Below are 53630 nucleotides of genomic sequence, written 5' to 3'. Positions count from 1 at the left end.
CCCAGTCCTGTGTACGAAACTGATGAACAGGGCAAGTTCGCCGCGCCGGCTGTCAGTGGTGCCAAGGCCGCCACCATGCTGATCAACCACGTTCCCAGCTCCGCCACGACGGGCTACTCGGCGCCTGGCAACATCATGGTCAAGGGCGGAGAGTGGGATCCCATCTCCGCATGGGTGTGGGAGGACTCCGGCGCGACTCGGGCCCGTGCCGACAAGGCCCCGCCGATGAATGTGCTGACGTTCGTCCATACTCAAGACGTCGAAGTCGAAGGTGTGACGGTCTGGAACGTCAAGTGGTGGCACGCGGTTGAGCTCAACGCAGTGCGTCGGGGCGTGGTCCGGGATTGCCTTTTCAAAGGCTGGGTCGAGGACCCGACACAGGGTCTGTGGCACGGCGAGGCGGTCCAGCTCGACTTGCCCCTTTCCGGTAACACCTGGGCCGGTGCCAGCGACGGCACACCGACCGTGGACGTGCAGGTATTGCGCAACTACGCGGGTGCGTCCGATTCCCAGCCCGCCTGGGCGAAGCTGGTCGGCTCCCACACCGGCGGCAAGAAGGTCGGTCAGGTACACGCCCGCGTCCTGATCGAGGGCAATGTCGTGGACAACGCCAAGTGGGACGCCGTCGGCGCGATGAACACCACGAGCATCACCGTCCGCGGCAACACGATCAACGAGAGTTGTGGTGGCATCTACGTCAGCTCTCTCACGGCGAAGACGCTCGGTGAGTCGCCGGTCCCGGTGGGTCCGAACCCGATCTCGGGAGTCGACATCGTGGACAACCAGGTGACGGTGGCGGCAGGCAGCTCCGGGGCTCAGCGCGACGCGGTCCGTGTGGCCGCGGACACCGACGGATTCGTGTCGCCGGTGAGCGATGTCGCGGTCACGGGCAACACGGTCAGCGGCGGCGGATTCTCCTACAGTTTGCATGTGTCGTTCCGGCCAGGCACCACGCCGCAGCGCTGACGGCCCTGGCGCAACACCGAGCACCCCGGTGACCCCGCCGGCACCTGCGTCGCCGAGCGAACCGGCCGCTGGTCCGCCCGGTGACCAGCGGCCTGTCCACCTTGGCAGGCTGCCGGCGTCCCGCTCCGGTCCCGGACCGGCGGGGGCCCTGGATCTTCGACGGCGCCGAGGGCGGCGGCGGTCCCTGTTTCTTCACGTCGGACGCACCTGCCACCTCGCCCACACCAGCCGCAACCCGGTCCCACCCAGCCGAGACAGGCACCGGTCCGGTCGCGTCTGCGGGGGCCTCGGCCACGATCGAGCCGGTTCGGCCCTCGTCGGGCCGCAGAGTGCCGTAGGCGCACTCAACGGTGCCACCTGGCGAGGTGCACGGTGCTGGGACCTTGACCGTCCGGAGTGGCCGGGCTTCAGATCGTGGGTCAGAGTGACCTGATCGACCGGCTCTTCGCCGTTGGTCGGCGACGACGTCCGGGTAGTTGTGTCCCCGTCGTCGGAAAGATCCGGGCCCGCAGGTGAGGCTGACAGTCGCCCCGGCGTACGCCGATGACACGTTCAGCGCGAGGGTCATTGCCACGCCCCGCCGATGCTCACGGGCCGTGTGCCCGCCGCCGACCGACCAAAGCCAGAAGTCTCTTACATGGGCCGGATCGTCCGACGGCGGGGCGGCGCTGGCGCCGACCTTCCGCGAGGGCTCCGCCCGGGCGGCCCGCAGATGCCTGAGCCCGAGCATGGTCGGGGCCTTGGGAGTCAGCGGCGGACGGTCTCCGTGGCCGAGTGGACCCCGGTGCAACCCTGCCAGTCCACTCAGCTTCCGACTGCAACCTGCATCCGGCAAGCTGGTGTTGCAAGGTCCTGGTGAGCGGCTGCCGGGCGGCTCTGCGGCCGGAATTGGCTGGAGTTGGTATCAGTGCACACGTCAGATGCGTCGTGGGCGGTTTGGGCAAGGCGGTGTGCGTCGCTCCAGTCACGCCCTGCCCGAATGCAGCTCAGTAGTTGAGAGAGATCCACTGCTGGAAGTTGCCCGCGTTGTAATCGTGGGTGTACACCTTTTGGTCGGCGTTGCTGTCCAGGACCTTGTTGGTCGCCTGGTTGGTGAAGATATAGCCGTGGTCCAGTTTCCGAGAGACCCAGGTTTGGTTGTTCCGCCTCGTGCAAGAGTGGGTGTAGACCGCGTTCCACACGTTGCTCTCCAGGCACAGCCCTGTTGCGTAGTTCTGCAGCTCGAAGAACCTGTAGTCTTCAACTGAGCCCGTGAGGGAGACCTTCCACCTCTGGAAGTTGTTCACCCCGCTGCTACAGGGCCGTGTGTAGACGTCTCCAGCGGCGTTGCTGTCCAGGCAGTAGCCGGTGGCCACGTTCTTCCAGCCACGCAGGACGTATGAAGAAGCCGCCGTGGCATCCCCTGCTATGGCCACCTGCTGTGTCACGGCGGCAAGCGTCACCAGGAGGACGGTCAGCCATCTCTTGTTGCGCACGTTTTCTCCTTTTCGCTGTGTGGACCCTCCGAATGACGTGGTGGCGTCATGACTGACTTCCGCTCAGGATGGTCGGATCCGTGCGAGAGGCCGGGCGCGGACCCGGAGCAGTCGGGCCGCTGTCAGCAGGGCTGCGGCGAACAGCAGGGGGCCGATGGTCTGGGGGGCCTGCTGATGGACAGCGCCGATCACCGCGTCGACGATCTGGACCGCGCCGTTCAGCGCGAGCAGCAGGCCGAGGGAACGCCAGGCGCGTACCGCCAGCAGCCAGACCAGTCCACCGAGCAAGACGATGCTGCGGGCCGCCATGTAGGCGGCGTACGTCCTGGCCGCGGCCTCGTCGCCTCCAGCCACCAGGCCGCCGGGGGCAACCAGGCTGGACACGGTGAAGTAGCCGGACGAGACCACAGTGAGGAGCGCGACGAGCCCGCCGAACCGGCGGACATTTACTGAGGGAGCCATATCATTCGGTGACCGAATCATTTGGCCAGGCTAACATCGGCGATGTGGCAGCGGAAGAGTCTTTGACCGACACGGTCGGTTTCTTGCTGGGCAAGCTGGGCCAACAGGTGAACGTGCGGTTCGCGGGTCTGCTGGCCCCTCTCGGGCTGCGCCCCCGGCACTGCGCCGTCCTGGAACTCCTGTCCGACGGACCCCTGGCGCAGCTGGAACTGGCCAAGGCCGTCGGCGTGACCGCCAGCGTGGTCGTGGACATGCTCGACGAGCTCGAGCAACTCGATGCCGTACGACGGGTGCGCGATACCGTGGACCGTCGGCGTCAGCTCATCGAACTGACGCCGACCGGCCGCGAGCTGCGACATCAGACGCTCTCACTGGCGCGACAGAACGACGAGGAACTGCTGGCGGCGATCAGTCCCGCCGAAGCAGAGGCCCTGCGCCACACCCTTGGCCGGATCGCCGCCGCGACGGGCCTCGTCGCGAAGTGACGCACCAGGCAATCGGTTAAGCGACGGCATCACCGCCAGATCCGCGGGCCGGGCCGCCCACTCACCGTCCGCCGCCGGGCAAACCACCCCTAGCGACACCGCCGCGCCGGCCCGGGGTCCACCACCCCGAGCGCCAAGTGGCTGGCGGGACGCCCGCCGGCACCTGCCGCCAAAGCGCTTCCAGAGCCTGCTCACGGGGCAGTGAGCGAGCGCTGAGCGGCCAAAACCAGGTCGACCCGGAGCCGTCCGTTGACCGATCATGCATGCATGCCCCTGAGAGAGACCCTTGCCCGGGTCGACGCCGACCTGGCCGCCGGCCGGATGCCCCTCGCGCGCCAGCGACTGCGCGGCCTCATCTCGGCCTTCCCCGACGACCTGACGCTGCGCCGTCGTCTGGCCGGGGTGTACCGGCTCTACGGCGACGCAGCCGAGGCGGGACGCTGGATGTACCTCGAGGAGGACCGCGACCCCGGCGAGACGGCTGCCTTTGAGACGCGGTACGCATCTCCCGGGTGGAGGATGAAGGCCCTCGCCTGGCGCGGATCCGAAGAGAAGGCCGCCACCGCCTTCGCGACGGATCAGCTGGTCGCGGTGCGGACCGCCTGCGCCGAGGAGTTGGGGCACCCCGTCGCCTGGGACGACCCCGCCTCCTACCGGCACGACCTGGAAGACGCGTGCGAGGCGCCCTCTCCGCCGTGGACGGTCGGCGGTGTGCTGGCGGGCGCCGGCTGCCTGGTCGTGGCCCTCGGATTCCTCGCGATCTGGGTGAACGGACTCGTTGCCCTCTTCGACTGACCCAGGTGGGCCGCTTCTACGACCACGCCGGCTCGGTCGCTCGCCGCACGGCACCCCTCGCACCGCCCTGCCGGTAAAGCAGACGCCCACGGCGGGACGTCCCTGAGAGCGGCCCACCTCCCACCAAGTAACGGGGCGGTCGAGACGCCCAACACCCGGCCTCGGCAAGGTTGAGGAAGCCCGGCCCAAGGGCTGCCTGCGCGTCCCTGGCGGCCCTCCGCATGCCCACCGACGAACCCGGTCGCAGACCTGCGGGGCGCTAACGCAACTTGGCGCCAACGCTGCCGTTGGGTCGTACCTTTCAGGACTAGGTGGACGCTGAGCGACCAGGGAGCGGCGGTGTCGGACAGTCGGTCAGAGCGTCGCAGTCCCCGATGACCGTGAACCAGCCCCCTGCCCTGTACGTGCAGGACGTGACCCCCGGGACGGCATGCATGCCGTACGCCACCGCTACACCGTCGACCAGGCCCGCACCATCGCCGCCGCGCTGGACCACGCAGGGGTCGCCGCGATCGAGACCGCCCACGGCGGCGGCCTGTCCGGCTGCGTTCGTGGCCGAGGTGACTCCTTCACCGGAGGAGTCCGCCGAAGACAGGCCCTGGCTGTAGCGCAGGCGCTGAACCCGTTCACCTGCGTGGCCCCTCGGAATACATCCGGTGGGGCCACGTCGTATGTCACGGCAGACTCGGCGCATCAGGGCGACGCCCCGGTGTGAACGGCGTATGAAACCCTTCCCCCGCGCCCGCCCTCTGCGTTGACGCCCAGTGCGCGCCCTGCCAGGGTGCATGATCATGAGGCTCTCCGCTGTCCGCACAGGGATGTGCGTCGTGCTCGTGGCGCGGCGCCATGTCGACCTGTGCCATCAGGCCAGCGCGATCTGTAGCTGAAGCCCGGCTCTTCCTTCTCCTCTTCTTCCCTCCCTCGCCGTGCCCGTCCTGGGGCACGGCCATCTCCGAGGACCCCCATATGTCTGCAATATCCCGTCGTGCCTTCACCGGCCTGATCGGCGGCGGCGCCGCGACGGCGGTCGCGGGCACGGTCGCGACCGCCGAAGCAGCCACCCCCGCCGAGCGCCCCTTCCGCGCCCGTGCACACGCCGGCCGGGGCCGGCGGCCAAACATCCTCTTCGTCTTCGCCGACGACCTCGGCTGGGCCGACCTGTCCGTCTACGGCGCCCCGCACATCAAGACCCCGAACCTGGACCGGCTCGCCGCACAGGGCGTGCGGTTCACCGATGCCTACTCCGGGTCGGCGACCTGCTCCCCGACCCGGTTCAGCCTGTACACCGGCCGCTTCCCGGGCCGCACCAAGGGCGGACTCGCCGAGCCCATCGCCAACCGCAGCCAGGGACTGGACCCCAGTCATCCGACTCTCGCCTCGCTGCTGAAGAAGGCGGGGTACTCCACCGCGCTGATCGGCAAGTGGCACTGCGGCTGGCTGCCCGACTACAGCCCGACCAAGTCCGGCTGGGACGAGTTCTTCGGCAACTTCGGCGGGGCCCTCGAGTACTTCTCCAAGCTGGGCCAGCTCGGCGACTACGACCTGTACGAGGGCGACGCCGAGTACAAGGACCTGCGTTACTACACGACCGTACTGACCGAGCGGGCCGTGGAGTACGTCGGCCGGAGGCACGAGCAGCCGTGGCTGCTGAACCTCAACTTCACCACCCCGCACTGGCCGTGGCTCACCGAGGACGACGAGGAGACCGGCGCGGAGATCGCCGCGAAGGTCCGCGACGGCAACGTGCTCGGCGCGCTGCTGCACAACGACGGCGGGTCGGTGACGAAGTACACGGAGATGGTGGAGAGCCTGGACCGGGCCGTCGGCCAGGTGCTGGCCGCGCTGCGCCGCTCCGGGCAGGAGGAGAACACGATCGTGGTGTTCTCCTCCGACAACGGCGGTGAGCGCTTCTCCTACCAGTGGCCGCTCAGCGGTGAGAAGGCATCGCTGCTGGAGGGCGGTATCCGGGTGCCGACGATCCTGCGCTGGCCGGACCGGGTCGACGGCCGGCAGGTCAGCCATGTCCCGATGTACACGCCGGACTGGACCGCGACCCTGCTGGAGGTGGCCGGCGCCCGCCCCGACCCGGCGTACCCGCTGGACGGCCACAACCTGGCCGGCTATCTGCTGCGCGGCGAACAGGTGCCGGAACGCGACCTGTTCTGGCGGGTGCGCGGCAACCGGGCGCTCAGACGGGGCGACCTCAAGTACTACCGGGACGCCAACGGCAGGGACCACCTCTTCGACCTCGCGGCCGACGCCCGCGAACAGGCCGACCTGGCCCCGGACCGCCCGCAGCTGCTGGCCGAGCTGAGGGCGGCCTGGGAGACGGTGAACGCAACCCTGCTGCCGTATCCCGGCTAGGCGTTGTCCCGTAACTGCTGGTTTGAGTGCGCCGGTAACGCCCGATGGGGTCAGCCAAAGAGGAGGTCGACGTCCTTCTCGATACCGCTGCAGGACGACCCCAACTGGCGGGCGTCGTCTGTGTGCCGTTGGAGAAGTGGGTCGGTGGTTCCGCCTCGAGACTGGTCGGTGATCTCCTGGTCGGCGATCTCCCGCAGGAGGGGCAGGGTCGCGGCGCACTGGATCGGCGTGAGGTCGGGGCCGTCATCGTCGGGATGATTGAGGCGCGATGCCAGGGTGGTGGAGACGTCCTTCCATGGGCGCTGTCCGCCGAAGCCGTGCATCTCATTCAGTGCGAACCCATCGGCCGGTGCCGGCCACCGCCACACACAGCACTCCCTGAGCCCGTAACAGCACAGCGAGTCCTTGCGGCGACAGGTCCCGGTCCGTGGCAACACAGTATGACAAGCGTGGCTACGGCTTTCCTTGAACGGCCACCGCGGCGGGCCTGGTCGTCTGAGTGCGATCAGGAGTCGACGTGCTGGTCTTCCGTCCCGGATGCAACCGGCTCGGTGCCGAGCGGCCAGCGATAGCCGGCGTCATGCAGTTTGCTCAAAGCCGAGTGATCATTGGACACCAGCACCTGGGCCAACCGGGCTGCCGCGGCGACTACCGCGGACCAGCCCGGTGAGTCCAGATAGACCTCGTCGCGGGCAGAGGCGCCGACCGATTCCTGAACCGCGCTGTAGGCGGCACCAAGAGCTGCCATCAGCTCGACTTCCTCCTCGCTGCGAAGGCACTGCCCCAGCCAGAGCGACGGATTGCTCGCATCGCAGAAGTCGTCGAAGAGCACGTGCACGGTGTAGCTGAGGTCCTCGAACTGATCCGGATCGAGCCACACCTCTCGCTGTCACGTCGGGCTGGCCAGCGCCACGACAGCAGGCACGACGTGAAGCCGGTAGTGGGGCAGGGCAACACCGTGGTCAACCACGCGTCAAGAGTACGCACCTCGTGATCGGCCGGACAGCTCCTGGGCCGTTTTATTGGATCATCGGATCGTTGGACTGGGTGTTTCGTTGACTGATGCCCAGTGGGCCCGCATTGAGCCGTTGCTGCCGGACCGGACCCCCGGCGGGGCGGGCGGTGGCGGGATCACCGCAGCGGCGCCCTCCGGATCCCGAGTGGCTGATCCAGCATCGGCCTCAACAAGACGAACATTGACGCCGTGCACATCGGTGACTGCTGGGCCGCCAAGAAGAGCGGCCGATGCAAGCCGGTCACCTGCCAGCAGGCCGCCCACGCGCTCCGGCCGCCAGGTGGCGCCCTGCGTGCACTGCTGCCCGGAAGCGAAGCTGAAAGAAGTGGTCACGCATGAGCAGGGGGTGGCAGACGACGTCACCGGGTCACCCGGGCCGTATCGACTCAGTAGCCGTCCACCCCCAGTTCGGTGATGCCGGCGTAGAGCCAGCTCCAGACCGTGCCCGTCGTAGTGTCCCGGTCGGAGAGGTTCGGAGACAGGTCCGCAAGCTCTGACAGGAACAGCTCCGTCACGCCTTCCTGGCCGCCCTCCACCGGGTACGGGTGCCAGCAGGCATTGCGGTAGCGGTCGATGGTCTCCAGGGCACGGGTGAAGACGTCGAGGTCCGGGGCGAGCGGCACCAGTACCTCGCCGGTACGGCGGGTCAGGCGGCTTAGGATGTGCACCGTGCCGTCGTGACGGTGGAGGTACAGCTCGCCGTAGTCGGTGGCGCCGAACGCGATCAGGTCGGTGGCGGTCACCCCGTTGGGCAGGCTGTCCTGCGGCAGGGCACCGTCCGCCGGTGGGCGCATCGCGTCGAGCGGGTGGGTGTCGTACTGGGCGCTGTGGCACACCCACCAGGCGGGCAGTCCGATGTCTCGCAGATACTGCCTGCTGCCCGAGTGGACGAGTTCCGCAGGCAGGTCCCTTTCGGCGATGCGCACCACGTGCCGCACGCCGAAGGCGTCGTCGACGCGGGCCGCGGTGAGCGGGCCCGTCGGCCGCCGTACGGCGGGGGCCGCTCCGGGCGGGGGTTCCTCCGCCGACGTGGAGTCGAGGCCCGCACCGCGGGGCCAGTCCCGCAGTGCGTCGGCGTCCGTCTCCACGACCGTTATGCCGTGCACGCTCTCGATGAGATGCCGGGTCCGGCCGCCGTCCACCGCGAAGGCCACGGCGCCCTCCCACTCCTCCGGGAGGAACAGGTCCAGATCACACAGCGCGGGAGCGTCGGCGGCCCCGGTCGCGGTCGGCGTGTCGGTCAGCGCCGCCTCGTCCACGCCTGTCACCCGGTGGCCGGTTGCCGCATCGAGCCACAGGGGGCCGCGGTGGTCGCTCACCTCGACGAGTTCCCGGTCGCCGTCCACACACCGGCGGACCCGGAAGTAGTCGCCGTTCAGGCTCGGGTGGACCGGAAACCAGTGGGCCGGCCGCCACCACGCCCACACCGTCCGCCACGGCATGCCGGGACCGGCCGCCGCGATCCGGTCGGCGTACGCGTCCTGACCGATGGCCTTCGCCGCGAAGTGCAACCAGGATGCGAACTCCGCGGGCGTCACCTCCGCGCCCCCGAAGATCGCCTCGGCCTGCAGAAAGACCTCACCTCCGACGCCACGTGTCCGGTCGACGTCGCAGAGGTGGTGGCGCAGCGCCGCGCGGTCGGTTGCCAGCAGCCGTGCGGGATCTGCCAGGGCGCTGTCAAGATCGTCAGTCATGCGGTCATGCTGCCAGACGGCGCTGACAGCCGGGCGCACACCTGTCCTCGACCCCCTTCGACGGGCACTTCGACGGGCTGCGTGGTCTCTACCACCATCCCTTCGCCCTCCGGGCTTTCGGCCTGGTGCTCGGCGCGGAGTGGATGCTGCGGGTCACCCGCGACCACCGCCTCACCGGCCTCGAAGTCCTGCGCCGCCTGGCATTGCAACCCGGCGGGCGCGGCCGCTACCTCCTGGTGCGACTGCGCGTCGACGAAGCACCGGACGGCTCCCGCGTCGCGCACCTGAACCAGTCCGGCCCCGCCCCCCACTACCGCGCGGTGCTCCCGGCCGATCCACGCCTGCCCACCCCACCGGGCCCCGCCGCCAAGGACGACGACGCCGGCACGCACGTGCACGCCCTTGCACCGCCCGGAGCGTGTCCCACAGCCCCTCCTTTGTGAACGTCCGCCTCCTGGGCCCCGCCGGTGCACGCTCCACGCTGCGCGGGCCGCGCGGGACACACCGGTCCGCGGAGCACTGGCACAGCGATATGGCAGCCATGGACGGGGCCCCGCAGACCACGGTGCTGTGGGTCGAGCACACACTGCGACGCGGCACGGTGCCCATGGGCGTCCACGACTATCTGCTCCGCGTCACCGGCCCGGCCCCGCACCTGGTGCGCTGCGAGGAGCGCCCGGTGTCGATCCGGAGCAGCGAGGTGACCTGTGACATCGCCCTGTGGGACGAGCGCGCCCCCCCGCGCGCAATTACACGGCGTCGTCCTGGTCACCCGCCCTTCCTGACCCCGCACGAGGAGGACTACGGAACGGCAGGCGGCCATGACACGCACGCGCCGCGCCCCTGCCCGGCCCGCCGACGGGCTGGGGGGACCGCGCCTAGTTGCTGCCCTTGTCGTCGTTCTCCTTGAAGCAGACGACGAACGATCCTTCCGCGCCCATCTGGGTGAGTGAGCCGGTCGTGCCTGGAACACCGGAGCACGAGAAGGTGTCGACAACTCCGTCCTTGTCCATTTTCAGGACCTTGTAGTCGGCATGCGGGTCGGTGCAGTCGAGCTTCTTGGTCTTCGCGTGCTGGTCCGTCCCGACGTTCTGGAAGCAGTCGCCGGCGTGGAGCGTGGCGGACTGGTCCTTCGTGTCGTGGGGGCCCAGGGTCACGAACGCCACCAGGCCCGCGAGGACAAGGACCACACCGAGGAAGATCAGGCGGTTGCGCCGTATCTGCGCGGGGGTGTACGAGGTGGTCGGGCCGCCCAGGGGCGGTGTGTGGGACACGGGCAGTTCCTCAGGCAGTGGGGACGTGTGGAAACGGCCAAGAAGCAAGCCCACTTGGCCAGTCGCAGAGTACGGCACGGAGACGCGAGCCGAACGAGCCGCGGGCCCCTCTTGGAAGGACACCGAGGCCCTCACAACGTGCCGAAGACGACTCCCCGCCACGTCCAGCCGGATGCGAGGACGCTCTCGCGCAGTGGCTCGCGGATCCGCACGCTGTCGAAACGGAAGGTTTCCACCACCTCAAAGCGACCGTCCGCCCCGCACCCGAACGTCCCCTGACGGCTGACGGCTGACGGCTGACGGCTGACGGATCGACTCGGCCCGCGCGAGTAGGTGGAGGTCACCTGGAGCCGCGTCGGGGTGCCGACCCGGCTGAGCTCCCCCTGTTCCTTCAGAGCACTCACCTCATGTTCCTTGTGGTCCAGCCGCATCCGGATCCCACAGCGTGACTGATCCGGGACCGGACGGCAGTCTGCTGCCAGTGGACTTCGGGGCGGGCAGAGATGACGGCGTCGACGGAGGCCGTGGTGGAGAGGGGGACATCGACGGCTCCGGCCCAGCTGGTGCCGAAGCGGACCTAGATCGACTGCGGGGAGCGGACCCAGCCGAGCCGGACCATGTGGTTGACGCCGGCACGGCGAGGCGGGCGGCGACCTGCTCGGGTCCGAGCGTCACGCTCCAGGGCAGCCTCCCAGGGCGAGTTGGAGGGTGGCTTGACCTCGCTGGAAAAGCACTCCGCCTGACATGCCGCCAGCTGACCGGGCCCGGGCACCCCGCCGGGCCGTTGGTCTGTCAGGCGACTGTTCCGCCCGCATTGCGGATCAGCCGCTGGAGCACCTTCACTGTGGTGACGTAGTCCGCGTCGTCGATGCCCTTGTGGAGGGCGGCGCGGATCGCCGGCGCGTTGCGCGCGAGGTCGACGCGGGCCTGTTCACCCTCCTCAGTGAGCCACAGCCGGTCCTCGGCGTCCCGGGCCAGCCAGCCGCGTTCCAGGAGCACCTCGGCCTCCGCCGCCAGATCGTCCTCGGGCCGCATATAGGAGGCCATGGCCTTCCTCAACTCGGGCAACGTCATCCCCTCGCCGTCGGGCGAGATGTCGTTCACGGACAGGTTGCGCAGCAGCCAGAACTGGGGCTGGGTGTAGCCTTTTTCGGCCTGCTGGGCCCGGGTGTATGCGATGAGCGCCTCGTAGGCGACACCGGTCCAGTACGCGGCGGGTTGCCCGGCCAGATCGGCGTCCAAGCTCTGTTGGGCCGTCATGGTTTCCCTCCTGGTGCCTCGGTCCGGAGCCTGCACGTTGGGCAGGTCACGCAAGGACCGTAGGACCTCAAGTGCAGTTGAGGGCAAGTGGGTGATCATCCGGACGTCGGCGCGAGGACGACGATTTCAGCTCCAGGCTCCGCGCTGATCAGGCTCATGGAACGATCTTGGGATGGCTCGTGGGGGATCCAACGGGCGAAGAATGATCACGCCTGGCAGCGGTGTTGCCACCGCTGCCGAAGACGGGACGCAAACCGCAGGATCGGCGGCAGGTCTCCGACTGGATCTGGTGGCGGCCCAGAACGGGATCGCTCTGGCGGGATGTGCCCGACCGGTATGGGCCATGGGAGGCCGCGTACTCGGTCTTCCGGCGCTGGCAAATCGACGTCACGTGGCCACACATCCTGAAGAAACTGCAGGTAAAGGCCGACGCAGCCGGACAGAACGAGTGGGAGGTTGTCGGTCGGCTCCACCATCTGCCGAGCCCACCAGCACGCTGCCGGGGCGCGGAAAAAGGGGCTTGCGATACGGGCCGGACGCGTGCCGACGGGCTCGCGGACGAGCCGGACGACCACGCGCCCGGCCGCTCCCGTGGCGGCCTGACCACCAAGAGCCACCGCGCCGTCGACTTCTCCTTCCCCCTCCTTGCCGTCGTCGTCACCGCCGCTCAACGGGCCGACGGTCGACGCGCCGGTGTTCACCGCGTGCCGCGCCCCAGGGGGAGTAGACCATAGGGGCATGGCATTCGACACCACGCAGACCACCGGGACCGCTCTGGTCACCGGCGCCTCCTCCGGAATCGGCGCCCTGTACGCCCGCCGGCTCGCCGAACGGGGCTGGGACCTCGTCCTCGTCGCCCGCCGCGGCGACCGCTTGGAGCGGCTCGCCGCCGCGTTGCGCGGCGAGCACGGCGGCACGGTGGAACCCCTCGCCGCCGACCTCTCCGAGGCGACCGACATGGCCCGGGTCGCCGAACGCGCCGCCGACGTGGACCTCCTCGTCAACAACGCGGGCATCAACGGCTACGGCCCGTTCGCAGAGACCGAAGCCGGCTTGCTGACCCAGGTGCTCGCAGTCAACGTCACCGCCCTGACGGTGCTGACCCGGGCCGCCGTGCCGGAAATGCTGGCGCGCGGGCGGGGCGCCGTCGTCAACGTCGCCTCGCTGCTGGCGTTCGCCGGAAGCCTCCCGCCGGAGCGGCTGCCCCACCGGGCCGTGTACGGCGGCACCAAGGGGTACGTCGTGACGTTCACCCGTACCCTTGCCGCCGAACTGACCGGGTCCCCGGTGACCGTGCAGGTCCTCTGCCCGGGCCTGACCGCCACCGAGTTCCACCTCACCCGGGGCGACGTGTCCGTTCCCGGCGAGGAGAAGGTCCACGACGACGGCGGCATGCCTCCCGAAGACGTCGTCGACGCCTCGCTGGTGGCGCTGCGCGACGGTGAGACGGTGTGCGTGCCCGGCCTCGGCAACCCGGCTGCGGTGGACGCGCTGGCCGCCGCCGAGGGCGCGTTGCGCGCCGGTTCCCGGGGCAGCCGGATCGCCGCCCGCTACCGGTAGCAAGGGACCGCGGCGGACTGACCCGGCGCCCCGCGCTGGGCCAGATCGAGACGTTCCCGCCGACGCGGGGGTGTTCCAAGTGGGAGGCGGTCGGCTACACCCGCGACTGGAGCAAGCGCCAGTCGCCCCCGCACCTGTGCTAGGACTGCCAGGGCCAGGCCGTCGCAGCCGAGCAGCAGGCCGGAGCCCGGCGAACGGGAGCGCCAGGCGCAGGAGCGCCTGCGCCAGGAGGCGCAGGAACAGGAGGCCGCGCAGAAGGCCGGCAGCTGGTTTTCCCGCTTCCGCACCTGACCAGGGCAAGCCACAGGCACCGACCACGTGGGCAAGCCCAAGACGTTTCCTGGGCAAGCCCGCGTTGTCAGTGGCGGCTGCAACGCTTGGCCGTATGAACGGCGATGAGCAGCTGCGGAACGGCCGGGTCTACGGCGCGGAGCACGACGACCCCCATCCCGGCCCGCTCCCACACCGGACCTACGCCGAACTGGTCGGCGGGCCGCTTGGACGGTCTGCTGCTGGACATCCACGGGTGGCGGATCGAGGAAGTCGACGACGGTGCCGCCCTGTCCACCGAACTCGGACGGTGGCCCGGTGGCCGCGCCCTGTACGACCCGCATCCTGGCGAACCCCGCACGTCTGGCCTGGGTGTGAGCTGCCGCTTCTACTACTCCGGCGACACGCCCTGACCGCAGGCCCGACCACAGACCCGACCACGGCAGGTCAGGAGCCGGTGATGTGGTCGAACCCGCCCAGCATTGGCGTCAGCTCCTGAGCGCACCCGCACAGCGTGCACGGCCGCATCCCCGGCTTCTCCGCGATGTCCAACGCGTGCTCCACATCGAGCAGCGGTGCACCCTGCGGAGCTTCTTCGCAGTCCGGCGTGTGCAGCACTCCCCGGGCCGACCCCCGCCCCTCACGCACCTTCGTCAACACCCACCCCGAAGGCCGGGGCTGCCCGAGCACCTCGCAGACCGCCGACTGGGGCGAAGGCCGACCAGGCCCTACATGGTCGGGGGCCCGGACCCACACCCGGTACTCCGCTGCCTCCACCCCGCCGTCCTCGCGGTCCCGGTACGACGGCAGCCCCACCAGGTACAGCCAGCCCGTCTCGGTCTGCCGACGCCTCCACAACCGCGCGACGGCCTCCTGCTCCGGATACTCCAGCACCGGACCGGCGGGCAGAGAACGTCGGCTTGTACGGGGTCACTGTTCGCACGGCGTGGTCAACTTCTGCGGTACTGCGGAAGTTGCAGGGACCGGATGGCTACCGCACCGGTGTGCAGGGGAGTTCAACCCTCTGTGGGACGCGGGTCGCACAGGGCGGATCGTAGGTTCTGATACCACGACGGTGCCGGACGACCGCCGGCACCACGCTCGGAAGAAGGGGGGAACCTATGAACAGGTCGTCGCGACCCTCGCGGTCTGCATGGCGGTGGATTCCTCGTCGTACAGAGGAGGGCAAGGAGGGTAAACAGACGAGGCTGCACATCGCTCGATGGGGAACCGGTGCCGTGGCTCTGGCGTCCGCCCTGCTCTTTGCCGGGGCCACGGCCGCCGTGGCCGGGCCCGGACCGGCTGCGGGCACGGCGTCCTCGGCCGGTCAGCTTGCCGCGCCCTCCTGTCAGTCGGGGCGAACCTGCCTGTGGCCCAACGCGAACTTCCGTGGATCGGCGTACTACTTCAAGAACGACTACGCTGACTTCACCCGGTTGAGTCGGCCCGCGGGGTGTACTCACGCGGGGTTCAACGACTGTGCGAGTTCGGCCTACAACGACGGTCGCCAGTGCACCGTGTACCTGTGGACGAGGATCAACTACTACGGGAGTTACCACAGTCTGTCCCGAGGGGACTACATCGTGGACTTCGGGTCGCGGTCGGGGCCGCCGGCCGGGTACGGGGATCCGTCGTTCAACGACTCGGTGAGCTCGCTGCACTGGTGCACGCCGAGGTAGGCCGACGGTGAGAATCGGATGTGGGGGCCGGTGTCTGACGCTGACACTGTTCCTGGTTCTGTGCCTGGTCGGCTGCGTCTCCGCGCAGCCGGCCAGGCACCCGGAGGGCACCGCACCGGCTACGCTCCGCGTATCGGTCACCGACCTGGCGACCCGGTCGGGGGCGTGGCCGGCCTCCCAGCACCTGCTGGAGACGGCGGTCAGCCGTCTGGTGCAGCGGTGCCTTGACGCACATGGATTCGCTGTCCCTGACGGGGATCCGTTGCCCCTGCCCGCACCGGAGGACGAGGCCGCGGCGATCGGCCTGCCAAGCCGCCGGGATCACGGATACGGTCTGGGACCGGACCGGGACCACTCGCCGCCGCGGCAGGCGCAGGAGCGGTACTACGAGCGACTGCCAGCGCGGGAGCAACGACGTTATGACATAGTCCTGTTCGGCCAGAAAGCCGACCGGGTCACCCTGGGCGTCGGTGGGCGGCAGACCGTGGGCATGCCGGGAAAGGGATGCGAAGCGGACGGGCGTCGGGCCGTGGCCGGCAGTCTTGCGATGTGGGCGCGCATCGTCTACACCCCGGACCAGTACGACAACCGTCTGGCCGGGCAGGTGGCACAGGCGCCCACTTATCGTGCGGCGCTTGCCGCTTGGCGCACGTGCATGACCAGCCGCGGCTACCGGTACGACACACCCTCGTCCGCGCAGAGCGCGCTGCAGGAGCAGTATCAGCACAAAGGCGCCACAGCAGCCGTCCGCCGGCAGGAAAGAGTAGTGGCAGTCGCCGACGGCGAATGCGCTGCCCAGGTCCATCTCCCGTCAACCGCCCTGGCAGCGCGGCGGACTCTGGTGGCCTCACTTTCCGCAGCCGACCGCAGATCCCTGGAGGATCTGGCGGTTCACCGTGCTGCGGCGGTGCGTCGAGCCGCTGCTGTGCTGGCTGAACTCTCCCGCCGTGCCGCGCCGGGACCTCACGGCGCGGTGACGCCAAAGAGGGAGGGATGAGAGTCCGCCAGCATGCGCGGGGAGCCCCGCAGACTGTTCAGTCTCTGAGCCGCGCACGGCTCTGCAGGTGAGAAGTGAGACTGCTCGGCAGGTAATTTCTGACGCCAGTGACGCGGTGGTGTAAGCGCCCGGGGGCTAGTCCGCCTGCAGGACGAAGAACAGGAAGCACAGGAAGCTCGGCTTGGCCACGATGGCTCCGGGAAACAGCTCACGGGCGGCTGGATCAGGATCCGGCTCACCATGAGCTACCCCTGAGGCCCATCTGCTCTTTGTCTGGGGCGAGCGATTGTCGAGAGGTCCAGGTTTTTGTTCTCCCCCTTTGCCCGCCCCGCGAGTGGTTCCGGATGTCTCACGGGCTACGCGTCGGTGACGTCCCGGGGCGTAGCCGGACGGAGGGAGTCGATGTCCTCCATGAAACTCAACATCCGAGCGTTGACGAGGTCGGGGTGGTCGATCTGCGGGCCGTGTCCGGTCGCGGCGACGATCTCGGCGCGGGCGCCGGGAATCACCCGAGGAACGCGTTCGAGCTGACGCTTCGGGTGCACCAGTAGGCTGCGCTTGCCCATGATCAGGTAGAACGGCGTCCGGATGGAGCCTAGCTCGGCGTCGGACAGCGGCAGCGGAGCGGGACGGCGTATCCGGAAGGCCTTCACGCCGGCCTGGATCCAGGCGCGCAGATCCGGGTCGGATATGACCGGCTGCTCCAGCCACTTGGCCAGAGCCGGGCGCAGCCGCTTAGGAGCGAAGGTGGCGAAGAGGCTGGCGAAGATCCAGACGAAGAAGCGGAGCCCCACCTTCTCCAGCCCGCCCGGGTCGAGGGCGGTGACGGAGACGAGCCGTTCGGGCCGGCGGTGGACCTGGTTGATGACGAGCCAGCCGCCGTAGGAGGAGCCGACGAGGTGGACCTTGTCGAGGCCGAGGGCGCCGAGGGCCTAGTCCATCCACTGGGCGGCCCGATCGGGTTGCCACATCGGCTCGCGGTGGATGCTGCGGCCCGGGTCGCCGGGGGTGTCAAGGGCGTAGACGGGGCGATCGGCGCTGAGCGCGGCCGTGTTGGGGTACCACATCGCGGAGCAACCGCCCGAGCCGTGGATCAGGACGACCGGCGTACGGGACTCGGCTGCCGGGTCCGCAGGGCCGTACCGGTAGACGTGAGTCGTCCCGAAGCTCGTCTCCACGTCGGTCTCGAAGCGGATCGGTGCGCCCTTCGCGTAAAGCACGTCGCAGGCGGCGAAGTAGCGGTCGCGCAACCGGTCGTTGACGTAGCGCCCTATGTCGCGGCGCGTTCCGGGCGTGTTCTCGGGCATGGGCTACCTCCGTGAGATCCGCTCTTTATGATACGACCGTATCATATTGGTGATACGGCGGTACCGTGAAAGGAGCCCTCGAGCCGAGCCGGACGGCGAACAGGGATCCCACCAACCCCCACCACGGCCGGAGACACCACGGATGCCCAAGCGCGTGGACCACGATGAACGCCGCACCCAGATCGCTGAAGCACTCATCCAGGTCGCAGGCCGGCAGGGCCTGCACGCAGTCGGCATGCGCGACGTCGCCGCCGAGGCGGGCGTATCACTGCGCCTGGTGCAGTACTACTTCCAGACCAAGGAAAAGCTGCTCTTCCACGGCCTCCAACACCTGACCGACCGCTTCACCGCACGCGTTGGCGCCCGCCTCGCCGCTGCCGGCCAAGACCCCGGCCCCCGCGCGATCACCGAGGCTCTGCTGCTGGCCTCGCTGCCAACCGACGAGGAGAGCCGAATTTTCCACCTTCTCTACAGCTCCTACTCGATCCTGTCCGTGACCGACGAGGCCCTCGCCGCCCAGCCATTCATCGACAAACCTGACGCCGCCGAGAATGCCCTCACCCAACTGATCCAACAGGCACAGGAGACGGGCCAAGCCGATCCTGGAGCCGACGCTCGCACTGAGGCGATCAGTCTGCTTGCCATGACGGCAACCATGGGCACCAGCATCCTCGTCGGACAGCGCACGCCGGAGTCTGCCACCGCGGCACTCCAGTACCACCTCGACAGAATCTTCAATCGCAGCCAGACCTCGCCTACGACCCGGTGACTTCCGCTCTTGGCTTCTCCGGCATCGGCCTGAGGGGCTGCTGAGCTGAGACATCAGCTCGCGGTTGGTGGCCCGAGTGGCTGCCAGATACTCGTCGCGTTCACCAAGCCGCGAGTTGAGCTCCGCAACGTGCGGCTCGAGGTGGGTCAGCTTCTCCTCGAGGGCGTTGGCGTCGTGAAAGCTCCGAGCCCAGCAGCCGGCCAAGCCTCCTGACCGAGGACATGAGACAGCCGTTGTTCGAGTTCGACTGCTGAGCCTGGCGGGTGCGCGGCGATGTGGAGTCCGGCGAGGTGGATAGTGGCGGACTCACTCCCTGCCTCAGCCGTTCAGTACAGCCACACACACAACCGCCCTTCGGGCCGCCCGGCACCGTCGGACACCGGCCCAGCCTAGGCACCAGCGTCACCCAGAACCGGAGACATGGAACAGGCACGGAGCTTGTTCTTCAACCTTCGGCGGAGCCGCAGTGAGACCGGTAGGTTCTCCACAGTGACCTCGATGGAGACGCAGGGCCTCGCGTCGATGACCGACGAGGCCCAGTTGCGCTGGACAGCGCTGGGAGACACGGCCCGGAATCCGCCCGTGGTCATGCTCCATGGCGGTCCAGGTCTGCCGGACTACCTGGGCGATGTCGCCCCCATGGTCGCGGACCCTGCCCCCTGTACCGGTATGACCAGCGTGGCACGGGCGCCGGTCCCCGTGGCAGGGGTGCCATTCCCTTGCCCGGCATGTCGACGAATCTCGCCGAGTTGCTCGACGCATGGGACATGCCTAAGGCCGTGCTGATTGGGCACTCCTATGGCACCGACCTGGCGAGCCGGTTCTGCCTGATGCACCCTGACCCGGTTTCCGCGATGCTGATGATGTGCGGGCCATTGGTCGGTGATTGGCGTTCCGGGGACCGAGCGGAGCGAGGCCGCCGCATGTCCGCAGCACAGCAGGAGCGACTCCGTGCACTGGAGGAGACGCCGGACCGCACAGAGGAGCAGGAAGTCGAGCTGTTCACGCTGGCCTGGTTCACTGACCACGCCGATCCCGAACGCGGGTGGCACTGGGCCGCGCAGGGCGCCCGGCTGCGTCGCCCCGTCAACTGGGCTGTGAACGGTGAACTCGGCAAGGAACGACGCGGGGTCAACGGCCCACGGCGCCGGCGTCCGGCCAAGCTCCACGCTGACAAGGGCTACGACTACGACCACACTGCGCCGATGGCTGGGCAAGAGAGGCATCCGTCACCGCATCGCCCGCAAGGGCATCGAGCCCTCCAAGCGGCTGGGCCGCCCCCGCTGGGTCGTCGAGAGGACGGTCTCCTGGCTCGCCGGCTGCCGACGCCTGCATCGTCGCTACGAACGCAAGGCCGAGCGCTTCCTCGCCTTCGTCGGTCTAACAGCACTTCTGTTCGGCTACCGTCGCCTGGCCAGGACCATCAGGTCGTGAGTTGTCTCTGCTGGGGATCGAAGCAGACCAGCCCCGTCGAGTCGGCGAGGGCTGCCGCATAGGCGGGCGCCTCTTCTGCCCTGTCCCACCGCAGCGCGAAGTAGATGACTGGGCCCCTTGCCTCGCCGATCAACGGTCCCGCAGCCCAAGGGGACGTTTCCCTCACATCCTCGGTGATGTCACACCACCGCTCCAAAAGGGCCCCGACGTAGGCCGCGATGCGTTCGGACGGGGGTTCCTCGTCCTCACCGTCGAGAAAGCGGTCGTACGTCGTAGCTCATGCCCGGAGGCTCTCACACCGCACTGACAGACATGCAGCACTGGTAGCGACCGAACGAAACGGTGTCTTCCGTCGCCACAGGTTGCTTGCGCGGCCTGCAGTGCGGACTGACGCGACTGGGCAACGACGACGACGCCCCATTTATCACCTGAGGTATGTGGTCTCCGTGGGCACTTCCTGCCGCACTCCGCCGGAGGCCCCCGTCACGGGGCAGTCTGGGCACCGGCTATGTCTGCGCCGCGATGTGTCACTCCTTCGAGTTGAGCTCGTCGTACACCAGGTTCACCAGTCTTTCGGCCTCGGGTGTACGGGGATCCGTGGAGACCTCGTAGTACCCGCCCATGGTCGTGATCACGTCCTTGTGGGAGTCGTCGTGATCGTGCCGACATGTTGTGGGGTCGGCACTGTGCCACCACCAGATCGTGCTCCGGATCTCGTCCTTCGTCAGGGGTCCGTGAAGTGTGATGTCCCTCCCTCGGACCTTCGCCGTGATCCTCGCCGAGTCAGCGCCGGTAGCCATGCGTTCTCCTCTCCTTCCCGCGAAGCGGACGCCGTCAGCGCCCTGCGTCGATCACAGCAACGGCTACCCGGCCGAAGGCCATGTCCCACGGTCCGATCCGGTCAACAAGCGGAGGCGCTCTCTCGCTCAGTGCGGCTTCCGCGCTACGGCGAGGGGACAGGCGTCGGTTGCAGGGGCGCCCCGGTGCTGCCGGCCGTCCGTCGTACTGGTTTTGCCCCACCGCCTCCAGCCGCCCGCTGGGCGCCTCCTAGCGGCGCCCGCCCAGCCGAATGCCGGATCAGTCGGCCAGCAGGCGCGCTTGTCGGCGCAGCGGGCGAGCACCTGCGACACCCAGGCGAGCACCACGCCCGCTGTCCGGGTCCCGGCACATCAGCCGGACCGGCCGCGCCGACAGCCCCACCACCTGCGGATCGCGGCCCAGCAGCATGAGCCGCATGCACATGACATGCAACCCATGCAGCACATGCCAGCCGGTCGTGGCCGACCACCAGCCCGGCCCCCACTTACGTCCAGGCACCACCGGGAACGCCGCCACCGGCGCCAATTCCTCGAACTCACTGCGACGGCGGTCTCCATCCAGCGGCGTTGCACCAGAGTGCGTCTCCCGCGGTGAACCACGCCTCCACCGCGTCCGGCTCAGGTACCCGAAACCCGCCCTCGGGTGCAGCGGCCGGTGCATTCACCTGGTCCCTTTCGATGATCACGGACTCCACGCAACGTCATCACGGCCACCATGCGCAGGCGAACCGACCAGTGACCGCAGCAACGTTGCCGTAAGGGGGGTGAGCCGTGTGCGAGCCCCAGGATGCCGCACGAAGACTGGGCGTCAGTGCAGAGGTCCGCACTTTCCGCACCGTTGGCGCTGCTCCCCGAACGGCGGCGCACTGGCCCACGGCCCCATGAGCGGGCCTCGCTGGTCGACGCCCGCATCATCGGCCAAGCCGCTGCGGAACAGGACGCCCCACTCCGGCCGCCCGATACCGGTGACGTACACGGCTACTGGCTCTCCGGATTCGGAGGCATGGCCGGAGAGCGACACGTCGGCCATCGTCGTGAGCCGGGCAGGGCCGCCGCGCTGCCGCCGATCCCGGTCGACTGCGCCCACGGCGAACCCGGCGTGGACAATGACCCGTTCGTGCGCGGGTGACGTAGAGGTAAGGCGCCCGCTTTGCGAGCAGGGGATCGTGTGAACACAGAGAGCCCGACCGATGTGAGGCCGGGCTCTCCATCCCCGCTGGCGCGGGGAGCACGAGGACGACGCTGGCAGACCAGCCCCGCCGCGGAGGAGAGTTCCTGCGACGGGGCTGCACGACGTTCTAGGCCGGCAGCTTCAGCACGAACGGCACCGCGCCCTCAGGGTCGTTGGTGAACATGTAGTACACGAAACCGCCCCGCCTGCCGACGTCGAGGACCACCTTCCCCGTCACGCCCTGACCCGGCCGGTATTCAGTGTCCACGTCGTCTCCTTCGCCGACACCTTCCAGCGTGGTCGATTCCTGGGCGGCGGACGCCGAGTCCGACCACATCAGGTTGCCGTACGTCTCCACGCGAGCCGATGACTTCCCGATGTTCTTGAACGTGAACGTCACCTCGACGTACTGGCCGTGCTTAGGCTTGTTCGACGTTCCGATATCCGCCGGCGTCACGTACTTCGCCCCGACGAAGGTGACGCTCATCTTCCCGGTGGGCTTGTAATTCTCCCCGTACTTGTCGGTTTCACCCACCTCATACGTGCCCGTCCGGCCGACGCTCAGCGCCGATGCGGAGGAAGAGGACGGAGAGGGCGTAGAAGACGCCTCGGCGGGCGTTTGAGCCGCTTCCTGCGTGGCTGGTGCCTTCCCTGGAAGCGTCTCGTTCTTGCTCTCTGACGAGCATCCCGTCAGTACGACGGCAGACAGCAGCGCGACCGGCACAACGGCACGGCGGACGTAGGAGCGCATAGCCCATCCCCCCCATGAGTCGGTGGCCCTCCCTGGCCACACAGAGCCGCCAGCGTAAGGTACAGACGCTGGAGACGGAGACGCTGTGGCGTGGCAAGGCAGCACGCGCAGGGGCCGCCTCTCAGCCGCCTCTCAAAGGACTGGCCCGCATTCGCCGGCGCGTCATCCGCAGGGGCGCCCGGAAGGCGGGCAGCTGCTGGAACACGCGGTCCAGCAGGTCCTCGGTCGGCTTCCAGGGCCCGAGCTGCCGGCGGCGGGGACCGGCAGCGGCAGCTCCTGGTCGGCCTGGAGGACCATGTGCCAGGTGCGCCCATGGCGTGCAGGGCTCGGAGCCCTCGGGGTCCTGGTGGCAGTCGACCAGGCGCGCAATGCCGATCACGGCTCCGGTGGTCAGCTCCCGGCCGCGGATCGTGCGGGCGATCAGCGGGACGCGAAGGGCGGGCCGGTCGATCCGCTGGCCCGCGTGCAGGAGCATCCAGCCGCGCCAGCTCCACGGCTTGGGGCGGTTCTCGATGCCCTTGGCGCCGGTCAGGATGGGCCGCTTCTCTGGACGTCTCGGCGCGTGATGCAGGGCCTCGACGAAGTTTCTGCAGCTTAGCGGCTTGGATATGGAATGTAGCGTCTGCAACAGGTGTGGTGCAGGCGGGCTCACCGGTTTCTCCCTAGAGGGTGCGGGTGAAGGAGACCCGGTCGGGATCATGATGCTGACTGGAGGGCCTCGGGTACGTGGAGGCCAGACGCGGATACGTCGGCAAATGTCCCAGGACGTGGATCAGCCTCGCCGACAAGGGCCGCAGCGCGCTCCGGTCCGATGTGGCGGCCCTGCAGGAGATCGTCGCCTCCGGCGGCCGGGGTGGTGCAGAGCACCACCCCGCCGACGCTCCTGCCGAGCCCCGCTGACCCGCGGACCGGGCGGCGGCGAGGAGAGCGAGGACCGTGTCACCGAAGGCGGATGACTGGGCCACAATGCAGTCATGAATGATCAGGCCCGGTCTCCCGTTCGCCCACTTCTGCGTCGCCCCCAGGACGGCGAACTCATCGACGTCGCCGGTGTCGAGCACTTCTTCCGACTCACCGCGGAGCACACGGGTGGACGCTTCGCCTTCGAGGAGTTCATCCTCACCCCCGGCACCATCGGTGCCAGGCCGCACGTCCACGACGGACACGACGAGTACTTCTACGTCCTCGAGGGCGAGCTGACACTCCACACAGGAGACGGCGAGGTGACAGCCGGTCCCGGGCATCTGCTCGCTGCCACCCGCGGCACCCCGCACGGCTTCCGCAATGCGGGCTCGGTTCCCGCACGCGCCTTGTGTCTTTACACGCCCGCGGGCTACGAAAACTACTTCCGCGAAGTCCACGCCGCCGTGAGCGCCGGAGCCGAGGCGACTGACGAGCTCCTGGCGGAATTCCGCAGTCGTTACCGCACCAGCTCCTACCAGGCTGCCTCACACCCACAGCAGTAGCAGACCGGCCGGACTGCATCCGGGCTGGCATCGGTCAGCGAAGCAACAACCCTAAGGGTTGTTCCGTAACTGTGACATCTTTCGGAGTGGCCATTGATCGGGTGACCGGTTGGCGCACCGCAACACACGAGGCTCCTGTGCCGTTGAGAGAGGTGTTCGACGTCTCAACTCATCGGCACAGAAGCCTCGGTGGTGTCGCATCCTGCTGCACTCGACCTGCCTCACGCGCTGGTCGAGTGGGTAACCATGCTCACCGTCGCCCGTGAGGGTGACCGCCGCTGCAAACTCCCGCCCCACCAGCGGGCTCTCGTCGGCCTGGTCTACCTGCGCCAGCACGACACGCTCGCACAGATCGCCGCGGGCTTCGGCATATCCGTCGGCACCGCCCACGCCTACGTCACCGAGGACGCCCACCAGCGGCAGTCCCTCGACCGCGAGGTCGCCGGTGCCCAGCGGCGCCTCCTGGTCGAGGACGGCGGGCCAGCCGGACAGGTAGTGGTGCCGCTGCACGAAGGCCTTTGCGGTGGCCTCCGGGATGGCGATCACGCGTAGCGCTGGGCGCGGAACCCGCCTTCGGAGACGTGGCGCCACGTTGGGGTGCCGTAGCGCCATCGCTGGGTGAAACCGCGGTGGTCGCCGAGCTGCATGGCCCGCAGGTCGGCGGGCCGCGGCGTGATGATCGAAGTCATGGGCAGCTGCGCTGGGCGCCGGCGATGTGGTCGAGCAGGTCCTGGCGCCACCACAGGGCGTGGCGCATGCAGTTGTCCTCGCACTGGTGGGACTCACTGCATCCGCGCTCGTGGCGGCCGCCGGAGGTCCAGGCGAGGCTGTCGGCCGAGACCACGCTCTTGTGTGCGATCTTCAGCCCGGCCTTCTTGAAGCCGAACGCGTGGATGCGGATGCCGGCCTGCGCGAGGTCCGCCAGCAGCATCACGGGCAGGTCCAGGCGTGGGCGGCGGCGGGTTGGGCTTCCGCGGCAGGCGTGTGCGTATCCCGAACGGATGGTGGGGCGTTGGGCGGCATGGACCGGTGTCACGCAGAACGCCGGCCGCGGCTGATAGGTGAGAGGGATGGGCGCAGTGCAGGCGGAAGAGGTCGTCCTGGATCCGGTGGAGGCTGAGGGGGATGGGTACCGGCGCGTGCTCTTGACGCACCTGACGAGCTGGGTGCAGGAGGCGACGGAGGTGGTGACGGACCCGGACCGGTGTGACAGCGGGAGCCTGGAGGCCGCGTTGAACGAGGTCAATGGTGTCGTTTTCGACATCGAGATGGAGACGCAGCGCAAGCCGCTCGGGCTGGAGGCCGAACAGCTGCTTGAGGCGGCGGAACTGATGATGCGCCGGGCCAAGGGGTACGCCGGTCGTGACGCGAAGGCGCAGATGCGGTGCTCGCGGGCGGCGGCGGAGCTGGTCAACGAGGCGCACGAGTTCTACAAGACCCGCGACGAGGAGTGACCCGCCGCAGTTCCCTGCCCGCCCCGCCCGCCGCCCGTCTGCCCGCCGTTCGGGTTGGTCTTCCGTTGGCCCGCCGGGCTGGGCTGTCCGGTTCCGGCCCGTGGGCCGGTCCGTCGGCTCTACGGTGCACCGGTGAGCGACGAGACGATGCGGCCGGCCGGCGGGGGCGAACTGCCGGCGCCCGAAGAGGTCCTGGCCGAGGCGCTGGCCGCGCAGGGTGAGGCGGGGTTGCGGGCGCTGGACCTTCTGCAGGACGCGCGCCGGATCGTGGCCGGCGGGCTTTTCCGGCGGTCGGCCGAGGTCGCGGAGTCGTGTCTGCGCGGTGCCGCCGATGCGCTGCTGAGTTTGCCGGGCGCGCCGGAAGCGGTGGGCCTGAAGGACGCGGCCGCCGCCCTGCTCGAGGCGATCGATGCCCGCCCCGGCCCCGGCCCGTCCGGGGGCCGGCTGCGGCGCCGGGCGGCGAGCCCGGTACCGCTCCGGACCGCCCGGCATCGGCGGGGGAGATTGGTGTTGCCGGCCGCGTCCCGGTCACCGGAGTTCCGCAACCCGCCGCCGTACCGCGGCAGGCTGCTGCCCGGCGCGCGGCCCCGTCCGCCGGCGGCGTGGGCATGAACGGCGACGTCGCCGAGGAGCAACTCCGCGTGCGTCAGGCGGCCGAGGTCCTGCGCGGGCAGCTGGCGCGGCCGGGCGGCCACCACCGGGCCCGGGCGGCGGGGATCGCCGAGCGCCTGATGGGTGTCCGGCTCGGCGCCTTCCAGGAGAGGGCTCTGGATGTGTGGCCCGAGCTGTACAGCATGACGTCGGGCACCCTCCATGGCGGCGCCGCCGACCCGGCGCCGCCGCCCTCTACCGCAGGCTTCTGGCCGCCGCCCGGGAGTTGCTGGTGCCGCTGCCCGGCCGCGCCGCGCGGGTCCTCGAGCTGGCTGCCCTGAAAGAGTCGGGCGAGGCGGAGGAGCGGGAACTGGCCGGCTGGGCGGACCCGCGCGCCACCGCGTTCTTCTTCCGCTCCGGTCGCGGCCTGGCTACCGCTCCTTCACGAGCACGCCCCGCACCTGCCCACGGCCGACGAGGCGGCCGGCGCCTGGCCGGCCGCCCCGTTCCTCGAGTACCTCGCCACCGCATCACTCGCCACCGCCCGGCCGTGGCTGGCCGACAACGCCGTCCGGCTGGCCGCCGCCGGCACCGTTGGTGCTGGGCGCGCTGCTGCGCCTTGCCGACGCCGACGCCCTCACCCCCGCAGGCGTACGGCTGCTGCTCCCGCACGTCACCGCCCGGCCCCCCGCCGGGGTGCCGGCCGAGGAGGCGAGCCTGCCACGCCGGCTCGTGGCCAGCTGGGCGGGCAACTGCCCAGCGCCCGCGCGCGACGGGACCTGGCTCCTCGTCGTCGAGGCACTGCTGAAGGACACCGTCGACCTCGGGCACGCCGGCTACCTGGCCTACCACGCCGCGCGCCAGCGCGCACACCGGCCACGAGCCGCTCCCCGAGCTGACCGAGGTCCTCCGCCGGGAGTGGGCTGCCCGCCTGCCCGACTACGACGTCATCGGCCTGCCGCGGGAACTGGTCCTGACCGTCCACGCCGCCGGCGGCCCGTTCCGCTGGGGCCGCCCGGCCCGCAACGGGCCTGCTGCGCCGCGACATCGAGACGTCCGTCAGGAAGTCCTGGCATTCCTCCGTCGACCTGGACGAGGTCCGCGTCCTGGACGAGAAGGTCTTCCTGGGCCCGATCCTCGAGACGGGCCCGCTCCTGGCGCGCAGTCCTAGACCTCGCCGCAGCAGACGCGGCGGCCGGCGTCCCGCTGGCCGAGCGGATGCGGGCCTGGCTGCGGATCGCCGCCGCGGATCAGCACCTGCACGAGCGGGTGCTCGCCGCCCACCTCGCCGCCCACCCGCCCACCGCCGGCACCGCAGACGCGGGGGAGTGGTGGGACCCGGCGATCGAGGCCATGGTGCGGCTGCCGGCCGGCCGCCCCGGAAGGCGCCCGGCTGGCCGCCCTCGTGCTGGAGATCTGCCCGCCCGACCGGGCCGCAGGCCTACACCAGCGGGTCCGCGCGGCACTCGGCCCGGCCCCTGCCGCCGAGGAGATCGACCGAGTCCTGCCCGCCGCCGTCCTGGACGAGGCCGGCCGCCGGGACGAGCCGCTCGACTTGCCGCACATTACGCCGCACCCAGCTCGGACCCGGATTTCGCCAGCTGATCAGCGACGCACAGTTACGCGGTAGTCCTTCAGTGTGATACGGCTAGGCCGTTTCCTGACGTGGCCTGGAGCAGGGTGCGGGCGTGCCGACGGACGTCGGCGTCGTACGGGCTGCGTGGGTGCCGGGCAGCGCGTTCGGCGACTTTGTCGGCGTTGTCCTGGGCGGGGATGTGCTCGGCGCTGCGCCGGGCCAGTGGCAGCCATTCCTCGTCCGGCAGTGTCGTGGCGAAGTTGGAGGGCGGCCGGGGCGTGGCCCGCCCCCGCCACCGCAGGAGTCCGGGCCGCCGGCGGCGAGGTTGAGAGGTCTTCGCCCTGGCGTACGGCGTCGCTGGGCCCGACGGGAGCTCGCCGCCAGCCTGGAGGTGCTGCCGGGTGAGGTGGAAGGCGCGCTGCCACGTCGCAGGTGGGCGCTCTCCGGTCGGGGCTTCGCTGTACTCTTCTCGTTGATCTTGATCTTGATCTTGATCGACGTGAGTCGTGATTGGCATGAACGGGGAAAACATGAGTATGCGTGACGTCCGAGCGGTGACCCGCGTCGTGGGCCGCCGGACCGCCTTGCGTTACCTGGCCCTCGGGGTCGGAGCGTCCTTGATCGCCGCCTGCAAGGGCGGGGGCGGCACCGACGGTGCGAACGGGATCGCCGGCGGCGGGCAGCCGACGGTGACCGGCCGGGCCTTCGCCGCTTTCATGCGCGGCAGGTGGTCGGTTACGGCGGAGATAGGCAACGAGGACCCGGCCACCTTCGTTGCGGTCATCGACGACGGCGTCTGGAGCCTGGAATCGGGCGGGCAGAGCACGAAGGGCACCTGGTCCCTGTCCCGCGGCCGACTGTCCTTGCAGGTGCCGGAGCATCTGGGCAGCCTGGAAAACCCGGGCGACCTGGAGGAGGCAGCGGCCACGAACGTGCCCGCCGCCATCGGCGACTCCCTCTCCGTGTCCCTCCCCTGGCAACCGCCCGGCTCCTCCAGCAGCAACGGCGAAACGCTCAGCGTGGACTACGCGGGCAATACCCTGCGTATCCGGCACATCGAGGGCGACAACATGAACACGTTCACCTGCACCCGCGCCTGACCGCGGACCGGCGTGGGACGGGCCGGGACGCGAAAACCCGCCGCCGCGTGTCCGTCTCCCCGCGTGGTCAGCATGTCCCGGAGCGGAGTACCTCGACGGGCATGTCCACCCACCGGGCCACGTCCTGCAAGGGCACGCTGCCGTTCACCGCCGCCAGCGCGGTCCGTTTCCAGGCGTTCTCGATCAGGCCGACGCTGTGACCGAGGCCGCGCGGCAGCCGTCGGGCGACGTCGGCGGTCGGACCGGTCTGCACCCCGCGCAGCTGCAGCAGCTGCTCCTGGGCGCTGTCGAACGTGCTGGTGATCAGCATGCGCTGCTCGGCGGGTACAACAGCCCGCCACATCGTCCCCGAGCCGGGTGCTTTCTTCTCTTCACGCCTCGGACGACGCTCCGGCGGCCGGGGCGTCCGGCACCTGCCCGTGGACACCGTCATCACCGGCGCACTGATCCTCGACTGGTGGGGTGTGGTCAAGGCCGACATCGGCATCCGCTGCGACAGGATCGCCGCGAGATCGGCGGGCGTTCTCCGACTGTCTGCGGCGAGGGCCTGTAAGGGTCGATCAGTGCGCGAGTCGACCGGCGGAAAGCAGCCACCGCCAGCGCCGACGCTCGGTGACCAGGGTGACTGCAGCCAGAAGGGTCACACAGACCGCGGGCCCAGGCGGCCATGCCACCCACGAGGAGATCACGGCCGCGACTACCTGGAGCAGCACCAGCAGGATCGTGGCCCAGCCCGGCACCGGAATGATCACGTTGGCCTTGTCCCCAGGGGTCGAGAAGATCGTAGGGAGGCCGATCAGAACGACCACGGACGCGACGGCGAGCAGCCATGAGTGGTCCGCCAAGGCGCAGGGGGTGGCCACCCACGCCAGGAGTTCCGTCCCGAAGCGCAGGGCGGACGCAGCCCGGTCCTCCGGTCGTTGAGAGGTCGTTGCTGCACGAGTGCTGTCGGTCACTCGCGGACCATCTCACATCACGCGGTCAGGGTCCCAGCGGTATGAGCCATTCATCAACTCTCAACCCCGTTGCGCGGTCTGGAGGGGCCGATGACGATGGTCTCGATGTGTTCGCGGGGGAGTCGTAGGTGTCCTTCGCGTTGGTAGTACTGGGTGGGGGCGGCCGAGGTTGAGGGCCCATTTGTCGGCCTGGCTGCGCCGTGGCACGGGTTTCTCGTCCTCGCCCGCGGGCTCGATTCCGAGGATTGCTCGCACAGCCACTGCCGGGCGCCTGTGAGCTTGTCCCAGCCGAGTCGGACCGAGCGCACCCACCGGCCGAGATCCTCGCCCTGGTGCACGACCACGCCCGGCGTCGTGGGCAGCTCGCCGCCGGCCCTGGAGGTGTTGCCGGGTGAGGTGGAAGGCGCGTTGCCACTCCACCGGCCAGGTGGGGCACCAGGAGGGGTCAATGTCCTCCAGTTCTCGCGCCGCTCCTGGAGAGCGCTTTGGGGCCCGCCCGATGATGGTCGGCGGGCGCCGAGGGGTCGCAGCCTTGGCGGTGCGGCACTCCCTGGCCTCACGTTCACGGACCCATTGGTCTCCTCGGCCGAAAGGGGTGGGCCGACACGCGACCGTGCAAGCCCGTTAAACAAATGTCTTACACGTTCGTATGAATCTGCGGTACGATCTTCCCGTCGATCAAGCCGTCGACCACAGCCGACTCTTCGGGGGACCAGACATGACCAACCTCACCGCGACCACGCTCGCCACCGCACCCCGGGCCGAGTTGTCCATCGACGGCCGTCGGCTCTCATACCTCGACTTCGGCGGCACGGGCCGGCCGCTGGTCGCCCTGCATGGCCACCTGTCCGAGGGCGCCACCTTCGCCGGGCTGGCCGCGGCACTCGGCCCCCAGTGGCGGCTGATCGCCCCGGACCAGCGCGGTCAGGGCGAGTCCGACCGCACCGCCGACTACTCCCGTGAGGGCTACCTCGCGGATCTGGAGGCCCTCCTGGACCACCTGGGCCTGGGCGAGGTGGTCCTGCTCGGCCACTCCCTCGGCGCCATCAACGCCTACCAGTTCGCGGCCCGCCACCCCGAGCGCGTCGCCGCGCTCGTCAACGCCGAGGGCCCGGTCGCCCTCGGCCTCGACGGCACTAACCCCTTCGGGTTTCTGCTGAACCTGCCCTACGACGCACCGACCCGCGAGGCACTGGTCGAGGGGCTCGGCCCGGCCGCGCCGTACTTTTCCGACCGCCTGCGCGAGAACGCCGACGGCATCTGGCGCCTGCCCTTCCACCCGCAGGACATGTACCACTCCGAGGACCAGGTGCACGGCGACCACTGGGCCCACTGGACGGCCACAAGCTGCCCCGCCCTGCTGATCCGCGCGACCAAGGGCACCCTGCCAGCCGACCAGGCCGCCGCCATGGTCGAGCGCCGCCCCGGCACCACGTTCGCTGAGCTGGATGCCGACCACCTCCTGTACACGACTGCCCCGGACGCCTTCGCCACCACCGTCCGGAACTTCCTCGCCACCCTCTGACCCGGCCCCACACAGGCCGTTCCACCCCGGGGTGCGGCTGGCTGACGGGCGACTTCGGAGGGCTGCCGCGCCGCCCCAGGCCGGCGCCATGGGGGCACATGGGGGGCCTGGTGAGCAAGTCTGTCCCGAGCCCGAGTAGGGGGTGGGGACTTTCGCGGAGCCTCATCAGCGCGTCGTCGTACGGCGCTCCGACGATCTCGAAAGGCTGCGTCGTCGCGGCCCCCCGAGACGTTGCTGCCCTGGAACAGACAGGTGCTGGGGTAGACGGCGGCAGTCGTGGGCGTCGGGGTGCTCGGCGAGGGCGCCGCGTCCATGGCCCGCCGCGGCGCCGTGACGGCGGTGGCGTTGTCGGAGCCGTCTGCAAGGGTGGTCGGTGTGCGGCAGGGTGCCGTCGGGCGGGGCGCGCGAGGCGGCATGGGGGCGGGACCGGGGGAGGGCTGGGAGGGCTGGCGGAATCACCGGGACATCCGGCGACGGCTCGACCAGGCGCCGATCCGGAGGCGCTGCCGTGCGGGGACCGGCCGCTGCACCGGGCCGTGGTGTTCGGCTCGCCCGAGGCCGTCGCGGAGCTGGCCGGGCGCGTCGCCGACGTCGACGCCCTGGAGGACGGTATGACCGCGCGCATGGCATCCGCTGACCGGCTCACCGAGCCAGCGGCGCTCCTGAGCTGTACGGGTCGCGAGTCCGCCGCATCATGACACCCCGCAAACCGTGTTGGCGCATGTCCTGCCCGGCTGGGGCCCGGCACACACCGTCTGCCGGGCCCCGGCGCGTGTCGGTCGGGCTCCGGCCGCCGAACCGGCGCCGACACGGCCGCGGACGCTGCCGATCTGGCTGCGGAGACAGGGCTGCTCGGGTGGATCGGGCGAGGAGTCATAGAATTCCTGCGGCTGGTAGTGCGCGCGCTCGACTGACCGCACCCACGCAGACGACACCCCGGCGTCCGGCTGCTGTGGGGGGAGTTGCTCGTCGGCACCGTTGTGCGGTGCGTCCGGGTCTGTCTGGGCTGCCCAGCCCGATACTTCCGCTCTTCGGCCCGCCTGCCGGGGGACGTACGCGGCGAGCTCGGCGCGCAGGTCCCGGCCGGCAGCGGCCGCGGAACGCGCCTGCTCGAGCTTTCCGCTCGTCGTCGGTGAGGCTGTCGACCCAGGTCGCCATTCGCCGGTGCTCGGCTTGCTCCTCCTCGCGCAACTGCCGGTCGTACTCGTCGGGTGCGTCCTCGGCCCTGATCCAGTGGCGCACTTCCGTGTCCGCGCACGTCGTTCCCCGGCCTGTTCTCCGCACGCCGCGCTGGAGGACGTCCTGCTGCCCTGCACGTGGCCGGAGCTGCAACGCCTCGCCGAGATCACCACCGCCCGGACCCGCGCCCGCGTGTACGTAACCGACCTCGGCGCCGCCGAGCCTGACCGTCGCCTCGTGCTGTGCCTGCGAGGAACCCCAGACGTCATACAGGTGGAAGGTCCCCTGACCCCCGTCGCCGAAGGACCGACCGTCCGGCCAGAGCAGACAAGGCCCAGAGGCGGGCCGGAGCCGGACGGCGGCTGCGAGCCCAGAGGATTTCCGGGCGGGCAGGCCGTAATGCTAACTAGCATTGACCCATGACTAGTCGACGTCAGCTGGTACCCCTGCACCTGCTGTTAGCGTCCACGCTCGCCCTGGCGGCCTGCAGCTCGACGCCCTCCAAGGCCACGGTGGCAGCGCGCGAGTCTGCCAAGTCCGCCTGCGCCTCCCTGCAGCAGCTGACCGACCAACTCGCCCGCCCCCGGCCGTCCAATCTGACCGACCCCTACTACCAGACCGCCGAGCAGTACCTGAACACGGCGACCAACCGCGCCGCCGACGCGGCTCAACAGAACAAGGGCTACCAGGAGTTCGCCGACACCCTGCACCGGGCGGCCGAGACCTGGCAGGTAACCTTCACGCTGGACAAGGCCGAGCCGCTGATCCAGCAGGCGCGGAAAGAGAAGTGCTGACGCTCTCAGCCTGAACCTAGTCGGGTGCAGACCTTTTGGGTGTACCTGTTCGTCCTGTCTGACCTGCCGTTGCGCCTTCCAGCCCCTAAAAGGTCCTAACAGAAGTCGTTGATCATGTGACTTTCGGCTTGGGTGGTCGTTGGTCTGTTCGTGGGAACACGTCAGTCCCGGCCGTGGATCGTGTCGGATGAACTGTGGTCGCTCATCGAGCCGTTGCTGCCCGAACCGGGCCCGAAGTTGGTGGAGGGCCGGCCGCGGGTGCCGGACCGGCAGGCGCTGTGCGGGATCCTCTTCGTGCTGCATACCGGCATCCAGTGGGAGTACTTGCCCCAGGAGCTGGGCTTCGGTTCCGGCATGACCTGTTGGCGGCGCTTGGCTGCCTGGAACGGGTCATGCGGGTGGTGACGGGGATGCCGAGGTAGCGGGCGAATTCGGTGATGAGGGTTTTCGCGGTGGCGCCGGGCGGGACGAGGACGTAGGCGACGGGTGCTGTGGCGTGGGCTGATCCGGGCGGCATGGGGTTTTTGCGGGTGTGGGCGAGGTGGCAGGCGCGGACGACATGGAGGAGGGCGGTGGTTTTGCCGGCCGCGGCGGGTCCGGTGACGATCAGGGAGGGCCGTGCGGTGGTGTGCTTGTGGCGGCCGAGGATCATCAGGGTGCGGACCTGGGTGGCGAGTTGGCTGATGGCGGGGGTGCGGATGGTGACGAAGCTGGAGTGGTAGGCGAGGCGTTCGTCGGTGCTGCGGGGCGGGCCGCCGGGCTGGGGCGGGGCGGGCAGATCGGTGGTGGCGAAGCGGTGCCAGCCCTGCCAGGTGGTCAGGGGCCAGCACGGCTCGACCGTGGTGCCGCTGCACGCCTCGGCGGGTGCGCTGCTCGGTTGGTGTGCTGTGGGGTGGGGGCGGGGGTTCACCACTTGTCGGCTTCCTCGTAGGCGTCGTAGAGCCCGAATCCGGCGGCCGGGCTGGGGCTGAGGTCGTGGTAGGGCGTGTCGTCGAGGTCGTCGATGTGGTTGTGTTCGCTGTCGGCGCCTTGGCCGTCGTCGTTGCTCTGCTGCGCCGGCTTGTCGGTGGGTCCGGTGTCGTGTTGCGGGTGCCGGGCGGTGGGGATCGGCGTGGTGGTGGCGCGGGCCAGGAGAGCTTGTTCCGTTTTGGTGGCGTGGCCGCTGTGGACGCGGCGCATGAGCTGCGCAGCCCATAATGCACACGCCACCGTTTCATCCCCGCGTCGGCAGGAAGCACGGCAATAGTGCCTTGCTGTCCTGCCTCCTGTCACCTCGGTGAACCGCTCCGCGCTGCCTGCGCTGCGCGGTACGGGCGCAGGGGCGGGCCGGGGCGCCCTGCGCACATCAGCCGCCCACGCGTTGATCGCGCGAGTCTCTACGCCTCGCTTACCACGGCGGAACAGGCGACAAGCCGTACTGCCACGAAAGGGTGACGCCGCCAGGGGACGTGACCAGCAACGGTGGCGGGCCGATGAGGTTGCCGACTCACTGCAGTCTTCCTTGCGACAAGCGGCCCCGTTGGCGGACCGCAAAGGCCGGATCGCCGTTGTCAGGAGGATGGAGCCCAGGATGAACAATCTCATTCGGCTGTACATGTCGATGTCGCTCGACGGCTACATCGCCGGTCCAGACGACAGGCCAGGGCAGGAGCTCGGGCGCGACGGTGGACGACTCTTTGACTGGCTCGACGACCGGGACTCCGACGGTCCGAGCGGCCAGGTCTACCGAGAGGCCCTGGCGACTGGTGCGCTGATCTCTGGCCGCCGCACCTTCGAACTCGCCGGGCGCTGGGAGGGCGAACACCACGCCGGTGTGCCGATCTTCGTCCTCACCCACCAGGTGGATGACGGGGACGTGCCCCCCGGTCACACGCGTTTCGTCACCGATGTCGAGGACTGCGCGCGTCAGGCTCGCGCAGCCGCCGGCAAGCGGACGGTCATGGTCCATGGGGGAGGGGCGGCCCAGGCGCTCCTGCGAGCCGGGCAGCTGGACGAGACGGAGATCCACCTGATTCCTGTCCTCCTCGGGGGCGGCCGACGGCTGTTCGACCACCTGGGTGGTGAGCACATCGAACTCGACCTCGTCCGACGACTCGAGGATCAAGACGTGACCCATCTGCGCTACCGGGTGCGCCGACCGGAGGAGGCCGCGTGAAGACGCTCTTCGTCTCCTACCGAGTCAGCGACTTGGACCGTTCGCTCGTGTTCTACACCGCTTTGGGCTATGCCGAGCTGGGCAGGGTCGAGGTCGGCGACGGGGCTCACCTGGTGATCCTTAAGTTCCCCGACGAACCGTCGGCCTCGTTGGAACTGGTCCACCGCCTGGGCGACGGACCAGTCGACGTCGGCAGCGGTTTTGACCACCTCGCGATCCAGGTGGACACGCTGGCCGGCACAGTGGAGCGGCTGACCGACGTCGGCCTGAGGCCGGGGCCTGTCCAGTATCCGGGGGGTCCTCAGGGCCCGAGGACATCGTGGCTCACGGACCCGGACGGGTACCGGATCGAGTTGGTGGAGTGGCCGTCGGGCCATCCCGACGGCATCACAGCAGGAGACTTCGCCTGATATGGCCATGGTCCGGGGACGGGACCCGCACCGCTGCGCTCGGCGAGTGAATTTTGTAGCCCGGCCGTGAGGTGCCTAGTCCCCGCTCGGCGTTGAACTCCGGCTGCCGAGACACTGAGATTGGACCGGGCGGACTGAGGATCATGGCTACCCTCCTGACCCGCCGTCGGCGGTCACCGGAACAGGTGGTCAAGGTAATAGTCGATGGCAGCGGTGGCTTGTTCGGGGGTACGCAGGCCCAGGACGACGGGTGGACCCTGCGAGTCGGCGAGGCCGAAGAGCAGTTCCGCTTCCACGTCGGGGTCGCGGTCGGGCGCGATGTCGCCGGCTTCCTGGGCCGTACGGACGAGATCGGCGAGGAGCCGGTAGAGGCGGGGCAACCCGTCGACGTAGAGGGCTCGCAGGTTGGGGTTCGCCAGCATGCGGATGAGGTACGCGACGCCGACGAGCCACTCGCGGCGGCGCCGGTCGTCTCTGGGGATCGTCTCCAGCAGCACCCAGCGCAGCGCCTCCCTGGGGGTGGGCTCGCCCTCGGGCCATGACTGCTCGTTCCACCGCTGCTGTACCAGCCAGTCCTGATACTGGATCGCGTAGGCGAGCAGTTCGTCCTTGTTGGCGAAGTAGTGCTGGACGCGGCCGGCCGAGACGCCCGCGCGCGCCGCCACGGTCCGCACGGAGATCGCTTCCAGTCCATGGTCGGCGACGATGTCCAGCAGCGACTCGGCGATCTGGTCCCGGCGGGCCTTGTGGTCTACCTGTCGCGGCACGTCGACCGGCACCTTCTTCCTCGCGTTTGCCTTCCTGGGCGGACCAGCTTAATCTCGCTTTGACAATACGAACGTATTGCAAAAAAGGTCGGGCCGCCTGCGCGCCGCGGCGGCAAGGGGGAGAGGTCTGGACCATGCCGAAGCGACGCTCCACTACCGGCGCCGCCCTGTGCGCGGCCCTCCTCTTGGTCGTTATGGGCACAGCGGATGCGATGCAGACTTCGCGGACGACGGCCGAGCAGCACCCGCACGGGCAGCGTGACCGCGGCCGGCACCCCGAGCCCCGGTCGTCCACCGTCCTTACCCGCCAGGGCCGCCTGGAGGGGGTGACCGCCGCCGGCGTCACCACCTATCAGGGCATCCCCTATGCGGCCCCTCCGGTCGGCCAACTGCGCTGGCGGCCTCCGGCCGCGCCGCCCACCTGGGCCGGCACGCGGACGGCGGCCGAGCCTGGACCGGCCTGCGCACAGCCCGAGGTGGCGGACTCCGCGGAGGACTGCCTGTACCTCAACGTCACCACGCCCGTTGACGGAACGGACCGTGCGGCCCCGCGGCCGGTCGTGGTCTGGTTGCACGGCGGCGCCTTCAGCTCGGGCTCCGGGGATCAGTACGACGCCACCCGGATGGCCCGGCAGGGCGATGTCACGGTCGTGACGGTCAACTCCCGCCTGGGCGCGCTGGGCTTCTTCGCCCATCCGGACCTGCCCGACTCCGGGGCCTTCGGCCTGCAGGACCAGCAGGCGGCGCTGCGCTGGGTACGGGACAACGCTGCCGCGTTCGGCGGTGATGCCGGCAATGTCACGCTCATGGGCGAGTCCTCCGGAGGCGCGAGCGTATGTGCCCAGCTCACCTCGCCCGCAGCCGCGGGACTCTTCCACCGCGCGGTCATCCAGAGCGGCTCCTGCCTGCAGAACTGGCCCAGGAACACGCTCGCGCCCGGCGACCCCGCCGCCACCTATTTCGCCCCCCAGGACAAGCTGGCCGCCAAAGGTCACGGCGCTCTGGGCTGCCACAGCCTGAAGTGCCTGCGCGCCAAGCCCGTCAAAGACGTGTTGTCCCTCAACGGGCGCTTCCACCAGCCCGCCTACGGGACGAGTGTCCTGCCCCGCTCACCGACCAGCGCGCTCGCCGCCGGCGATGTCCACCATGTGCCCGTCCTGCAGGGCAACACCCGTGACGAACACCGGTTGTTCGCCGCTCTGTTCACGCTGGACGGGCCGATGACGGCAGCAGACTACCGCCGCCTGCTCACCGAGACCTACGGTCCGCAGCGGGCGGCCCGTATCGCCCGCGCCTACCCGCCCGGTGCCACGCCCGCACTGGCCTGGGCCGAGGTCGGCACCGACCGCAGCTGGGTGTGCCCCACCCTGGCCGCCGACCAGCTGTTGGCCAGGCATGTTCCGGTCTACAGCTACGAGTTCGCCGACCGCCACCCACCCGCGCCCGACCTCCGCCCCGACTTCCCGCTGGGCGCCTACCACAGCGCGGAGCTGCCCTACCTGTTCGGCATGGGCGACCTCCGCCTCGACGACGGGCAGTCCGCCCTCTCCCGGCGCCTGATCGCCGCCTGGACGACGTTCGCCCGAACCGGCACTCCCGGCGACGACTGGCCGCCTTTCCCGCACACCCAGCAGCTGAATCGGAACAAGTTCAGCGGCGTGGACGCAGCAGCCGAACACCGCTGCGCCTTCTGGTCACAGTGATCCTGACGCCCGTGACCGGCACAGCCCGCCGTGGACCGTACGAACGAACCTCCTCGTGAGGATCCCCATGGACGAGACAGGCACACCACTTGCCGAGGCCGACTACATCGGGGTCACCGCCCACGAGTTGAGCGAGAAGCGAGCAGCAGCGAAGATCGCGGCCGGCATCGACCAAAAGACTCTTTTCCAACGCCACGGCCGGATCATCCTGCGCCCAGACCCGCTCTCCTCACCGCCTGGTCCGGCAATGGCGATCTCACCCTCACCCGCACGGACATCACCGCGGCAGAAACCCGCTTCACCCCCTCTACGGCCGCTTCCTCGGTGGCCTGCTGAACGCCGGCAAGCCCCTCGTCATCAGCACCGCCGATCCATCGGCCGAGGAGATGTACGTGCTCATCAACCACCGCGGCCTCCTTGAGACGACGGACGACAGAGCCTGGCAGAAGCGCATCGAGCGGTGGCGCCGCCGCTGAGGCGGAGCCGTGCGCGAGGAGCCGAGGAGGGTGTCGCCGAAGGTGGTCCACAGGAGCTGGACCAGGTGGTCAGTGTGCGGTTGTTCCGGCATCTGCGCTCGCCCCCCCGTGTCGTGGTCACCGCGCGAAGTGCCACCATCCGTCAGAACCCGACGTCGGGCCCCCGGTAGGTCGGCGGTCGCCGTGTCCGGGTGGCGTGTTCGTACGCGTAGGCCAGTCGCAGAAGCGTCGGTTCGCTCCAGGCCGTGCCCATGAAGGTCAGGCCGACCGGCAGGCCAAAGGCGAAGCCGGCCGGGACACTGACGGCCGGGTAGCCGGCGAGGGCCGCCGGGGTGGAGGAGCCTCCGCCGTGGGCGTCACCGCGGATGAGGTCGATCTTGGCCGGGGGACCCGAGGTCGGCATGACCAGGGCGTCCAGGCGGTGCCGGCGCAGCACGGAGTCGATGCCCTCGGCCCGGGACAGGCGGTGGTTGGTGGCCAGGGCCTCGCGGTACTCACGTTCACCGAAATCCAGCTCCTCGACGAGCTCCAGGCCGTCCTGCTGTACGTACCGCAGCTCCCGACCGGCGTGTTCACGGTTGAACTGGATCAACTCGGCCAGGCTGCGCGGGTGTCGGCCCGGCGCGGCGGCCAGGTATCCGTTCAGCGCCTTCTTGATCTCGTACGCCTGAACCACCATCGAGCTCGGCAGATCCTCGAGCCGTTCGGCCGTGGGGATGTCCGCCGGGTCGATGATCGTCGCCCCCGCCCCGCTCAAATCCGCGATCGCCCGCTCAGCGATCTCGTCGGCGTGCCGGTCGTAGCCGAAGTACACGGTGCGTGGTACCCCGATGCGGGCGCCGCGCAGGCCGTCGGCCTCCAGAAAGCGGGTGTAGTCGCGGTGCCGGTGACCGCGGCCGGCCCGGGTCGCCGGGTCGCGTGCGTCGGGGCCCACCAGAACGCCCAGCATGACCGCCGCGTCGCGGACCGTCCGTGCCATCGGCCCCACGCTGTCCTGGCTCGGCACGCCGGGGATGACCCCGCCCCGCCCGACCAGCCCGACCGTCGGCTTCACCCCGACCAGGCAGTTCGCGGAAGAGGGGTCGAGGATCGACCCGTTGGTCTCGGTGCCGATGCCCGCGACGGCCAGGTTGGCCGCCACGGCGGCGCCCGTGCCGGAGCTGGACTCGTTCGGGGAACGGTCGAGTTTGTAGGGGTTCCTGGTCTGACCGCCCCTGGCGCTCCACCCGGCGTGATGGACGAGGGACATGCCGCCCGCCCATTCGCTGAGGTTGGTCTTGCCGAGGATGACGGCCCCGGCCTCGCGCAGCCGGGCGGCGACGGTGGCGTCTGCGGTCGGCCGCAGACCCACCAGTGCGAGCGAACCAGCCGTGGTGTGCATGCGGTCCGCAGTCTCCACCAGGTCCTTCAATAATACGGGCATGCCGTGCAGTGGCCCGCGAGTCCCCCGCAGGGCGTCGAGGCGCCGTGCCTCGCGTAGGGCATCGGGATTGACCTCGATCACCGCGTGCAGGAGCGGGTCGACATGTTCGATGCGGTCGAGGTAGTAGCGGGTGATCCGCTCGGCGTCGAGTTGCCCGTCGGACATCCGGCGGTGCAGCCCGGCGATGCTCAGCTCGTCCAGTTCACAGGGGGTGGTGTCGGGCGGCGGCGAAGCGGAAGCCGAAGCCGTGTCCGTGCCCAGCCAGGGCGTCGCAGCGGCGGCCGCGCCGAGCGCGAGCACGCTGCGGCGTGTGGTGGATGAAATGGGAGTCCTCATGACCAGCACGGTAGGGGTGTGGGCCGCGCGGTGCGCTGGGGCTGCCACCCGGTTCCGGCCGGGTGCACTCCCTACAACACTGCATGCGGACAACCCGAGGTGAGGAACGACCCGGTCGCGAATGTGCTGCTGCTTCGAAGGTTGATCGTTCGGCAGGTCGCATGGGTCCGCTTTTCGCGCTGCCACTCCACCGGCCAGGCCGGGCACCAGGACCCCACCCGCGGTGTCGTCTTCGCAGGAATCAACACGACCCCGCCCTCCGTGCCCTCGGACCGGCTGGTCGGCGTCCTCAGCCACGCGCACAACGACTTCCAGCGCTTGGTGATGGTGCTGGTCTGCGTGCACGCACTCAGCGGCACCGACATGCGTCACTTGATGCTCGCCGACCTCGACCTGTCCCGCGAGCGCCTCATCGCCAGGCGTCCTGGCAAACGGCACATCATCTACCTGGACGAACTCACCTGCCGTTGCGCCTCAGAGTGGCTCCGTGAGCGTCACCGCCGATGGCCGGCGACCACCAACCCGCACCTTCTGATCAACCGATGGACGGCGGTGGACACCACGCACCGCCCATCGGCACCACGTTCACCGGCATCTGCCGGCCCACTGGACTCACGATGCCGACGCTGCTGCAGGACCGAATCCGCGACGAGGCATTCGAAGTCGACGACCCGCTGCACCTGATGCGCCTGTTCGGGATCTCCTCCCAGACCGCCATGCGGTACATCACCGCAGCTCACCCCGGACGCACCGCGAAGCTACCTCGGTAAACCTCGGCACGAGCGGAGACCTGCTATTTCTCTGCGACCCACGCACAGCACCCGGCGGTGAACATACTCCCCATGAACGAGGGGGGCCGCCTCGCCGGACCGTTCGTCACTGCAGCACCGCGCGTCGCGGAAGCAGCAGCACAGAAAGTGCCGCTGAGATTGATCACGGCCCGGCGGACGTCGGGATGAGCGGGTTGTCCGGCCGACGGTTATCAATCTCGGCACCACGAGACCGGGTCGGAGCTGCCGTCCCACACTCGGTCTCGCCACCGATGCCCCGCATCGCTTCCCGCTGCCGGGCCCCATCCGGGCCTTCCGAGTCCCTCTCAGGAGGACCTGTCTGGACGGGGGCATCGGCACCCGCGCCTGTACAGGCGGCCCGACGTCGCGGACCCGGCGGGTCCGCCCCAGCCGCTCGCGCTCCGCCGGACGCTACTCGGTGCGCAGCGCCGTAGCCGTAGGTGCCCTGGCGGCCCAGCCTGCCGGGATCAGTGCGCCCAGCACCGCGATCACGACCCCGCCGAGCCCCAGTAGGAGCAGCCGGAGAGGTCCGTATACATCGAGGACCAGCGATGGCAGGCTGGTGCCTACGGCATGCCCCATCACCGGCATGACGACGTGGTGCAGCGCGTACCCCGCAGGGACGCCGATGAGCCCGCCGATCGCGCCGATCATGGCCACCGAGGCGAGCACGAGGCTCAGGGTCTGCCGCGGCGTCATGCCGATCGCCTTGCAGACGCCCAGGTCGTGAATGCGTTCCCGGGTGTCGAGGACCACGGAGTTGAGTACGCCGAGACCGGCCACGGTGATCAGCATGAGGGTGAGCAGCACCGTCATCGCGGACATGATGAGGATGATGCCGTCCTGCCCCGAGGAGGAGTTGGTGGTGGCGTCGCCCCCCAGCGGCTGTACGACTGCGGCGACCTTCTGGGCGTATTCGTCGGCGGAGACGCCGGGCTTGGTCTCGATGAGGAAGGTACTGGGCTTGGCCGACGTGAAGTTGGCCATGTCCGTGTGGATCTCCAGCTGGCTGCCCGAGGTGTCGAAGGACTCGCCCACAATCCGCAGGTTCGCGGTCTCTTTCTCGTAGGTCACCCGCACCGTGTCACCCATCTTGGTGCTGGTCCTCTCCAGGAAGCGGGTGGGCACCACGACCTGCCCCTTACCAGTGATCCAGTGCCCGGAGAGCATCTCGTAGCTGCCGGAGCGCGCATTGCCCTCGTAGAGGCTGGCCGGGATCGAGCCGGAGATCCCTGCCACGGTGACCTCGGTCTGGGCCTTGCCGTAGTACGACTCCGTTCCCGGCTGCGACGTGACGGCGGCCCGCACCTTCGCCGGATCTGCGACCTTGGGCTTTTTGGACGTACTTGTCACGCTGTTTTCCACGGGAGGCGGGCCTGTCTCGCTGCCGCCAGGGGGAGGCGAGTCTTCCGCGTTGCCCCCCGCAGGAGGCGGCGGGGGTGGAGCTACTTCGATTGCCTTGGTCGTCGTGACCGTGACCGCGGCACGGTTCTCGGGGTCCTGGGAGGTGCCGATCGCGTTCAGGGACGAGGTCAGCCCCACCGCGAACGTCGCCGCGACCGTGCCGAACGTCACCGCGAGCAGCATCGCGAGGGTACGTACCGGATGCGTGAAGGGGGTCGCGAGACCGTAGGCCACCGGCCGCGGCAACGGCAGCATGCCCATCGCCCGATGCGCCCACTGGCCGCGCCCTGTGCGTGGCGACCGGCCGACCGCGATGGCCTCGACCGTACGCAGTCTTCCGGCCCGTAGTGCGGGAATCAACGCCGCGAGCCCCACGACGACCAGGGCGGCGGCCGGCACCGTGACGTCCACCCACCAGGCCACTGAAAGCGAGACGGTGCCGTATACCGCCTCGGTGTCCGAGAGCAGCGGCACTGCCAGGAGGTTTCCCAGGGCGACCCCCAGGGCCATGCCTGCACCGGCCGGAATCAACGCCTGGGCCACGTAGGCGCGTACGACCTCGCGCGGAGTGAAGCCGATGGCTTTCAGAATGCCGATCCTGCGCAGGCTGGTGCCGACCGCACCACTGATCACGCTGCTAACGGTGATCACCGACATCACGATGCCGAGCATGCCGAAAGCCATCACGAACGGGACGGTCGCCGCCGCACCCTGATCAGCGGCGCGCTTGGTGTCCAGCCAGGACTGGGTACCCAGCAGCGCTCCGGACCCCACGGAGGCGGCGAGCTTCTTGTGGTCGGCGAGGATCTGCTCCTTCGTGCTCGCGGAGTCGAAGCGGTAGAGCATCTGACTCGAGGCTGGGTTGCCCTCCGACGCCAGCGCGTCGACCTGCGCGGGAGTCGCCCAGGAGTCGGCGGTCTTGCTGGCTGACACAGCGAAGCCGACGATCGAAAGAGTTGGGGCGTGCGTGGTGTCCCAGGCCTTCAGGGTGGCGCCGATCCCGATGGCGGGCCCCTCGAACGACGCGTCGAGCACGATCTCGCCCGGCTTTCGCGCCCATCGGCCGGACTTCAGATCCACGCGGTCCACGGCGCCGTCCGGACCGGACCGCCCGACCAGGGTCAGCGTGGGCAGTTGGAAGCCCGCCTGGTCCACCGGGCGGACCGAGGTGGTCGGGTACGGCCCCGCGCTCGCGGCGACGCCGGGCAACTTCCCGGTCTTCGCAAGCTCCCCCGCGCTCGCCTTGGCCGGATCGAACTGCGCACTGATGTGCGCACCCTGTTGCTTCCCGAAAGCGTGGTCGAAGGGCGCGGTCGCAGCGATCATCAGCGACCCGGCTACCACGGCCGACGCCACGGCCATCATCGTGGCCACGGCGATCACCACGGCCTGCACCCGCCGCCGGCTCACCCCGGAACGTACGACCCGGCCCAGCGCGCCGGTACCGAACAGGCTCATCGGATGGCCTGCGCGTACGAGTCGAGGGCGACGTGACCGTCGACCAGGTGAATCGTGCGGCTCGCACATGCCTCCGCCAGCGTCAGGTCGTGCGTCACCAGCACGATGGTCTGTCCGGCGCGGTGCAGATCCATCAGCAGACTGCGGACGTCGTGGCCTGAGGCGGTGTCGAGCGCACCGGTGGGTTCGTCGGCGAGCAGCAGCGCGGGCCGGTTGACCAAGGCCCGCGCGACCGCGACCCGTTGGCGTTCACCTCCGGACAGCCGGCCCGGGTAGGCGCGGGCATGCTTCTGGATCCCCAGCATCTCCATGAGTTCACCCGCGCGGGCCGCGGCCCTGCGCCGACTGGTCCCAGTCAGCTGGGCCGGGAGCACGATGTTGTCGGTGACGGTGAGGTCGTCGAGAAGATTGAAGAACTGGAAGACCATCCCGATGTACTCGCGACGGAACTTGGCAAGGGCGTGCTCGCTCAACTGGTCGATCCGTCGCCCGGCCACGGTCACGGCGCCATTGGTGGGCTTGTCCAGGCCGGCGACGAGGTTCAGCAGCGTGGACTTGCCGCTGCCGGAAGGGCCCGTCACGGCAAGGGCCTCTCCCTTGGCAACGCTGAGCGTGAGGGGTCCGAGCGCCGGCGCGCCGGCGCTGTCGTAGCGCTTCGCCACACCCTCCAGTTCGATCACTTGATGCATACGAGTTGTCCGTCCTTACGATCGCGAGAGGCACCGTTGCCGTTGCCTGCGAACCTAGAGGCGCCGCGTAGGGGGCGCGTCGGCCGCAGAACCAACATCAGGTCCTTCCTGCGGAGGGTTCGGCCGCAAGTCATACCTGAGAAGTAGGCCTCGTGGGCAATGTCCTGACCGGACAGGCGGACGCGGGTCGGGCGAAGCGCACAGCACAATGCACGGGTGGAGACGGAAGACCGGCGCAACTGGCATTCGCAACTCGTCGACGCGCTACGCCCGGAGGCGAAGGCCGCCCCGCTGTCCCGGCGAGCGGTGCGCGCCGATGCGGTGCTGGCGGTCGTACTGACCGTCATTGCCTTGTTCGTGGCGGTGCGCTATCCCGGCGACGGGCCGGTGGACATCGATCCGCCTACGGTGGACGTCGGGACCGGGGTCCCGGCCCCGCCCTCGCCGCCCGACCCTGGTCAGGTGCCCGTGAGGGAGGAACCCTCTTCCGTGCCCTGGGCCCTGGTCGTCCTGTCGACGCTGCCGCTGGCAGCCCGGCGCCGGTACCCGCTGACCTTGTTCGTGGTGGTGCTGGGCGCAGCACTGGCCATCGGCAGCTCCGCCTCGTGGATCACCGTCCTGGCCTGTGTCATCGGCTCCTACAGCGCCGTTGTTTACAGCCGTTACCGGACAGCGGCGATCGCCGTCCTGGTGATCGCCGCTGCGCTGTCCGGCTTCGCTTTCCGCAACGCGGAGCCCGTGCTCCCCGGATGGTCCAGCCCGGGATTCGTGCTCCTGGTGGCAGGGATGCTGGCCAGCCTCGTCCGCTTTCTGCAACTGCGGCTGGCCTCCAGCCGGGACCGGATGGCAGAACTGCAGGCCGCTCAGGAGGAGGCCACGCGCCGCGCCGTCGAAGAGGAGCGTGCCCGCATTGCCGCCGAACTGCACGACATCGTGACCCACAATGTGAGCGTGATGGTGATCCAGGCCGGAGCGGCCCGCAAAGTGATGGACATGGCGCCCGAGCAGTCCAAGGAGGCCCTGCTAGCCGTCGAGGCGGGCGGTCGGGCCGCCATGGCCGAACTCCGCCACGTGATGGGCCTGCTGGCCGCCCCGGACCACGAGAGGCCCGACGGCCTGGAGCCCCAGCCTGGGCTCGCGCAGCTTGACGCGCTCGTCGCACGCGTACGCGCCGCCGGTACGCCGGTCAGCGTCGGGGTGTCGCTGCCCCCGGAGCCGCTGCCACCGGGGGTGGGCCTCACGGCGTATCGCGTCGTACAGGAGGCGCTGACCAACACGATCAAGCATGCGCGCGGCGCGCAGGCCTCCGTCGCCGTTGGTTACACCGACGCCTGTCTGGAGATCCAGATCACGGACACCGGTGGCGCCAAGGATTCCCCCCCGGTGCAGAGCAACGGCCGTGGCCACATGGGGCTGCGCGAGCGGTTGGCCGTCTACAAGGGCGAGCTGACGGCCGGACCGACGCCGACCGGCGGCTACCGGGTGACGGCCCGTATTCCACGGAGCGCGGTATGACTGCGGACCGGCCACCTCTGCGCGCCGTCATCGCCGACGATCAAGCCCTCGTACGCACCGGTTTCAAGATGATCCTGGCGGCGGACGGCATCGAAGTGACGGCCGAGGCCGCCGACGGGGCCGAAGCTATCGCAGCGGTTCACCGTACGCGGCCCGACGTCGTCCTCATGGACATCCGGATGCCGGAGATGGACGGAATCGAGGCCACCAGGCGCATCATTGGCGACGCCGGCCCGGCCGAAACGCGGGTCATCATGCTCACCACATACGACCTTGACCACTACGTCTACGCCGCGCTGACGGCCGGCGCCAGCGGCTTCCTGCTCAAGGACGTCACTCCCGAACATCTGGTCTCCGCCCTACGCCTTGTGCAGACCGGCGACGCTCTCCTCGCACCCACGATCACCCGTCGGCTGATCGAGCGCTTCGCCCCTCACGACGAACCGCAGACCATCGCCCCGCACCGCGATCTGTCCGGCCTGACCCCGCGCGAGCTCGAGGTGCTCCGCCTACTCGCGACGGGCCTCAGTAATGCCGAACTCGCCTCCCGGCTTTTCCTCAGCCAGACCACGGTCAAAAGCCACGTCGGCCGTATCCTGTCGAAGCTGGACCTGCGCGACCGCGTCCAGGCCGTCGTCTTCGCCTACGAGACGGGGCTGATCGCCCCGGGCGGGGGCGCCTACTGAACTTGATTGGGTGATGTCGGGGCGTTCGGCTGAGCGGCGGGCAGTGGGGCTGTAGATCTGCTTGGGCGAGGTACGCGTAGGGCGGCGGCTTGACCGACGCGGAGAGGGCGGTCCGGGAGCGGGTCCGCCTGGACGCTTTGGCCCGATTTGAGGCCGGCGAGACAAACAAGGCTGTCGCCGCTGGGCCGCGGGTCTAGCAGTGGTCAGTGGAGCGGTGGCGACGGCAGTTACGTGAGGGCGGTGTGGCCGGCGTCGTCTCGAAGGGATCGCCCGGTCTACCGAGGCTTTCCGAAGGGCAGGTTGCCCGGCTTGAGCGGGAATTGGGGCATCGTGGACTCCCTCGCTCCGCCACGCCTCCGGCCCCGCGGCCCCTGCTCGGCCGACGGAGGTGCGTGTACAGGGGAGACTGCCGATGACCGGCGAACTCATCGCACCGCACGCCGAGGAGGGTGTCACCGAAGGGCGCGAGGACTCGCTCAGCGCTCGAAGACCGCCGTCGCCACGGGCACCGCCAGCAGCAGACTGAGCCCGACCAGCGGGAGCCGGTCCAGCCACAGGACGGCGGCGAACTCGCGCAGGGTCGCGGAGAGCCAGTACGCGGGGGAGGTCGGCGCGCCGATGACGTCGACGGGGACGCCGGCGCGGCGGGCCAGCAGGGTGGTGCGGTAGACGTGGAAGCCGCTGGTGACGACCGTGGCCCGGTGGCCGGGACCGGCGCGTTCCATGAGGGCCCCGCTGTAGCGGAGGTTCTGCCTGGTGTTGACGGAGCGGTCCTCCCGCACGATCCGGTCGGAGGGCACTCCGCGGGCGCGCAGGTAGTCGGCCATGGCGTCCGCTTCGGAGACGACCTCGTCGTCGCCCTGCCCGCCCGAGACGACGAACGTCACTGGGTCCTTGTCCGGTACGTCGGGCGCGTCCATCGCGAGGGCGCGCTCCAGCCTGCGCCGCAGCAACGGGCCGGGCCGGTCGCCGTCGAGCCCGGCGCCCAGGACGACGACATGGGTGGTCCCCGAAGGCATGGTGCTGCGCCCCTGGACGATCACGTACCCGGTGAAGGCCAGGAAGAGCAGCGAGAGGTACCCCGCGGCCGCGTTCACCGCGATCATGAGCCCACCCGCCGCCTCGCCGCCGACCGCGTACAGGGCGGCGTCGAGGCCGAGCACCGCCGGCACCGCGCAGCCGGCGGCGCCGGTGGCGAGCAACGGCGTCTGCGGCCCGTAGCGCCGGATCAGGAGGACGGCGTCGGCCAGCAGGAGCAGGCCCAGCGCGAGCGCCCCGAGCAGGGCGAGGACGGCCAGCACGGTGGCGACGGTGTGGTGGGTCTGCGCGCTGCGGGCGGACACACCGAGTCCGGCAGACGTCACCGCGAGGCAGAACAGGACCGCGGTGGAGAACCGGTGCGGCGCCAGCACGGCATGCACGAGGCCGCCCGCGGCGAACACCGCCGCGGCAAGGTACTCCGGGTACTCCGGCATGTCCCGCACCACTCCGCTCTCCCACCCGCGGGCCCCGGGGCCCGTCCCCGCCCGCCTGTCGCCGCCTGCGCGTTCCGGGGCTCGCGCAGCGCGGCGGACCTGGTGCGGACGGCCGCCCGACATCCTCGCAGACCGGCCGCGACGCGCCGTAGGCGGGCGTACGGTGCCGCCATCGACGGAGACCGGCATACGCGGGATACGCCGTCGCCCGGGACCGGCATACGCCCGGAAGCGGCATACGCCCGTCGCCCGGGTCAGATGCGCCAGGAGCACAGCGCCTCTACGCATCCCTGCGGTGGGCTCCGAGACGGCTGCGCCGAGCGCGCACGGCCCCGAATAGAGGCGGCGGACTTCGTCGCTGAACCGGTCGAGGTCGGCCAGTTCAGTGATGGTGTCGCTGGTGGCGGTGTTCCAGCGTTCGGCGACAGCGTTCTGCACGGCGGGGTCGAGTTCCCAGCTGTCGAGGCGGACCCGGCCCTCCTCGCCGCGGTCGAGAGCGCGTGCGCCTGTCAGTTGGTCCCCCGACTCGACCAGCTGACCGATCTGGGCACCATGGCATCGCCGAGGAGACCGCGCAGCAGCCCGACGTACAGGGCGATGCCGGGGATGGCGGTGGAGGGCCGGGTGACGGCTGCGGCGTTGACCGAGGTCACTGCCCGACCGCCCATGGTCTTGCCGAGGCGCTCGTCCGACATGCGTGTGGTGGCTTTCAGGTGGGTCCTGGCGGCGCCGATGGCGCCTTGTCGGTAGATCGCCGCGGTGAGCGGCGAGCCAATGGAGGACAAGGCGGTGGTGGTGAAGCCGTCGGCGAGCAGGGAGCGATCGGCCGGGAAGGTGACCCACCGCGCCCAGTCGGTGCCGCCCATCACCGCCACGGTCTGCTCGATGTCGTCGCCCGCGGCCGGCGCGCTGGTGACTTCCTTGACCTCCGGGACGCCGCGCTCGTCGAAGCCGAGGGTTTTGGTGGTGTGAGGCGAGCCGACCGGTTCGAGAACCGAGGCATGAACGTTGCCGGTGTCCGGGTCGGTGCGGCGAGGCGCGGCCACTTCGACTGGCGGGGCGAGGTTCCCTGATGTCACCCCGCCGTCGGCGCCGCACGCCCCGTCTGCCCGAGCAGAGCCGCGAGCAGCCACTCGTGCGCGGAGCCGGGCGTCGGTTCCGGCCGCCGGCCCGGCGCGGTGACGACCTCGGCCACCAGCTCCCAGTAGCCATCGAGCCGAGGGTCGGCCACAAGCTGCCCGGCCAGCCGGTGACGGAAGCGCGGGCTGTCCCCGACCCCGTACGCGCTCGTGTACGCGTCGACGAAACTGTCCAACGCCTCACCCGATCGCGGGTTCCGGCCCCCTCGCAACTCGCGACCCGCCAGCTCGTACGCCTTTGCCAGCCCCGCGTACAGCACGGCGGAGCCTTGGGGGCCTGCGGCGCGGTGTGCCCCGGGCTGGGGCCGTGCGGCACCCGGGCAGGGGGCGAGCGTGAGGGCGTTGAGGCGGGCGAAGGCGAGGACTTGGGCCGGAGCCGGGTCCGCGGGCGGTTGCGGCACCGCGACCTCCAGGAACGCGCCGACCGACCGGGCGGGCATCCGCGGCGGCAGCCAGCCGCGCCAGAACCGGACCAGCGGTTGCGTGCTGGGCGGGACGGACAGGCTACCGATCACTCGCAGCCGGTCGGCTCGTTCCGCTGGTCGAGACTCCTGGACCAGACGCAGCGCCGCCTCGCGCCAGCGCAACGCGGCCAGCTCGGAGCCGAGTTCGCGTAGTCGCCCGGCGACCGCGTCCTCCAGCGCGCCGCCCTCCGGAGCGTTCCCGCCCGCCGCGTCCTCCTCGTCGAGAACCCGGCGCACTTCGGGCACCGACAGGCCGAGCGCGCGCAGGGAGCGGATCAGGCGCAGTCGTTCGAGCGCCCCGGGACCGTACCGCCGGTGCCCGCCGGCGCTGCGGGAGGCCTCCGGCAGCAGACCCCGGTCGGAGTAGAAGCGGACGGTCTTCACGGTCACACCCGCCCGTGCGGCCAGCTCTCCGATGCCGGACAGAGTGTCGGACGACTTGGTCACTTGAACCTCCCTCAGGGGGAGTTCCTACCGTACCGGCGAACGCGGGCCGGCGACCGGGCCGGTCCGGCGAGCACGCAGGAGAGGTCATGTTCGCTTTCGTCCTGGTGTCGGGCATGTTCACCGGCACACACGTCTGGCAGGAGACCATCGCCTGTCTGACCGCCGCGGGCGCCGAGGCGCACGCGGTCCCCCTCACCGGGCTGGAGGGTCCGCGCAGCCCCGCGGGGGCCCGCGCCGACCTGGAGACCCACGTCGCGGACGTCCTCGCCGTCATCGACTCGATCGACGCGACGGACCGCAAAATCGTGCTGGTCGGCCACGACTACGGCATCCATCCGGCACACGTTGCCGTGGACCGGAGGGCCGGGCGCGTCGAGCGGATCGTCCACCTGGATGCGGGTCTGCCCAGGGACGGCGTCCCCGCCCTGGCCGCAGTGCCCGACATGGAGCTGCGCGAGCGGGTGGCCGGAGCGACCGGTGAGGTGGGCACCGACGGGTTGCTTCCACCGCCGGCCACATACGACGAGTGGAGTGCGTGGGGCAGCACCGAGGGCGTACCTGTCCCGTCGCTGGACCGCCTCACCGCCCTCGCCGCGCCGCACCCGGTGGGCACCCTGCTCCAGCCGCTCCGGCTGACCGGTGCGGTCGCGTCGGTGCCCACCACCGGCGTGCTGTGCACGGGCAATGGCACGAGCATCGAGATGGTGCAGATGCTGGTCGATTTCGGGGACCCCGCGCTGCGAGACCTGACCGGCCCCCGGGTGACCTTCTTCGAACTGGCCACCGGACACTGGCCGATGCTGTCCCGTCCCGCCGAACTGACGGACGTGCTGCTGCGGGCCGCCGCCGGCGACGGACACCGGCTGCGGCCCCTGGAGGCGGCGGAACCGCCCCCGCACCTGCGCCCGTTCCTGCTGGACGTCCCCGAGGTCCTGAGAGAACGGCACGGGAACGTCGATCTGTACCTGCCCGGTGCCGAAGCGCCTCGCCCGGCAGTGCTGTTCGTGCACGGCGGTCCGGTCCCCGCGGACGCCCGGCCCACGCCGAGGGACTGGCCGACCCTGACGGGGTACGCGCGCTGCGTGTCGGCCGGTGGCGCCGTGGGGGCCGTCGTGGACCATCGTCTGCACGACCTGGCCGACTACGAGCGGGCCGCCACCGACGTCGCCGCCGCCGTGGAACTGGTGCGGTCCCACCCGCGTGTGGACGCGGACCGGGTCGCGCTGTGGTTCTTCTCCGGCGGCGGCCCGCTCGCGGCGGACTGGCTGGAGGCGCCGCCGCCCTGGCTGCGCTGCCTGGCAGCCACCTACCCGATCCTTGCGCCGCTGCCCAACTGGGGAATGTCAGGCAGCCGCTTCCTGCCGGCGCGCGCCGTGAGGGGCGCCGGTACCCTGCCCGTCGTCCTCACCCGCGTCGGGCTGGAGACGCCCGAGATCGCCGCCACCGTCGAGGAGTTCCTCACCGCAGCAGGGGAGTGCGGGGCGGACGTGGAGGTGGTCGACGTGCCGCACGGTCACCACGGCTTCGAGACGGTCGATCCGACCGACGAGTCCCGCGACGCCGTGCACCGTGCGGTGCGCGCGGTCCTGGACCGCCTCGGACGGCCCGTCCACGAAACGACCCCCCACGCGCCGAGGCGCGCCGGCGGCGAAGCACGTGGGGCCGGGGTCCAGCGCCTCTGACCGGCGACGGTGCGCAGAACCCGCTTCTCTCGCTCCACCGAGGCGACTACCGGCCCGTGGCCGGCGGCCGACTGGCGCAAGGCCTCGCCGACCACTCCGGGCGAGGCGCTGACCCGACCATGCGCACAGCCGCCGTCGGCTCACTCCGGTATGGCCTTTCTCGGCCTCCCCGCAGCCCTGTGCTGCCGAAAGCGACTCTGTCACCTCACCACACAGGACACGGTCTCAGCGGCGCCAGGACGTACTGGTGTCTGGCCAAGCAGCCGTTCGGCTTCTTCTCGCCGACTTTCTGAGCCTCGCTGATGGTCGATGAGTTCGGGCGGCGACAGGAGTCTGACGGATCACACACGAACTCTGGAGGCTGCCCTATGGCTGGACGACACATCCCGGAAGATCGGAGAGCTCTGGAACGGGCGATCCATGCGGAACGGATGGCGCTTGCTCAAGACCTGGCCGAGCTCAGCGAGGCCCAGTGGGCGTCGGCATCACTGTGTGGACGCTGGAACGTGGAGGAGGTAGTGGCCCATCTGACGGCAGGTGCCAGCACGAGGATGTGGCGTTGGCTGCTGAGCATGATGGCCGCGCGGTTCGACGCCGACGTGCACAACGATCGACGGCTGGCGAAGCACCGCGGTGCCACACCCGCAGACACCTTGCGGCTCTTTCGCGAAGTGGTCGCCGGGCCCGCCGGGCCGTCAGGACACACGGCGGCCTGGCTGGGTGAAATAGTCGTTCACGCAGAGGACATCCGCCGGCCATTGGGCCTTGTACGGACACCTCCGGTGGCCACCACGACTGCCGTGGCCCGTTTCTACGCGAGCCGCGACTTCACCGTCGCTAGCAATACGGCAATCAAGGGCTTGAGGGTCGAGGCCACGGACGGACCGTTCAGGACCGGTTCAGGGGATCTGCTGCAGGGGTCGACCCTTTCGCTGGTCATGGCAATGGCAGGCCGTGCAACGGCCTGCGAGGATCTCGAGGGGGATGGTGCGGCAGTCCTGCGCGCCCGGATGCGTTGAGGCTGAGGAACAGCCTTTGGCGCAGCCAGCCCTGGCCGGGCTGACATGGTCGCCGCAGCCGAGATCGACCGGGTAAGGGCGTCGCAAGGCCGATTGACGCGTCTGCTGGTCAGCCCCCGGTCGCTCGCCACCCCGGGCACTTCGTCGCACCGTATCTGGACTCTCGAAGCCGGGCCGCACCTGCGAGCCGCTGGTGGTCGAGTCGGACGGCAAGGGGTTGCAGCCAGCCCTACGCCGATCCGGCTTCTCACGATGCCGCTCAAGAGCCTCATGGTGTCGGCGAGTAACAGGCGGGGTGTTCGAGACCGTGGCGGGGGGGGGGGGGGGGGGGGGGGGGGGGGGGGGGGGGGGGGGGGGGGCGGGGGGGGGGGGGGGGGGGGGGGGGGGGGGGGGGGGAGTGGGGC

General features: G+C 69.9%; 52 protein-coding genes and 13 pseudogenes (1 of these 65 only partly in view). 36 read left to right on the top strand and 29 right to left on the bottom strand.

Annotated elements, in window-relative coordinates; all coding sequences use genetic code 11:
• Window positions 1–966 carry the 3' portion of a hypothetical protein gene (locus ACZ4VF_RS34480; protein ID WP_467930958.1) on the top strand. Its footprint begins 375 nt before the window's first position, so only the last 966 of its 1341 coding nucleotides appear in the window; its start codon lies off the left edge, out of view; its stop codon occupies window positions 964–966.
• 986 nt (window positions 967–1952) lie between these two features.
• Here the strand turns inward: ACZ4VF_RS34480 and ACZ4VF_RS34475 are convergent.
• Window positions 1953–2441 carry an RICIN domain-containing protein gene (locus tag ACZ4VF_RS34475; RefSeq protein WP_467930956.1) on the bottom strand — a complete coding sequence of 163 codons (489 nt, stop codon included), beginning with the start codon at window positions 2439–2441 and terminating at the stop codon, window positions 1953–1955.
• Window positions 2442–2504: 63 nt separating this feature from the next.
• Window positions 2505–2903: a hypothetical protein gene (locus ACZ4VF_RS34470; RefSeq protein WP_467930955.1), complete on the bottom strand. Its 399-nt coding sequence runs from the start codon at window positions 2901–2903 to the stop codon at window positions 2505–2507.
• Window positions 2904–2947: 44 nt separating this feature from the next.
• On the opposite strand from ACZ4VF_RS34470, the gene ACZ4VF_RS34465 reads away from it, so the two are divergent.
• From ACZ4VF_RS34465 to ACZ4VF_RS34445, 5 genes and pseudogenes are all read left to right on the top strand, one after another.
• Window positions 2948–3388, top strand: coding sequence for a MarR family winged helix-turn-helix transcriptional regulator (locus ACZ4VF_RS34465; RefSeq protein ID WP_467930954.1), 441 nt, complete (start codon window positions 2948–2950; stop codon window positions 3386–3388).
• A 267-nt stretch (window positions 3389–3655) separates the two neighbouring features.
• The gene (locus ACZ4VF_RS34460) at window positions 3656–4183 is read left to right on the top strand and encodes a DUF6584 family protein (RefSeq protein ID WP_467930953.1); all 528 of its coding nucleotides are present in this window, start codon (window positions 3656–3658) and stop codon (window positions 4181–4183) included.
• A 374-nt stretch (window positions 4184–4557) separates the two neighbouring features.
• A pseudogene (locus ACZ4VF_RS34455) lies at window positions 4558–4727 on the top strand (4-hydroxy-2-oxovalerate aldolase); the annotation flags it as partial.
• A 241-nt stretch (window positions 4728–4968) separates the two neighbouring features.
• Window positions 4969–5070, top strand: coding sequence for a putative leader peptide (locus ACZ4VF_RS34450; protein ID WP_356161937.1), 102 nt, complete (start codon window positions 4969–4971; stop codon window positions 5068–5070).
• A 79-nt stretch (window positions 5071–5149) separates the two neighbouring features.
• Window positions 5150–6547, top strand: a complete 1398-nt coding sequence (locus ACZ4VF_RS34445) for a sulfatase family protein (protein ID WP_467930951.1) — start codon at window positions 5150–5152, stop codon at window positions 6545–6547.
• Window positions 6548–6597: 50 nt separating this feature from the next.
• On the opposite strand, the gene ACZ4VF_RS34440 is transcribed toward ACZ4VF_RS34445, so the two are convergent.
• Together ACZ4VF_RS34440 and ACZ4VF_RS34435 are read right to left on the bottom strand one after the other, a co-directional pair.
• Complete coding sequence (locus ACZ4VF_RS34440) at window positions 6598–6870, bottom strand: hypothetical protein (protein ID WP_467930950.1); 273 nt, start codon at window positions 6868–6870, stop codon at window positions 6598–6600.
• Between the two features lie 182 nt (window positions 6871–7052).
• Complete coding sequence (locus ACZ4VF_RS34435; RefSeq protein ID WP_467930948.1) at window positions 7053–7427, bottom strand: SCO4402 family protein; 375 nt, start codon at window positions 7425–7427, stop codon at window positions 7053–7055.
• 324 nt (window positions 7428–7751) lie between these two features.
• On the opposite strand from ACZ4VF_RS34435, the gene ACZ4VF_RS34430 reads away from it, so the two are divergent.
• Window positions 7752–7901 carry a hypothetical protein gene (locus ACZ4VF_RS34430; RefSeq protein ID WP_467930947.1) on the top strand — a complete coding sequence of 50 codons (150 nt, stop codon included), beginning with the start codon at window positions 7752–7754 and terminating at the stop codon, window positions 7899–7901.
• A gap of 47 nt (window positions 7902–7948) precedes the next feature.
• Here ACZ4VF_RS34430 and ACZ4VF_RS34425 read toward each other — a convergent pair whose 3' ends face one another.
• The gene (locus tag ACZ4VF_RS34425; protein WP_467930946.1) at window positions 7949–9256 is read right to left on the bottom strand and encodes an SUKH-4 family immunity protein; all 1308 of its coding nucleotides are present in this window, start codon (window positions 9254–9256) and stop codon (window positions 7949–7951) included.
• Between the two features lie 143 nt (window positions 9257–9399).
• On the opposite strand from ACZ4VF_RS34425, the gene ACZ4VF_RS34420 reads away from it, so the two are divergent.
• Entirely contained in the window at window positions 9400–9699 is a 300-nt protein-coding gene (locus ACZ4VF_RS34420; RefSeq protein WP_467930945.1) for a hypothetical protein, read from the top strand.
• 435 nt (window positions 9700–10134) lie between these two features.
• Here ACZ4VF_RS34420 and ACZ4VF_RS34415 read toward each other — a convergent pair whose 3' ends face one another.
• The 3 genes from ACZ4VF_RS34415 to ACZ4VF_RS34405 all read right to left on the bottom strand — a co-directional run bounded on the left by ACZ4VF_RS34415 (window position 10135) and on the right by ACZ4VF_RS34405 (window position 11790).
• Window positions 10135–10530, bottom strand: coding sequence for an LppU/SCO3897 family protein (locus ACZ4VF_RS34415; protein ID WP_467930943.1), 396 nt, complete (start codon window positions 10528–10530; stop codon window positions 10135–10137).
• Window positions 10531–10661: 131 nt separating this feature from the next.
• Window positions 10662–10934, bottom strand: a complete 273-nt coding sequence (locus ACZ4VF_RS34410) for a hypothetical protein (RefSeq protein ID WP_467930942.1) — start codon at window positions 10932–10934, stop codon at window positions 10662–10664.
• A gap of 388 nt (window positions 10935–11322) precedes the next feature.
• Complete coding sequence (locus tag ACZ4VF_RS34405) at window positions 11323–11790, bottom strand: MarR family transcriptional regulator (protein WP_467930941.1); 468 nt, start codon at window positions 11788–11790, stop codon at window positions 11323–11325.
• 221 nt (window positions 11791–12011) lie between these two features.
• Here ACZ4VF_RS34405 and ACZ4VF_RS34400 point away from each other — a divergent pair, with 221 nt between their 5' ends.
• The 3 genes and pseudogenes from ACZ4VF_RS34400 to ACZ4VF_RS34390 all read left to right on the top strand — a co-directional run bounded on the left by ACZ4VF_RS34400 (window position 12012) and on the right by ACZ4VF_RS34390 (window position 14033).
• On the top strand, window positions 12012–12524 hold the full coding sequence (locus ACZ4VF_RS34400) for a transposase (RefSeq protein WP_467930939.1): 513 nt from the start codon (window positions 12012–12014) through the stop codon (window positions 12522–12524).
• 4 nt (window positions 12525–12528) lie between these two features.
• Window positions 12529–13350: an SDR family NAD(P)-dependent oxidoreductase gene (locus tag ACZ4VF_RS34395; protein ID WP_467930938.1), complete on the top strand. Its 822-nt coding sequence runs from the start codon at window positions 12529–12531 to the stop codon at window positions 13348–13350.
• Between the two features lie 385 nt (window positions 13351–13735).
• A pseudogene (locus ACZ4VF_RS34390) lies at window positions 13736–14033 on the top strand (hypothetical protein).
• 34 nt (window positions 14034–14067) lie between these two features.
• Here ACZ4VF_RS34390 and ACZ4VF_RS34385 read toward each other — a convergent pair.
• On the bottom strand, window positions 14068–14514 hold the full coding sequence (locus ACZ4VF_RS34385) for a DUF6233 domain-containing protein (protein WP_467930937.1): 447 nt from the start codon (window positions 14512–14514) through the stop codon (window positions 14068–14070).
• A gap of 227 nt (window positions 14515–14741) precedes the next feature.
• Here ACZ4VF_RS34385 and ACZ4VF_RS34380 point away from each other — a divergent pair, with 227 nt between their 5' ends.
• Both ACZ4VF_RS34380 and ACZ4VF_RS34375 read left to right on the top strand, forming a co-directional pair.
• Window positions 14742–15299 (top strand): peptidase inhibitor family I36 protein, encoded by a 558-nt coding sequence (locus tag ACZ4VF_RS34380; RefSeq protein WP_467930935.1) that lies wholly within the window; start codon window positions 14742–14744, stop codon window positions 15297–15299.
• Between the two features lie 262 nt (window positions 15300–15561).
• Entirely contained in the window at window positions 15562–16296 is a 735-nt protein-coding gene (locus tag ACZ4VF_RS34375) for a hypothetical protein (protein ID WP_467930934.1), read from the top strand.
• 135 nt (window positions 16297–16431) lie between these two features.
• On the opposite strand, the pseudogene ACZ4VF_RS34370 reads toward ACZ4VF_RS34375, so the two are convergent.
• Window positions 16432–16533: pseudogene (locus ACZ4VF_RS34370) on the bottom strand (SAM-dependent methyltransferase); the annotation flags it as partial.
• 119 nt (window positions 16534–16652) lie between these two features.
• Window positions 16653–17603, bottom strand: a pseudogene (locus ACZ4VF_RS34365) (alpha/beta fold hydrolase).
• Between the two features lie 142 nt (window positions 17604–17745).
• On the opposite strand from ACZ4VF_RS34365, the gene ACZ4VF_RS34360 reads away from it, so the two are divergent.
• The 3 genes and pseudogenes from ACZ4VF_RS34360 to ACZ4VF_RS34350 form a co-directional block, all read left to right on the top strand.
• Window positions 17746–18372 (top strand): TetR/AcrR family transcriptional regulator, encoded by a 627-nt coding sequence (locus ACZ4VF_RS34360; RefSeq protein ID WP_467930933.1) that lies wholly within the window; start codon window positions 17746–17748, stop codon window positions 18370–18372.
• Between the two features lie 719 nt (window positions 18373–19091).
• Window positions 19092–19421 (top strand): annotated as a pseudogene (locus tag ACZ4VF_RS34355) (alpha/beta fold hydrolase); the annotation flags it as partial.
• Window positions 19422–19496: 75 nt separating this feature from the next.
• A pseudogene (locus tag ACZ4VF_RS34350) lies at window positions 19497–19806 on the top strand (transposase); the annotation flags it as partial.
• Between the two features lie 527 nt (window positions 19807–20333).
• Here the strand turns inward: ACZ4VF_RS34350 and ACZ4VF_RS34345 are convergent.
• The 4 genes and pseudogenes from ACZ4VF_RS34345 to ACZ4VF_RS34330 form a co-directional block, all read right to left on the bottom strand.
• Window positions 20334–20606: a hypothetical protein gene (locus tag ACZ4VF_RS34345; RefSeq protein ID WP_467930932.1), complete on the bottom strand. Its 273-nt coding sequence runs from the start codon at window positions 20604–20606 to the stop codon at window positions 20334–20336.
• Between the two features lie 277 nt (window positions 20607–20883).
• Window positions 20884–21141 carry a hypothetical protein gene (locus ACZ4VF_RS34340; protein WP_467930930.1) on the bottom strand — a complete coding sequence of 86 codons (258 nt, stop codon included), beginning with the start codon at window positions 21139–21141 and terminating at the stop codon, window positions 20884–20886.
• Between the two features lie 781 nt (window positions 21142–21922).
• Window positions 21923–22546 (bottom strand): DUF4352 domain-containing protein, encoded by a 624-nt coding sequence (locus ACZ4VF_RS34335; RefSeq protein WP_467930929.1) that lies wholly within the window; start codon window positions 22544–22546, stop codon window positions 21923–21925.
• A gap of 121 nt (window positions 22547–22667) precedes the next feature.
• Window positions 22668–23117: pseudogene (locus ACZ4VF_RS34330) on the bottom strand (hypothetical protein).
• Between the two features lie 137 nt (window positions 23118–23254).
• On the opposite strand from ACZ4VF_RS34330, the gene ACZ4VF_RS34325 reads away from it, so the two are divergent.
• From ACZ4VF_RS34325 to ACZ4VF_RS34315, 3 genes and pseudogenes are all read left to right on the top strand, one after another.
• Entirely contained in the window at window positions 23255–23446 is a 192-nt protein-coding gene (locus tag ACZ4VF_RS34325; protein ID WP_467931076.1) for a transcriptional regulator, read from the top strand.
• Window positions 23447–23520: 74 nt separating this feature from the next.
• On the top strand, window positions 23521–24012 hold the full coding sequence (locus ACZ4VF_RS34320; RefSeq protein ID WP_467930928.1) for a cupin domain-containing protein: 492 nt from the start codon (window positions 23521–23523) through the stop codon (window positions 24010–24012).
• Window positions 24013–24201: 189 nt separating this feature from the next.
• Window positions 24202–24414 (top strand): annotated as a pseudogene (locus ACZ4VF_RS34315) (helix-turn-helix domain-containing protein); the annotation flags it as partial.
• A gap of 140 nt (window positions 24415–24554) precedes the next feature.
• Here the strand turns inward: ACZ4VF_RS34315 and ACZ4VF_RS34310 are convergent.
• Window positions 24555–24701, bottom strand: coding sequence for a hypothetical protein (locus tag ACZ4VF_RS34310; RefSeq protein WP_467930927.1), 147 nt, complete (start codon window positions 24699–24701; stop codon window positions 24555–24557).
• Window positions 24698–24943, bottom strand: coding sequence for a deazapurine DNA modification protein DpdA family protein (locus ACZ4VF_RS34305; protein WP_467931074.1), 246 nt, complete (start codon window positions 24941–24943; stop codon window positions 24698–24700). The genes ACZ4VF_RS34310 and ACZ4VF_RS34305 overlap by 4 nt, the downstream gene beginning before the upstream one ends.
• A 139-nt stretch (window positions 24944–25082) precedes the next feature.
• Between ACZ4VF_RS34305 and ACZ4VF_RS34300 the strand changes: the two genes are divergently transcribed.
• The 3 genes from ACZ4VF_RS34300 (at window position 25083) to ACZ4VF_RS34290 (ending at window position 26398) form a co-directional block, all read left to right on the top strand.
• Complete coding sequence (locus ACZ4VF_RS34300) at window positions 25083–25466, top strand: hypothetical protein (protein ID WP_467930925.1); 384 nt, start codon at window positions 25083–25085, stop codon at window positions 25464–25466.
• A 132-nt stretch (window positions 25467–25598) separates the two neighbouring features.
• Window positions 25599–26078 (top strand): hypothetical protein, encoded by a 480-nt coding sequence (locus ACZ4VF_RS34295; RefSeq protein WP_467930924.1) that lies wholly within the window; start codon window positions 25599–25601, stop codon window positions 26076–26078.
• The gene (locus ACZ4VF_RS34290; protein ID WP_467930923.1) at window positions 26075–26398 is read left to right on the top strand and encodes a hypothetical protein; all 324 of its coding nucleotides are present in this window, start codon (window positions 26075–26077) and stop codon (window positions 26396–26398) included. The genes ACZ4VF_RS34295 and ACZ4VF_RS34290 overlap by 4 nt, the downstream gene beginning before the upstream one ends.
• Before the next feature lie 1100 nt (window positions 26399–27498).
• Here ACZ4VF_RS34290 and ACZ4VF_RS34285 read toward each other — a convergent pair.
• The gene (locus tag ACZ4VF_RS34285) at window positions 27499–27621 is read right to left on the bottom strand and encodes a hypothetical protein (RefSeq protein WP_467930922.1); all 123 of its coding nucleotides are present in this window, start codon (window positions 27619–27621) and stop codon (window positions 27499–27501) included.
• Between the two features lie 548 nt (window positions 27622–28169).
• Here ACZ4VF_RS34285 and ACZ4VF_RS34280 point away from each other — a divergent pair.
• A complete protein-coding gene (locus ACZ4VF_RS34280; protein ID WP_467930920.1) occupies window positions 28170–28733 on the top strand; it encodes a hypothetical protein in 564 nt (187 codons plus the stop codon).
• A 67-nt stretch (window positions 28734–28800) separates the two neighbouring features.
• Here the strand turns inward: ACZ4VF_RS34280 and ACZ4VF_RS34275 are convergent, their stop codons facing one another.
• Entirely contained in the window at window positions 28801–29043 is a 243-nt protein-coding gene (locus tag ACZ4VF_RS34275) for a hypothetical protein (RefSeq protein ID WP_467930919.1), read from the bottom strand.
• A gap of 112 nt (window positions 29044–29155) precedes the next feature.
• On the opposite strand from ACZ4VF_RS34275, the pseudogene ACZ4VF_RS34270 reads away from it, so the two are divergent.
• Window positions 29156–29242, top strand: a pseudogene (locus tag ACZ4VF_RS34270) (hypothetical protein); the annotation flags it as partial.
• Between the two features lie 51 nt (window positions 29243–29293).
• Here ACZ4VF_RS34270 and ACZ4VF_RS34265 read toward each other — a convergent pair.
• Window positions 29294–29689: a hypothetical protein gene (locus ACZ4VF_RS34265; protein ID WP_467930918.1), complete on the bottom strand. Its 396-nt coding sequence runs from the start codon at window positions 29687–29689 to the stop codon at window positions 29294–29296.
• Between the two features lie 718 nt (window positions 29690–30407).
• Between ACZ4VF_RS34265 and ACZ4VF_RS34260 the strand changes: the two genes are divergently transcribed.
• From ACZ4VF_RS34260 to ACZ4VF_RS34250, 3 genes and pseudogenes are all read left to right on the top strand, one after another.
• Window positions 30408–31214: an alpha/beta fold hydrolase gene (locus ACZ4VF_RS34260; RefSeq protein WP_467930916.1), complete on the top strand. Its 807-nt coding sequence runs from the start codon at window positions 30408–30410 to the stop codon at window positions 31212–31214.
• A 1598-nt stretch (window positions 31215–32812) separates the two neighbouring features.
• On the top strand, window positions 32813–33187 hold the full coding sequence (locus tag ACZ4VF_RS34255; protein WP_467930915.1) for a hypothetical protein: 375 nt from the start codon (window positions 32813–32815) through the stop codon (window positions 33185–33187).
• 177 nt (window positions 33188–33364) lie between these two features.
• Window positions 33365–33589: pseudogene (locus ACZ4VF_RS34250) on the top strand (transposase); the annotation flags it as partial.
• A gap of 25 nt (window positions 33590–33614) precedes the next feature.
• Here ACZ4VF_RS34250 and ACZ4VF_RS34245 read toward each other — a convergent pair.
• Window positions 33615–34097 (bottom strand): annotated as a pseudogene (locus ACZ4VF_RS34245) (hypothetical protein); the annotation flags it as partial.
• Window positions 34094–34396: a hypothetical protein gene (locus ACZ4VF_RS34240; protein WP_467930914.1), complete on the bottom strand. Its 303-nt coding sequence runs from the start codon at window positions 34394–34396 to the stop codon at window positions 34094–34096. The pseudogene ACZ4VF_RS34245 and the gene ACZ4VF_RS34240, both read right to left, overlap by 4 nt.
• A 361-nt stretch (window positions 34397–34757) precedes the next feature.
• Between ACZ4VF_RS34240 and ACZ4VF_RS34235 the strand changes: the two genes are divergently transcribed.
• Both ACZ4VF_RS34235 and ACZ4VF_RS34230 read left to right on the top strand, forming a co-directional pair.
• On the top strand, window positions 34758–35342 hold the full coding sequence (locus ACZ4VF_RS34235; protein WP_467930913.1) for a dihydrofolate reductase family protein: 585 nt from the start codon (window positions 34758–34760) through the stop codon (window positions 35340–35342).
• Window positions 35339–35752, top strand: a complete 414-nt coding sequence (locus ACZ4VF_RS34230; protein ID WP_467930911.1) for a VOC family protein — start codon at window positions 35339–35341, stop codon at window positions 35750–35752. Before ACZ4VF_RS34235 ends, ACZ4VF_RS34230 begins: the two co-directional genes overlap by 4 nt.
• A 173-nt stretch (window positions 35753–35925) precedes the next feature.
• On the opposite strand, the gene ACZ4VF_RS34225 is transcribed toward ACZ4VF_RS34230, so the two are convergent.
• Window positions 35926–36519: a TetR/AcrR family transcriptional regulator gene (locus ACZ4VF_RS34225; RefSeq protein ID WP_467930910.1), complete on the bottom strand. Its 594-nt coding sequence runs from the start codon at window positions 36517–36519 to the stop codon at window positions 35926–35928.
• A gap of 212 nt (window positions 36520–36731) precedes the next feature.
• Here ACZ4VF_RS34225 and ACZ4VF_RS34220 point away from each other — a divergent pair, with 212 nt between their 5' ends.
• Window positions 36732–38222, top strand: a complete 1491-nt coding sequence (locus ACZ4VF_RS34220) for a carboxylesterase/lipase family protein (protein ID WP_467930909.1) — start codon at window positions 36732–36734, stop codon at window positions 38220–38222.
• A gap of 618 nt (window positions 38223–38840) precedes the next feature.
• Here ACZ4VF_RS34220 and ACZ4VF_RS34215 read toward each other — a convergent pair.
• Window positions 38841–40457, bottom strand: coding sequence for an amidase (locus tag ACZ4VF_RS34215; RefSeq protein WP_467930907.1), 1617 nt, complete (start codon window positions 40455–40457; stop codon window positions 38841–38843).
• A gap of 503 nt (window positions 40458–40960) precedes the next feature.
• Between ACZ4VF_RS34215 and ACZ4VF_RS34210 the strand changes: the two genes are divergently transcribed.
• A complete protein-coding gene (locus ACZ4VF_RS34210) occupies window positions 40961–41227 on the top strand; it encodes a hypothetical protein (RefSeq protein ID WP_467930906.1) in 267 nt (88 codons plus the stop codon).
• Between the two features lie 432 nt (window positions 41228–41659).
• Here ACZ4VF_RS34210 and ACZ4VF_RS34205 read toward each other — a convergent pair whose 3' ends face one another.
• Window positions 41660–44110: an ABC transporter permease gene (locus ACZ4VF_RS34205; RefSeq protein WP_467930905.1), complete on the bottom strand. Its 2451-nt coding sequence runs from the start codon at window positions 44108–44110 to the stop codon at window positions 41660–41662.
• Window positions 44107–44799, bottom strand: coding sequence for an ABC transporter ATP-binding protein (locus ACZ4VF_RS34200; RefSeq protein WP_467930903.1), 693 nt, complete (start codon window positions 44797–44799; stop codon window positions 44107–44109). Before ACZ4VF_RS34200 ends, ACZ4VF_RS34205 begins: the two co-directional genes overlap by 4 nt.
• A 216-nt stretch (window positions 44800–45015) precedes the next feature.
• On the opposite strand from ACZ4VF_RS34200, the gene ACZ4VF_RS34195 reads away from it, so the two are divergent.
• From ACZ4VF_RS34195 to ACZ4VF_RS34185, 3 genes and pseudogenes are all read left to right on the top strand, one after another.
• Window positions 45016–46314: a sensor histidine kinase gene (locus tag ACZ4VF_RS34195; protein ID WP_467930902.1), complete on the top strand. Its 1299-nt coding sequence runs from the start codon at window positions 45016–45018 to the stop codon at window positions 46312–46314.
• A complete protein-coding gene (locus ACZ4VF_RS34190; protein WP_467930901.1) occupies window positions 46311–47000 on the top strand; it encodes a response regulator in 690 nt (229 codons plus the stop codon). Before ACZ4VF_RS34195 ends, ACZ4VF_RS34190 begins: the two co-directional genes overlap by 4 nt.
• An 89-nt stretch (window positions 47001–47089) precedes the next feature.
• Window positions 47090–47323, top strand: a pseudogene (locus ACZ4VF_RS34185) (IS630 family transposase); the annotation flags it as partial.
• A 153-nt stretch (window positions 47324–47476) separates the two neighbouring features.
• On the opposite strand, the gene ACZ4VF_RS34180 reads toward ACZ4VF_RS34185, so the two are convergent.
• From ACZ4VF_RS34180 to ACZ4VF_RS34170, 3 genes and pseudogenes are all read right to left on the bottom strand, one after another.
• Window positions 47477–48475, bottom strand: coding sequence for a YdcF family protein (locus tag ACZ4VF_RS34180; protein ID WP_467931073.1), 999 nt, complete (start codon window positions 48473–48475; stop codon window positions 47477–47479).
• 336 nt (window positions 48476–48811) lie between these two features.
• Window positions 48812–49521, bottom strand: a pseudogene (locus ACZ4VF_RS34175) (enoyl-[acyl-carrier-protein] reductase FabV); the annotation flags it as partial.
• 29 nt (window positions 49522–49550) lie between these two features.
• Entirely contained in the window at window positions 49551–50525 is a 975-nt protein-coding gene (locus ACZ4VF_RS34170; RefSeq protein WP_467930899.1) for a MerR family transcriptional regulator, read from the bottom strand.
• An 86-nt stretch (window positions 50526–50611) separates the two neighbouring features.
• On the opposite strand from ACZ4VF_RS34170, the gene ACZ4VF_RS34165 reads away from it, so the two are divergent.
• Together ACZ4VF_RS34165 and ACZ4VF_RS34160 are read left to right on the top strand one after the other, a co-directional pair.
• Window positions 50612–52207, top strand: coding sequence for an alpha/beta fold hydrolase (locus tag ACZ4VF_RS34165; protein ID WP_467930898.1), 1596 nt, complete (start codon window positions 50612–50614; stop codon window positions 52205–52207).
• A gap of 368 nt (window positions 52208–52575) precedes the next feature.
• Window positions 52576–53226 carry a maleylpyruvate isomerase family mycothiol-dependent enzyme gene (locus ACZ4VF_RS34160; RefSeq protein WP_467930897.1) on the top strand — a complete coding sequence of 217 codons (651 nt, stop codon included), beginning with the start codon at window positions 52576–52578 and terminating at the stop codon, window positions 53224–53226.
• Window positions 53227–53630 lie beyond the last annotated feature (404 nt).

The organism is Streptomyces sp. NPDC029151, assembly GCF_055564315.1.
The sequence above is the reverse complement of the archived record's forward strand: the minus strand, read 5'-3'. Positions and strand labels throughout refer to the sequence as shown.

Bases quoted from the DNA above. Each gene is read 5' to 3' on its own strand.
- ACZ4VF_RS34275 (WP_467930919.1), bottom strand. From the start codon at position 29,043: ATGCTGATCACCAGCACGTTCGACAGCGCCCAGGAGCAGCTGCTGCAG.
- ACZ4VF_RS34160 (WP_467930897.1), top strand. From the start codon at position 52,576: ATGGCTGGACGACACATCCCGGAAGATCGGAGAGCTCTGGAACGGGCG.
- ACZ4VF_RS34290 (WP_467930923.1), top strand. From the start codon at position 26,075: ATGAACGGCGACGTCGCCGAGGAGCAACTCCGCGTGCGTCAGGCGGCC.
- ACZ4VF_RS34310 (WP_467930927.1), bottom strand. From the start codon at position 24,701: ATGACTTCGATCATCACGCCGCGGCCCGCCGACCTGCGGGCCATGCAG.
- ACZ4VF_RS34425 (WP_467930946.1), bottom strand. From the start codon at position 9,256: ATGACTGACGATCTTGACAGCGCCCTGGCAGATCCCGCACGGCTGCTG.
- ACZ4VF_RS34460 (WP_467930953.1), top strand. From the start codon at position 3,656: ATGCCCCTGAGAGAGACCCTTGCCCGGGTCGACGCCGACCTGGCCGCC.
- ACZ4VF_RS34405 (WP_467930941.1), bottom strand. From the start codon at position 11,790: ATGACGGCCCAACAGAGCTTGGACGCCGATCTGGCCGGGCAACCCGCC.
- ACZ4VF_RS34300 (WP_467930925.1), top strand. From the start codon at position 25,083: ATGGGCGCAGTGCAGGCGGAAGAGGTCGTCCTGGATCCGGTGGAGGCT.
- ACZ4VF_RS34260 (WP_467930916.1), top strand. From the start codon at position 30,408: ATGACCAACCTCACCGCGACCACGCTCGCCACCGCACCCCGGGCCGAG.
- ACZ4VF_RS34445 (WP_467930951.1), top strand. From the start codon at position 5,150: ATGTCTGCAATATCCCGTCGTGCCTTCACCGGCCTGATCGGCGGCGGC.
- ACZ4VF_RS34210 (WP_467930906.1), top strand. From the start codon at position 40,961: ATGGCCGGCGACCACCAACCCGCACCTTCTGATCAACCGATGGACGGC.
- ACZ4VF_RS34335 (WP_467930929.1), bottom strand. From the start codon at position 22,546: ATGCGCTCCTACGTCCGCCGTGCCGTTGTGCCGGTCGCGCTGCTGTCT.
- ACZ4VF_RS34235 (WP_467930913.1), top strand. From the start codon at position 34,758: ATGAACAATCTCATTCGGCTGTACATGTCGATGTCGCTCGACGGCTAC.
- ACZ4VF_RS34305 (WP_467931074.1), bottom strand. From the start codon at position 24,943: ATGCTGCTGGCGGACCTCGCGCAGGCCGGCATCCGCATCCACGCGTTC.
- ACZ4VF_RS34255 (WP_467930915.1), top strand. From the start codon at position 32,813: ATGACTAGTCGACGTCAGCTGGTACCCCTGCACCTGCTGTTAGCGTCC.
- ACZ4VF_RS34345 (WP_467930932.1), bottom strand. From the start codon at position 20,606: ATGGCTACCGGCGCTGACTCGGCGAGGATCACGGCGAAGGTCCGAGGG.
- ACZ4VF_RS34200 (WP_467930903.1), bottom strand. From the start codon at position 44,799: ATGCATCAAGTGATCGAACTGGAGGGTGTGGCGAAGCGCTACGACAGC.
- ACZ4VF_RS34190 (WP_467930901.1), top strand. From the start codon at position 46,311: ATGACTGCGGACCGGCCACCTCTGCGCGCCGTCATCGCCGACGATCAA.
- ACZ4VF_RS34420 (WP_467930945.1), top strand. From the start codon at position 9,400: ATGCTGCGGGTCACCCGCGACCACCGCCTCACCGGCCTCGAAGTCCTG.
- ACZ4VF_RS34380 (WP_467930935.1), top strand. From the start codon at position 14,742: ATGAACAGGTCGTCGCGACCCTCGCGGTCTGCATGGCGGTGGATTCCT.
- ACZ4VF_RS34215 (WP_467930907.1), bottom strand. From the start codon at position 40,457: ATGAGGACTCCCATTTCATCCACCACACGCCGCAGCGTGCTCGCGCTC.
- ACZ4VF_RS34470 (WP_467930955.1), bottom strand. From the start codon at position 2,903: ATGGCTCCCTCAGTAAATGTCCGCCGGTTCGGCGGGCTCGTCGCGCTC.
- ACZ4VF_RS34450 (WP_356161937.1), top strand. From the start codon at position 4,969: ATGATCATGAGGCTCTCCGCTGTCCGCACAGGGATGTGCGTCGTGCTC.
- ACZ4VF_RS34395 (WP_467930938.1), top strand. From the start codon at position 12,529: ATGGCATTCGACACCACGCAGACCACCGGGACCGCTCTGGTCACCGGC.
- ACZ4VF_RS34205 (WP_467930905.1), bottom strand. From the start codon at position 44,110: ATGAGCCTGTTCGGTACCGGCGCGCTGGGCCGGGTCGTACGTTCCGGG.
- ACZ4VF_RS34180 (WP_467931073.1), bottom strand. From the start codon at position 48,475: ATGCCGGAGTACCCGGAGTACCTTGCCGCGGCGGTGTTCGCCGCGGGC.
- ACZ4VF_RS34360 (WP_467930933.1), top strand. From the start codon at position 17,746: ATGCCCAAGCGCGTGGACCACGATGAACGCCGCACCCAGATCGCTGAA.
- ACZ4VF_RS34165 (WP_467930898.1), top strand. From the start codon at position 50,612: ATGTTCGCTTTCGTCCTGGTGTCGGGCATGTTCACCGGCACACACGTC.
- ACZ4VF_RS34280 (WP_467930920.1), top strand. From the start codon at position 28,170: ATGCGTGACGTCCGAGCGGTGACCCGCGTCGTGGGCCGCCGGACCGCC.
- ACZ4VF_RS34220 (WP_467930909.1), top strand. From the start codon at position 36,732: ATGCAGACTTCGCGGACGACGGCCGAGCAGCACCCGCACGGGCAGCGT.
- ACZ4VF_RS34320 (WP_467930928.1), top strand. From the start codon at position 23,521: ATGAATGATCAGGCCCGGTCTCCCGTTCGCCCACTTCTGCGTCGCCCC.
- ACZ4VF_RS34440 (WP_467930950.1), bottom strand. From the start codon at position 6,870: ATGCACGGCTTCGGCGGACAGCGCCCATGGAAGGACGTCTCCACCACC.